The sequence below is a fragment of the Haloferax sulfurifontis ATCC BAA-897 genome, from assembly GCF_000337835.1.
Lineage (GTDB): Archaea > Halobacteriota > Halobacteria > Halobacteriales > Haloferacaceae > Haloferax > Haloferax denitrificans.
In genome coordinates this window covers 109,357-163,643 of record NZ_AOLM01000018.1, presented here as the reverse complement: position 1 = coordinate 163,643, position 54,287 = coordinate 109,357, and the positions used below count along the sequence as shown (strand labels likewise).

The 54,287-nt window shown below is 68.0% G+C and carries 62 protein-coding genes and 1 tRNA gene (2 of these 63 only partly in view); 27 read left to right on the top strand and 36 right to left on the bottom strand.

Annotated elements, in window-relative coordinates; genetic code table 11:
- Window positions 1-1,486 carry the 3' portion of a methyl-accepting chemotaxis protein gene (locus tag C441_RS09765; protein WP_007274944.1) on the top strand. 146 nt of this gene lie to the left of the window's left edge, so only the last 1,486 of its 1,632 coding nucleotides appear in the window; its start codon lies off the left edge, out of view; the stop codon is at window positions 1,484-1,486.
- Between the two features lie 109 nt (window positions 1,487-1,595).
- Window positions 1,596-3,485, top strand: coding sequence for a PINc/VapC family ATPase (locus C441_RS09760; RefSeq protein ID WP_007274943.1), 1,890 nt, complete (start codon window positions 1,596-1,598; stop codon window positions 3,483-3,485).
- A gap of 114 nt (window positions 3,486-3,599) precedes the next feature.
- On the opposite strand, the gene C441_RS09755 is transcribed toward C441_RS09760, so the two are convergent.
- On the bottom strand, window positions 3,600-3,893 hold the full coding sequence (locus C441_RS09755; RefSeq protein ID WP_049917911.1) for a MarR family transcriptional regulator: 294 nt from the start codon (window positions 3,891-3,893) through the stop codon (window positions 3,600-3,602).
- A 124-nt stretch (window positions 3,894-4,017) separates the two neighbouring features.
- Here C441_RS09755 and C441_RS09750 point away from each other — a divergent pair, with 124 nt between their 5' ends.
- The 4 genes from C441_RS09750 to C441_RS09735 all read left to right on the top strand — a co-directional run bounded on the left by C441_RS09750 (window position 4,018) and on the right by C441_RS09735 (window position 7,803).
- Window positions 4,018-4,332, top strand: coding sequence for an EMC6-like membrane protein (locus C441_RS09750; RefSeq protein ID WP_004969107.1), 315 nt, complete (start codon window positions 4,018-4,020; stop codon window positions 4,330-4,332).
- 2 nt (window positions 4,333-4,334) lie between these two features.
- Window positions 4,335-6,149 carry a ribosome biogenesis/translation initiation ATPase RLI gene (locus C441_RS09745; RefSeq protein ID WP_007274942.1) on the top strand — a complete coding sequence of 605 codons (1,815 nt, stop codon included), beginning with the start codon at window positions 4,335-4,337 and terminating at the stop codon, window positions 6,147-6,149.
- Window positions 6,150-6,327: 178 nt separating this feature from the next.
- Window positions 6,328-7,266: a VOC family protein gene (locus C441_RS09740; RefSeq protein WP_007274941.1), complete on the top strand. Its 939-nt coding sequence runs from the start codon at window positions 6,328-6,330 to the stop codon at window positions 7,264-7,266.
- 54 nt (window positions 7,267-7,320) lie between these two features.
- On the top strand, window positions 7,321-7,803 hold the full coding sequence (locus C441_RS09735) for a YbhB/YbcL family Raf kinase inhibitor-like protein (RefSeq protein ID WP_007274940.1): 483 nt from the start codon (window positions 7,321-7,323) through the stop codon (window positions 7,801-7,803).
- Between the two features lie 24 nt (window positions 7,804-7,827).
- Here the strand turns inward: C441_RS09735 and rtcA are convergent, their stop codons facing one another.
- The 3 genes from rtcA to C441_RS09720 are packed head-to-tail and all read right to left on the bottom strand — an operon-like array spanning window position 7,828 to window position 9,898.
- Window positions 7,828-8,868 (bottom strand): RNA 3'-terminal phosphate cyclase, encoded by a 1,041-nt coding sequence (rtcA, locus tag C441_RS09730; protein ID WP_007274939.1) that lies wholly within the window; start codon window positions 8,866-8,868, stop codon window positions 7,828-7,830.
- Window positions 8,869-9,318 carry a universal stress protein gene (locus C441_RS09725; RefSeq protein WP_007274938.1) on the bottom strand — a complete coding sequence of 150 codons (450 nt, stop codon included), beginning with the start codon at window positions 9,316-9,318 and terminating at the stop codon, window positions 8,869-8,871.
- Window positions 9,319-9,376: 58 nt separating this feature from the next.
- Window positions 9,377-9,898 carry an archaemetzincin family Zn-dependent metalloprotease gene (locus C441_RS09720; RefSeq protein ID WP_007274937.1) on the bottom strand — a complete coding sequence of 174 codons (522 nt, stop codon included), beginning with the start codon at window positions 9,896-9,898 and terminating at the stop codon, window positions 9,377-9,379.
- Between the two features lie 39 nt (window positions 9,899-9,937).
- Between C441_RS09720 and C441_RS09715 the strand changes: the two genes are divergently transcribed.
- From C441_RS09715 to npdG, 4 genes are all read left to right on the top strand, one after another.
- Window positions 9,938-10,390 (top strand): UPF0146 family protein, encoded by a 453-nt coding sequence (locus tag C441_RS09715; protein WP_049920528.1) that lies wholly within the window; start codon window positions 9,938-9,940, stop codon window positions 10,388-10,390.
- Window positions 10,391-10,421: 31 nt separating this feature from the next.
- On the top strand, window positions 10,422-11,276 hold the full coding sequence (locus C441_RS09710; protein WP_007274935.1) for a TIGR01548 family HAD-type hydrolase: 855 nt from the start codon (window positions 10,422-10,424) through the stop codon (window positions 11,274-11,276).
- Between the two features lie 49 nt (window positions 11,277-11,325).
- Window positions 11,326-11,541: a DUF7534 family protein gene (locus C441_RS09705; protein WP_007274934.1), complete on the top strand. Its 216-nt coding sequence runs from the start codon at window positions 11,326-11,328 to the stop codon at window positions 11,539-11,541.
- Window positions 11,542-11,616: 75 nt separating this feature from the next.
- On the top strand, window positions 11,617-12,285 hold the full coding sequence (gene npdG, locus C441_RS09700; protein WP_007274933.1) for an NADPH-dependent F420 reductase: 669 nt from the start codon (window positions 11,617-11,619) through the stop codon (window positions 12,283-12,285).
- A gap of 30 nt (window positions 12,286-12,315) precedes the next feature.
- Here the strand turns inward: npdG and C441_RS09695 are convergent, their stop codons facing one another.
- The 4 genes from C441_RS09695 to C441_RS09680 all read right to left on the bottom strand — a co-directional run bounded on the left by C441_RS09695 (window position 12,316) and on the right by C441_RS09680 (window position 14,949).
- Window positions 12,316-13,569, bottom strand: a complete 1,254-nt coding sequence (locus C441_RS09695) for an MFS transporter (protein ID WP_007274932.1) — start codon at window positions 13,567-13,569, stop codon at window positions 12,316-12,318.
- Between the two features lie 166 nt (window positions 13,570-13,735).
- Entirely contained in the window at window positions 13,736-14,038 is a 303-nt protein-coding gene (hisE, locus tag C441_RS09690; protein ID WP_007274931.1) for a phosphoribosyl-ATP diphosphatase, read from the bottom strand.
- Between the two features lie 78 nt (window positions 14,039-14,116).
- Complete coding sequence (gene pdxT, locus C441_RS09685) at window positions 14,117-14,725, bottom strand: pyridoxal 5'-phosphate synthase glutaminase subunit PdxT (RefSeq protein ID WP_004969120.1); 609 nt, start codon at window positions 14,723-14,725, stop codon at window positions 14,117-14,119.
- A 59-nt stretch (window positions 14,726-14,784) separates the two neighbouring features.
- Complete coding sequence (locus C441_RS09680) at window positions 14,785-14,949, bottom strand: preprotein translocase subunit Sec61beta (RefSeq protein WP_007274930.1); 165 nt, start codon at window positions 14,947-14,949, stop codon at window positions 14,785-14,787.
- A gap of 240 nt (window positions 14,950-15,189) precedes the next feature.
- Between C441_RS09680 and trxA the strand changes: the two genes are divergently transcribed.
- On the top strand, window positions 15,190-15,456 hold the full coding sequence (trxA, locus tag C441_RS09675; RefSeq protein WP_049917914.1) for a thioredoxin: 267 nt from the start codon (window positions 15,190-15,192) through the stop codon (window positions 15,454-15,456).
- A 113-nt stretch (window positions 15,457-15,569) separates the two neighbouring features.
- A complete protein-coding gene (locus C441_RS09670; RefSeq protein ID WP_004044485.1) occupies window positions 15,570-15,716 on the top strand; it encodes a 50S ribosomal protein L40e in 147 nt (48 codons plus the stop codon).
- A gap of 15 nt (window positions 15,717-15,731) precedes the next feature.
- On the opposite strand, the gene C441_RS09665 is transcribed toward C441_RS09670, so the two are convergent.
- Window positions 15,732-16,112, bottom strand: a complete 381-nt coding sequence (locus C441_RS09665) for a hypothetical protein (RefSeq protein ID WP_007274929.1) — start codon at window positions 16,110-16,112, stop codon at window positions 15,732-15,734.
- Between the two features lies 1 nt (window position 16,113).
- Window positions 16,114-16,740, bottom strand: coding sequence for an MBL fold metallo-hydrolase (locus tag C441_RS09660; protein WP_004969124.1), 627 nt, complete (start codon window positions 16,738-16,740; stop codon window positions 16,114-16,116).
- A gap of 129 nt (window positions 16,741-16,869) precedes the next feature.
- Here C441_RS09660 and C441_RS09655 point away from each other — a divergent pair, with 129 nt between their 5' ends.
- From C441_RS09655 to C441_RS09645, 3 genes are read left to right on the top strand one after another with little or no spacing between them, the layout of a single operon-like run.
- Window positions 16,870-17,040, top strand: coding sequence for a DUF5786 family protein (locus C441_RS09655; RefSeq protein ID WP_004044482.1), 171 nt, complete (start codon window positions 16,870-16,872; stop codon window positions 17,038-17,040).
- Window positions 17,037-17,648: an endonuclease dU gene (locus tag C441_RS09650; RefSeq protein WP_007274928.1), complete on the top strand. Its 612-nt coding sequence runs from the start codon at window positions 17,037-17,039 to the stop codon at window positions 17,646-17,648. Before C441_RS09655 ends, C441_RS09650 begins: the two co-directional genes overlap by 4 nt.
- 24 nt (window positions 17,649-17,672) lie before the next feature.
- Complete coding sequence (locus tag C441_RS09645; protein ID WP_007274927.1) at window positions 17,673-18,269, top strand: uracil-DNA glycosylase; 597 nt, start codon at window positions 17,673-17,675, stop codon at window positions 18,267-18,269.
- A 27-nt stretch (window positions 18,270-18,296) separates the two neighbouring features.
- Here C441_RS09645 and C441_RS09640 read toward each other — a convergent pair whose 3' ends face one another.
- From C441_RS09640 to C441_RS09625, 5 genes are all read right to left on the bottom strand, one after another.
- On the bottom strand, window positions 18,297-19,082 hold the full coding sequence (locus tag C441_RS09640) for a DUF6498-containing protein (RefSeq protein ID WP_007274926.1): 786 nt from the start codon (window positions 19,080-19,082) through the stop codon (window positions 18,297-18,299).
- Window positions 19,083-19,237: 155 nt separating this feature from the next.
- Complete coding sequence (locus C441_RS19020) at window positions 19,238-19,780, bottom strand: helix-turn-helix transcriptional regulator (RefSeq protein ID WP_083874909.1); 543 nt, start codon at window positions 19,778-19,780, stop codon at window positions 19,238-19,240.
- An 85-nt stretch (window positions 19,781-19,865) separates the two neighbouring features.
- Window positions 19,866-20,831, bottom strand: a complete 966-nt coding sequence (gene phnE, locus C441_RS09635; RefSeq protein ID WP_007274925.1) for a phosphonate ABC transporter, permease protein PhnE — start codon at window positions 20,829-20,831, stop codon at window positions 19,866-19,868.
- Window positions 20,821-21,624, bottom strand: coding sequence for a phosphonate ABC transporter ATP-binding protein (gene phnC, locus C441_RS09630; RefSeq protein ID WP_007274924.1), 804 nt, complete (start codon window positions 21,622-21,624; stop codon window positions 20,821-20,823). Before phnC ends, phnE begins: the two co-directional genes overlap by 11 nt.
- A 95-nt stretch (window positions 21,625-21,719) precedes the next feature.
- Window positions 21,720-22,577, bottom strand: coding sequence for a PhnD/SsuA/transferrin family substrate-binding protein (locus tag C441_RS09625; protein WP_239640671.1), 858 nt, complete (start codon window positions 22,575-22,577; stop codon window positions 21,720-21,722).
- 448 nt (window positions 22,578-23,025) lie between these two features.
- On the opposite strand from C441_RS09625, the gene hisH reads away from it, so the two are divergent.
- From hisH to C441_RS09595, 6 genes are all read left to right on the top strand, one after another.
- Complete coding sequence (gene hisH / locus C441_RS09620; protein ID WP_007274923.1) at window positions 23,026-23,685, top strand: imidazole glycerol phosphate synthase subunit HisH; 660 nt, start codon at window positions 23,026-23,028, stop codon at window positions 23,683-23,685.
- 54 nt (window positions 23,686-23,739) lie between these two features.
- Complete coding sequence (gene pheA / locus C441_RS09615) at window positions 23,740-24,546, top strand: prephenate dehydratase (RefSeq protein ID WP_007274922.1); 807 nt, start codon at window positions 23,740-23,742, stop codon at window positions 24,544-24,546.
- Between the two features lie 124 nt (window positions 24,547-24,670).
- Window positions 24,671-25,081, top strand: coding sequence for an archaeal heat shock protein Hsp14 (gene hsp14 / locus C441_RS09610; RefSeq protein ID WP_007274921.1), 411 nt, complete (start codon window positions 24,671-24,673; stop codon window positions 25,079-25,081).
- 115 nt (window positions 25,082-25,196) lie between these two features.
- Window positions 25,197-25,640: an archaeal heat shock protein Hsp14 gene (gene hsp14, locus C441_RS09605; protein WP_004969134.1), complete on the top strand. Its 444-nt coding sequence runs from the start codon at window positions 25,197-25,199 to the stop codon at window positions 25,638-25,640.
- Window positions 25,641-25,853: 213 nt separating this feature from the next.
- Window positions 25,854-28,730, top strand: coding sequence for a leucine--tRNA ligase (gene leuS / locus C441_RS09600; RefSeq protein WP_007274920.1), 2,877 nt, complete (start codon window positions 25,854-25,856; stop codon window positions 28,728-28,730).
- Window positions 28,731-28,864: 134 nt separating this feature from the next.
- Window positions 28,865-29,083, top strand: coding sequence for a DUF7535 family protein (locus tag C441_RS09595; protein ID WP_007274919.1), 219 nt, complete (start codon window positions 28,865-28,867; stop codon window positions 29,081-29,083).
- Between the two features lie 60 nt (window positions 29,084-29,143).
- Here the strand turns inward: C441_RS09595 and C441_RS09590 are convergent, their stop codons facing one another.
- The 10 genes from C441_RS09590 to C441_RS09545 form a co-directional block, all read right to left on the bottom strand.
- Window positions 29,144-30,139 (bottom strand): alanine dehydrogenase, encoded by a 996-nt coding sequence (locus C441_RS09590; protein ID WP_007274918.1) that lies wholly within the window; start codon window positions 30,137-30,139, stop codon window positions 29,144-29,146.
- A 363-nt stretch (window positions 30,140-30,502) separates the two neighbouring features.
- The gene (thsB, locus tag C441_RS09585) at window positions 30,503-32,143 is read right to left on the bottom strand and encodes a thermosome subunit beta (RefSeq protein WP_007274917.1); all 1,641 of its coding nucleotides are present in this window, start codon (window positions 32,141-32,143) and stop codon (window positions 30,503-30,505) included.
- Between the two features lie 215 nt (window positions 32,144-32,358).
- Window positions 32,359-32,751, bottom strand: coding sequence for a DUF7383 domain-containing protein (locus C441_RS09580; protein ID WP_007274916.1), 393 nt, complete (start codon window positions 32,749-32,751; stop codon window positions 32,359-32,361).
- A gap of 63 nt (window positions 32,752-32,814) precedes the next feature.
- A complete protein-coding gene (locus C441_RS09575; protein ID WP_007274915.1) occupies window positions 32,815-32,997 on the bottom strand; it encodes a hypothetical protein in 183 nt (60 codons plus the stop codon).
- A 448-nt stretch (window positions 32,998-33,445) separates the two neighbouring features.
- Window positions 33,446-33,526 (bottom strand) — tRNA-Ser (locus C441_RS09570).
- A gap of 29 nt (window positions 33,527-33,555) precedes the next feature.
- The gene (locus C441_RS09565; protein ID WP_007274914.1) at window positions 33,556-33,762 is read right to left on the bottom strand and encodes a hypothetical protein; all 207 of its coding nucleotides are present in this window, start codon (window positions 33,760-33,762) and stop codon (window positions 33,556-33,558) included.
- Window position 33,763: 1 nt separating this feature from the next.
- Complete coding sequence (locus C441_RS09560) at window positions 33,764-34,150, bottom strand: Rid family detoxifying hydrolase (RefSeq protein WP_007274913.1); 387 nt, start codon at window positions 34,148-34,150, stop codon at window positions 33,764-33,766.
- An 84-nt stretch (window positions 34,151-34,234) separates the two neighbouring features.
- Entirely contained in the window at window positions 34,235-34,441 is a 207-nt protein-coding gene (locus tag C441_RS09555; protein WP_007274912.1) for a hypothetical protein, read from the bottom strand.
- Between the two features lie 36 nt (window positions 34,442-34,477).
- Window positions 34,478-35,476, bottom strand: coding sequence for a cytochrome d ubiquinol oxidase subunit II (locus C441_RS09550; RefSeq protein WP_007274911.1), 999 nt, complete (start codon window positions 35,474-35,476; stop codon window positions 34,478-34,480).
- Window positions 35,469-36,893: a cytochrome ubiquinol oxidase subunit I gene (locus tag C441_RS09545; RefSeq protein ID WP_007274910.1), complete on the bottom strand. Its 1,425-nt coding sequence runs from the start codon at window positions 36,891-36,893 to the stop codon at window positions 35,469-35,471. The genes C441_RS09550 and C441_RS09545 overlap by 8 nt, the downstream gene beginning before the upstream one ends.
- Before the next feature lie 332 nt (window positions 36,894-37,225).
- Here C441_RS09545 and C441_RS09540 point away from each other — a divergent pair, with 332 nt between their 5' ends.
- A complete protein-coding gene (locus tag C441_RS09540) occupies window positions 37,226-37,432 on the top strand; it encodes a hypothetical protein (protein WP_007274909.1) in 207 nt (68 codons plus the stop codon).
- A gap of 48 nt (window positions 37,433-37,480) precedes the next feature.
- Here C441_RS09540 and ilvA read toward each other — a convergent pair whose 3' ends face one another.
- Window positions 37,481-38,692, bottom strand: a complete 1,212-nt coding sequence (gene ilvA, locus C441_RS09535) for a threonine ammonia-lyase (RefSeq protein ID WP_007274908.1) — start codon at window positions 38,690-38,692, stop codon at window positions 37,481-37,483.
- Window positions 38,693-39,048: 356 nt separating this feature from the next.
- Here ilvA and C441_RS09530 point away from each other — a divergent pair, with 356 nt between their 5' ends.
- On the top strand, window positions 39,049-40,440 hold the full coding sequence (locus tag C441_RS09530) for an MATE family efflux transporter (protein WP_007274907.1): 1,392 nt from the start codon (window positions 39,049-39,051) through the stop codon (window positions 40,438-40,440).
- 112 nt (window positions 40,441-40,552) lie between these two features.
- Here C441_RS09530 and citZ read toward each other — a convergent pair whose 3' ends face one another.
- Window positions 40,553-41,692 (bottom strand): citrate synthase, encoded by a 1,140-nt coding sequence (citZ, locus tag C441_RS09525; RefSeq protein WP_007274906.1) that lies wholly within the window; start codon window positions 41,690-41,692, stop codon window positions 40,553-40,555.
- 298 nt (window positions 41,693-41,990) lie between these two features.
- On the opposite strand from citZ, the gene C441_RS09520 reads away from it, so the two are divergent.
- Window positions 41,991-43,199, top strand: coding sequence for a potassium channel family protein (locus C441_RS09520; protein WP_004970493.1), 1,209 nt, complete (start codon window positions 41,991-41,993; stop codon window positions 43,197-43,199).
- Window positions 43,200-43,260: 61 nt separating this feature from the next.
- On the opposite strand, the gene C441_RS09515 is transcribed toward C441_RS09520, so the two are convergent.
- Entirely contained in the window at window positions 43,261-43,578 is a 318-nt protein-coding gene (locus C441_RS09515; RefSeq protein WP_007274905.1) for a DUF7536 family protein, read from the bottom strand.
- A 71-nt stretch (window positions 43,579-43,649) separates the two neighbouring features.
- On the opposite strand from C441_RS09515, the gene C441_RS09510 reads away from it, so the two are divergent.
- On the top strand, window positions 43,650-44,606 hold the full coding sequence (locus C441_RS09510) for a succinylglutamate desuccinylase/aspartoacylase family protein (protein ID WP_007274904.1): 957 nt from the start codon (window positions 43,650-43,652) through the stop codon (window positions 44,604-44,606).
- A 59-nt stretch (window positions 44,607-44,665) separates the two neighbouring features.
- Window positions 44,666-45,769 carry a pyridoxal-phosphate dependent enzyme gene (locus C441_RS09505; RefSeq protein ID WP_007274903.1) on the top strand — a complete coding sequence of 368 codons (1,104 nt, stop codon included), beginning with the start codon at window positions 44,666-44,668 and terminating at the stop codon, window positions 45,767-45,769.
- Window positions 45,770-45,801: 32 nt separating this feature from the next.
- On the opposite strand, the gene C441_RS09500 is transcribed toward C441_RS09505, so the two are convergent.
- The 6 genes from C441_RS09500 to C441_RS09475 all read right to left on the bottom strand — a co-directional run bounded on the left by C441_RS09500 (window position 45,802) and on the right by C441_RS09475 (window position 51,181).
- Complete coding sequence (locus C441_RS09500) at window positions 45,802-47,133, bottom strand: phage NrS-1 polymerase family protein (protein WP_007274902.1); 1,332 nt, start codon at window positions 47,131-47,133, stop codon at window positions 45,802-45,804.
- Window positions 47,134-47,256: 123 nt separating this feature from the next.
- Window positions 47,257-47,532 (bottom strand): YgaP family membrane protein, encoded by a 276-nt coding sequence (locus C441_RS09495; RefSeq protein WP_007274901.1) that lies wholly within the window; start codon window positions 47,530-47,532, stop codon window positions 47,257-47,259.
- Window positions 47,533-47,650: 118 nt separating this feature from the next.
- A complete protein-coding gene (locus C441_RS09490; RefSeq protein ID WP_007274900.1) occupies window positions 47,651-48,385 on the bottom strand; it encodes a protein-L-isoaspartate O-methyltransferase family protein in 735 nt (244 codons plus the stop codon).
- Window positions 48,386-48,406: 21 nt separating this feature from the next.
- Window positions 48,407-49,345, bottom strand: a complete 939-nt coding sequence (locus C441_RS09485; RefSeq protein WP_007274899.1) for a class I SAM-dependent methyltransferase — start codon at window positions 49,343-49,345, stop codon at window positions 48,407-48,409.
- A 96-nt stretch (window positions 49,346-49,441) separates the two neighbouring features.
- The gene (locus C441_RS09480; protein ID WP_007274898.1) at window positions 49,442-50,098 is read right to left on the bottom strand and encodes an HVO_0476 family zinc finger protein; all 657 of its coding nucleotides are present in this window, start codon (window positions 50,096-50,098) and stop codon (window positions 49,442-49,444) included.
- 123 nt (window positions 50,099-50,221) lie between these two features.
- On the bottom strand, window positions 50,222-51,181 hold the full coding sequence (locus tag C441_RS09475; RefSeq protein WP_007274897.1) for an aminopeptidase: 960 nt from the start codon (window positions 51,179-51,181) through the stop codon (window positions 50,222-50,224).
- Between the two features lie 189 nt (window positions 51,182-51,370).
- Here C441_RS09475 and C441_RS09470 point away from each other — a divergent pair, with 189 nt between their 5' ends.
- Window positions 51,371-52,438: a type II glyceraldehyde-3-phosphate dehydrogenase gene (locus C441_RS09470; protein ID WP_049920527.1), complete on the top strand. Its 1,068-nt coding sequence runs from the start codon at window positions 51,371-51,373 to the stop codon at window positions 52,436-52,438.
- Window positions 52,439-52,580: 142 nt separating this feature from the next.
- Here C441_RS09470 and C441_RS09465 read toward each other — a convergent pair whose 3' ends face one another.
- A complete protein-coding gene (locus tag C441_RS09465; protein WP_007274895.1) occupies window positions 52,581-53,069 on the bottom strand; it encodes a metallophosphoesterase in 489 nt (162 codons plus the stop codon).
- A 99-nt stretch (window positions 53,070-53,168) separates the two neighbouring features.
- Window positions 53,169-54,287, bottom strand: the 3' portion of a protein-coding gene (locus C441_RS09460; RefSeq protein WP_007274894.1) for a phosphoglycerate kinase. Its footprint extends 87 nt past the window's final position; 1,119 of the gene's 1,206 nt are visible here — the last part of the coding sequence; the start codon falls outside the window, past its right edge — the gene reads right to left on this strand; the stop codon is at window positions 53,169-53,171.

Below are 54,287 nucleotides of genomic sequence, written 5' to 3'. Positions count from 1 at the left end.
GACCGGCGCGCTCCGACTCGAACTCTCGGCGCTCCTCCTGTTCGGTGCCGGCCTCGCGTTCGTCAACACGATTATCATCACGCGGAAAGACATCGTCTCGCCAATCGAGTCCATCTCGGCGGCGGCCGCGGGCGTCGCGGCGGGCGACCTGTCGACCCGCCCCCCGGACGTGACCGGGCGCGACGAGGTGGCCCGCCTCGCCGACGACTTCGGCGCGATGCACGACCACCTCTGTATCGTCGCCTCGCAGGCGGGCGCGCTCGCCGACCAGCGGTTCGACGACCCGGCGCTCGACGAGGATCTGCCGGGCGAGTTCGGCGCGGCGCTCGACCGGATGCAACGCGACCTCGCCGACTACACGCGTAACCTCCAGCATCTCGTGGAGGCGTTCGCCGAGGCGACATCGCGGGCGCAGGCCGGCGACCTCACCGCCACCATCGACACCGACGACTGGGGCGTCGACGACGAGCGATACGCCGAGGTCGCGGCGACCTACAACGACCTCGTCCGCACCCTCTCGTCGACCATCGGCGAGGTGCAGTCGTTCGCACAGGAGGTGTCGCGGATGAGTTCGACCGCCCGCGAGCACGTCCGCCGGGCCGACGCCGCCAGCGAGGAAGTCGCCGCCTCGGTCACCGAAATCTCCGACGGCGCGGGGGCACAAACCGACCACCTCCAGACCGTCTCCGACGAACTCAACACGCTGTCTGCGACCGTCGAGGAGATAGCCGCCTCCGCCGACGAGGTCGCGACCACTGCCGAAACCGCGTCCGAGCGCGGCGAGGTCGGTCGCGACGCGGCGACCGAGGCGATGGAGGAGTTAGACACGGTGGAGGCCCGCATCGACCGCACCGCCGACGCCGTCGCCGAACTCACCGAGAGCATCGAGGAGATAGACGAAATAGCGGCGTTCATCGAGCACGTGGGCTCGCAGACCGACCTGCTCGCCATCAACGCGGCCATCGAGGCCGCCCACGCGGGCGAGGCCGGCGACGGCTTCGGCGTCGTCGCACAGGAGGTCAAGTCGCTCGCCGAGGAGACCCGCGACTCCGCCGACGAGGTGTCCGGGCTCATCGCCGACATCACCGAACACTCCGAGGAGACGCTCGCCGACGTGCGGGAGATGAACCGGCAGGTCGCCGACAGTCTGGAGACGGTCACCGAGGCCATCGGCGAGTTCGAGACCATCGTGGACATGGTGACGGACATCGACGCCAGCGTGGCCGAGGTGAGCGCCGCGACCGACCAGCAGGCCCAGTCGGCGGCGGACATCGCCGCCCGCGTCGACGACGTGGCGAACATTTCCGAGGAGACCGCCGGCCAGTCGCGGACCGTCGTCGCGACGGCCCGAGAGCAGTCCGAGTCCATCGGCGACCTCGCGGACCAGACCGAGGTGCTGTCGTCGCGGGCGGCCGACCTCGACGGCCTCGTCGAGTCGTTCGACGTACTCGATGGGGAGCGGGTGGCCGCGCCCGGAGACGACTGAGTCGAGGTCGAGGGCGCGGAACGCGGGACGCGGGACCACCCGACGCCCCGCCGACGGTGTCACCGCTTTTATCTACAACCTTATCCGTCACCCGCCCAAACTCACGCGCATGAAAATAGTGCCGGACACGAGCGCGGTCATCGACGGTCGCGTGTCCGAGCGAGTCGACGACGGCACCTACGAGGGCGCCGACGTCCTCGTCCCCGAGGCGGTCGTCAGCGAACTCGAATCGCAGGCCAACGACGGCCGTGACACGGGTTGGGAGGGCCTCTCCGAACTCCAGCGCCTCGCCGAGTTCGCCGACGACGGCGTCATCGACCTCAAGTACGTCGGTCGTCGCCCGAGTTCGGGCGAGACGAAGGGCGCGGGCGAGGGCGACATCGACGCGCTCATCCGCGACATCGCCACGGAGCGGTCGGCGACGCTCCTGACGAGCGACGTGGTGCAGGCCGAAGTGGCGAGAGCGAAGGGCGTCTCGGTCGAGTACGTCGAGGCCGCGGTCCGCGGCTCCGGCGGGCTCATCATCGAGCGCTTCTTCGACGACCAGACGATGTCGGTCCACCTCAAGACCGACACCCGCCCGAAGGCCAAACGCGGCGCGGTCGGCGAGATGCACTACCAGCCCATCGCCGACGAGCCGACCGACGAGGCGACGATGAAGGAGTGGGCCGACGACATCGTCAACTCCGCCCGCGCCGCCACCGACGGCTTCGTCGAACTCTCCGAGCCGGGCATGGACATCGTCCAGTTCCGCGACTACCGCATCGCGGTCGCCCGCCCGCCGTTCGCCGACGGCATCGAAATCACCGCCGTCCGTCCCATCGTCAAGACCGAACTCGACGACTACGAGTTCGCCGACGAACTCCGCGACCGACTCGCCGAGCGCCAGCGCGGCGTCCTCATCGCCGGGTCGCCCGGTGCCGGGAAGTCCACGTTCGCGCAGGCGGTCGCCGAGTTCCTCAACGACAGCGACTACGCGGTCAAGACGATGGAGAAGCCCCGCGACCTGCAGGTCGGCCCCGACATCACCCAGTACACCGCCCTCGGCGGCGACATGGCGAAGACGGCCGACTCCCTGCTCCTCGTGCGCCCGGACTACACCATCTACGACGAGGTCAGAAAGACCGAGGACTTCTCGGTGTTCTCGGACATGCGACTGGCGGGCGTCGGCATGGTCGGCGTCGTCCACGCCACCCGCGCCATCGACGCGCTCCAGCGCCTCGTCGGCCGGGTCGAACTCGGCATGATTCCGCAGGTCGTCGACACCGTCGTCTACATCGAGGACGGCGAGGTCCACACGGTGTACGACGTGCGCACCGAGGTGAAGGTGCCCGAGGGCCTCTTCGCGGAGGACCTCGCCCGCCCGGTCATCCAGATTCGGGACTTCGAGACCGGCACGCCGAAGTACGAGATTTACACGTTCAACCGGCAGGTCGTCACCGTCCCGCTCGGCGAGGACGGCGAGGAGAAGGAAAGCGGCGTCTCCCGGCTTGCGAAACAGGAAATCGAACGCGAGATTCGCTCCATCGCCCGCGGGCACGTCGACGTGGACCTGCAAGGGCAGAACCGCGCGGTCGTCTACGTCGAGGACGACGACATCTCCTACGTCATCGGGAAGGGCGGCGGCCGCATCTCCGACGTGGAAGACCGCCTCGGCATCGACATCGACGTGCGGACCCACGACGAAAAGCCGTCGTCGTCGGGACAGCACGCGGGCGCGAACGCCGGGGGTCAGTCCGGCGCGTCCGGTTCCGGCGGCGGGGCCGGCGGGGCCGACGAGGGCGTCGTCGTGACGCCCGAGGTCACCTCGCGGCACGTCGTCGTCCGGATGGACGGCCACGTCGGCGAGACGGTCGAGGTCCGCGCCGACGGCGAGTACCTGTTCACGGCGACGGTCGGCCGCGGCGGCGACATTCAGGTCTCTCGCGGGAGCGCCATCGCCGAGGAACTGGAGAACGCAATCGATAGAAAACAGCAGATTACGGTCGTTCCGGCCTAACAGAACGGCCGAATCGTCGTTTTCGTCGGTCGGGGTTCGACCGGGTCGACACGTCGCAACTGGTCTCTTACGACACCGACTGCGAAGCGTGCGGTGGTTCCGCGGCGGTTCTCACTACTCGGCGCAACAGGCCTTTTCTTTGCCGCCGTCGGCTTTGGCCTGCGCCTTTTGCGGCGCGAGATCGGTCAACTGATAGAGGTTCTGTCGGGCGTCGGCGAAGTAGACGTCCTCGTCGACGATACCGATTCCCTCCAGTCGTTCGAGCGCGTAGCGAACGGTTCGCGCCGAGAGCATCGACTCTTCGACGATGCCTTTCTGGGTGAGCGGACCGTTGTATTCGAGCACTTTGAAAACAAGCTTCGCACTCGGTGGGAGGTCGTCGAGACTCTCCTCTTCTGTTCCAGCCATCGTTACGAATCGAAACGCGCTACCAGCATAAACCTTGTTGGCCTGCGACCGGCCGACAACGCTTTACCCGCGGGGTGGCGGGAGGAACGAACGCCTTTTGACGCCGGATATCGCACGGGAACACATGGCCACGGAAACGCAGACCGGACTCTCCAGTCACATTCGCGGAGTGACGGTCACGACACTCGCCTGCCTCGCCGGCATCGCCGCCGCGGTGGTCTCGGGTGCTGTGGTGGGGACGAGTCCCGAGGCCGCGACCAATCAGTTGGCCGTGGGTATCCTCGGGGCGCTCGTCCTTATCCAGTTCCCCGTGCTCCGCGTCGTCGGCGTCGACGTCACCGGGTTCGGCGCGAAGGACTACCTCTACGTGGTGTTCATGACCTTCGCGCTCTGGTTCATCACGTTCGCCATCCTGCTGACTTCGGGTGTTCAGCTCTAACGATGGCCGACGATAGTATCGCCGTCGTCGACTTAGACCGGTGTTCTCCCGACCGCTGTAGCTACGAGTGCTCGAACTTCTGTCCGCCGAACCGGACGGGCAAAGAGTGCATCACGCTCCGCGGCGAGGACGCCGAGCAGGGCGGTCCCGACCAGGTGCGCATCTCCGAGGAAATCTGCCTCGGCGAGACCTGCGGCATCTGCGTCGAGAAGTGCCCCTTCGACGCAATCGAAATCATCAACCTCCCCTCGGAGCTCGACGAGGAGCCGACCCACCGCTACGGCGAAAACGCCTTCTCGCTGTACGGGCTTCCGGTCCCCGAATCCGGCGCGGTGACGGGCATCCTCGGCCCGAACGGTATCGGGAAGACGACCGCCGTCCGCGCCCTCGCGGGCGAGATGGTCCCCAACCTCGGCAACTACGACGACGACCCGACGTGGGAGGCCGTCCTCGACCGCTTCCGCGGCACCGAGCTCCAGAACTACGTCGAGCGGGTCCGCGACGGCGAGGTCTCCATCGCGCGCAAGCCGCAGTACGTCGACCAGATCCCCAAGCAGTTCGACGGGACGGCCCGCGACCTCTTGGAGGCGACCGACGAGCGCGGCGCGCTCGACTCCTACATCGACCGCCTCGACATCGGGCCCGTCGTCGACAACGACATCGAGACGCTGTCGGGCGGCGAGCTCCAGCGGGTCGCCCTCGCGGCGACGCTCGCCCGCGACCGCGACTTCTACTTCCTCGACGAGATTTCGCCGTACCTCGACATCGGCCAGCGCGTCACCGCCGCGCGGCTCATCCGCGAACTCGCGGAGGACGAAGACCGCGCGGTGCTCGTGGTGGAACACGACCTCGCCATCCTCGACCTGCTCGCCGACACGCTCCACGTCGCCTACGGTGAGCCCGGCGCGTACGGTGTCATCACCGACCCCAAGTCGGTCAGAAACGGCATCAACGAGTACCTGAAGGGGTATCTCTCGAACGAGAACATGCGCATCCGCCCGGAGGCCATCACCTTCGAGGAACACGCGCCCCGGGAGACGACGAAGGCCGAACCCCTCGTCGAGTACCCCGACCTCGCCAAGTCCTACGGCGACGGCGAGTTCTCGCTCGACGTGGAGTCCGGCACCATCTACAACGGCGAAGTGCTCGGCGTCGTCGGCCCCAACGGTATCGGGAAGTCGACGCTCGCCCAGCTGTTTACGGGCGACCTGACGCCCGATATGGGCGACCTCGACTTCGCGCTCGACATCTCGTACAAGCCGCAGTACATCGAAATCGACCAGCCGATGCGAGTCGACGCGTTCCTCTCGTCTATCACCGACCAGTTCGGCTCGTCGTACTGGAACACGGAAATCGCGAACCCGCTCCAGCTCAACCGCATCATGGAGCGCAACCTCACCGACCTCTCGGGCGGCGAGCGCCAGCGCGTCGCCATCGCGGCGTGTCTCTCGCAGGACGCCGACCTCTACCTGCTCGACGAGCCGTCGGCCCACCTCGACGTCGAACAGCGCGTGCAGGCCACCTCGGCCATCCGCCGCTACGCCGAGAACCACGACGCGACGGTCATGGTCATCGACCACGACATCTACATGATGGACCTGCTCGCGGACCGCCTGATGGTGTTCGACGGCGAGCCGTCCATCGAGGGCCACGCCTCGAAGCCACAGGAGATGCGCGACGGCATGAACGACTTCCTGTCGGACCTCGACATCACGTTCCGCCGCGACGAGCGCACCCAGCGCCCGCGCATCAACAAGCCCGACTCGCAACTCGACCGCGAGCAGAAGCGCGCCGGCGAGTACTACTACGCCGAGTAGCGACCCGGTCGCCCGTTCGCGTTCGCGTTTCCGTCCGCTTCGTTTCCGCTCTCGCTCTCGTTTTTCGTTCCGTCTCAACCGGGCGTTTCCCGCCGACAGCGACCCGGTTACACGCCGCGCCGCGAGTGACTCCGATGTTACTACGGACGTTTTCACGGCCACGCTCGAAGACGTGGGCATGACGAACGATTTCCCATCCGACGGCTCGCTCACGGACGACGCCCACCTCGGCCGGGTCGCGCTCCGCGTCGGCTCGCTCGACCGCGTCGTCCCGTTCTACCGCGACGTGGTCGGCCTCGCGGTCGAGCGCGACCGCGACGGGTCGCGGGCGGTTCTCTCGGCGGGCGAGACCCCCGTCGTCGTCCTCGACGAGGACCCCGACGCCCCCGAGCGCGGTCGCCGGGAGGCCGGGCTGTTCCACCTCGCGGTCCGCGTGCCCGACCGGGGCGCGCTCGGCGACGTGCTCTCCCGCGCCCGAACCCGCGCCAGCGACGCCGACGCGACCCTGTCCGGCGCGTCCGACCACCTCGTCAGCGAGGCGCTGTACTTCCGCGACCCGGAGGGCAACGGCGTCGAGGTCTACCGCGACCGCCCCCGCGAGAGGTGGCCGTGGACCGACGACCGCCGGGTATCGATGGACACGCTCCCGCTGGACCTCGGGTCGCTCGCCGACGACGCCGCCGGCGCGGACCGCGCGCCCGCCGGCACCGACCTCGGACACGTCCACCTCGAAGTCACCGACGTCCCTCGGTCGCGGGACTTCTACGTCGACGCGCTCGGCATGCGCGTCCGCGACGAGGGCTACCCCGGCGCGGCGTTCGTCGCCGCCGGCGAGTACCACCACCACGTCGGCCTGAACAGTTGGAACACCCGGAGCGCTCCGGTCGGCGAGGGCCGCGGAATCGAGTGGTTCGAAGTCGTCGTCCCCGACACCGCGACGCTCGACGCAGTCCGCGAGTCGCTGACTGACGGCGGCCACGAGTTCGACGCGGTCGACGAGGACGGGTTCGACGAGGTCGGGTCCGGCGACGACGATGCGGCCGACGCCCCCACGACCGATTCGTTCGTCGTCTCCGACCCCGACGGAATCGGCGTTCGAGTCGTCTACAGCCGCTGACGCGTCGGTTTTCCCGAACGAATCGTTTTGTCGCTGGTCGCCCAACGAGACGGTATGATATCGAGCGATTCGAGCGAGCGCCGTCGCGGGCTCACCCTCCAAAGCCCGGCGTTCGACGACGGAAGCCCGATACCCCGCACCCACGGCTACGCGACCGAAAACGAGAGTCCGCCGCTCCGCATCGGCGGCGTGCCACCCGGAACCGTCTCGCTCGCCCTCGTGATGGACGACCCCGACGCGGTGAAGCCCGCGGGCGAGGTGTGGGACCACTGGCTCGTCTGGAACGTCGACCCCGAGACCGACGCCATCGAGGCGGGCGAGACGCCGCCGGGCGCGGTCGAGGGAACCAACAGCTACGGCGAGCGGGGCTACGGCGGCCCGAACCCACCGGACGGCGAGCACGCCTACCGGTTCCTCCTGTACGCGCTCGACGCACCCCTCGACCTCGACGCGGGCGCGACGAAGGCCGACCTGAAGCGCGCCATCGCGGGACACGTCATCGCCGAGACGCAGTTGAACGGAACCTACGCGCCCTGAATCGGCCGAAAACGGGTCTCCCGGTCAGCGGCCGCCGTCGGACTCGACGACCGCACCTGCGCCGTCTCCGGCCGCCCGAAGCGTCACGTCGTAGCCGAAGGCCCGAATCACGTCGAGGTTCGTACGCACGTGGTCCGTGACGGCGGGAATCCGCAGGCGACCCCCGGCGAGCGCGACCCAGACGAGCAGTTGGTCGGCCATGTGGCGGTCCACGGGCGCGTCGCCGCGGAGCCAGTCGAGGAACGACGCGCCCGCCCGCGCCCCGACCGTCTCGGCGGGCGTGCCGCGTTCGCCGTAGGCGTCGAAGCCGGCGACGACCGATTCGCCCCCGTCTCCACCCCGCGCGACGACGACCACGACCGAGCCGGGCGAGTCGCTTTCGACCGACGAGACCGCGGCGTGAACCGGGAGGTCGACGCCCGCCTCGGCGAGCGTGTCGCGGACGCCCTCGACCTGCCGGTCGGCCACCGCGGCGTCCGCGAGCGAGTCGCTTTCGACCGAGTAGACCCGGAGTTCGTCGGGGTCCGCGCGACGGTCCAGCGCCAGCGGCGTCGGCTCGGCCGGTTCGATTCGGAGCGAGAGCGTGCCGCCCCCGGCCGGGTAGAAGCCGCGGCGAGGCACCGAGACGCCGAAGTCGACGCCGAACGCCGAACACAGCGGGCGTTTTACGTACCGGAGGTAGTCCGCCGGCGGCGACCACCGAACGTCGGTGCCGCCGGTGACCGAAAGCGAAAGCGGGTCGTCGAGGGCGACGGCCGCGGGAAGAAGCGTCTCGCAGACGAGCGTCGCGCTCCCGGCGGTGCCGACGGCCGCCTCGACCGGGTCGGCTCGCACGTCGCCGGGCGAAAAGCGGAGTGTTGAGGAGCCGACCTCGCCGCCGTCGACGTCGGCGTTCGAGACGGCCGCCGCGACCGAGACGCAGGCGACGTGCTGGGCCTTCAGCCCGGGCGTCGAGCGGTTCCCGCGGACGTTCGTCATCTCGAACGGCTCGCCGGTGACGAGCGAGAGCGCGAGCGCGGTTCGCAGGGGTTGGCCGCCGCCGTCGCGGCCGTCGAGTCGGCGCACTCAGCGGACGACGGTGACGGGGCAGGACGCCCGCTCGACGAGTTCCTTGGCGACGCTCCCGACCAGCCCCTCGTAGCGCTTCGAGAGGCCGCGGTGGCCGACGAAGATACCGTCGGCGTCCGCCTCGTCGGCGTAGGCCGGAATCGCCTCGACGGGGTCGCCGTAGAGGAGTTCCGCGGTCGCTTCGACGCCCGCGTCGGCGGCGCGTTCGGCGGCCGCCTGCAGGACGCGCTCGGCGCGCGATTCCGCGTCTTCGAGGCTCTCGGCGACGATTCGGTCGCCGGTTCTGGCGACGCCCGCGACCGGTTCCTCGCCGCCTTCGACGAGGACCTGCGGTTCGACCGCGTGGACGACCGTGACCGTCGCACCCAGCGGTTCGAGCATCGTGAGCGCGTGGTCGAGCGCTCTGTCGGCGGCCGCAGACCCGTCTACTGCAACGACGAAGTTCATACCCGTATACAGGTGCCGAGACGAGAAAAAGGGTGAGACGGTGTTCGTGCCCTGAGAACTAGTGGACGAGCCGACTGCACGTGCCGCAGAGGTTCTCTTCTTTCACGTCGACCTCGCGGACCGTCGGCGAGAATGACATGACGCACTTGTTGTTGTCGCAGTGTTCGAGACCGAGGGTGTGGCCGATCTCGTGGACGACCTCCTTGCGCACGCGGTCGGACAGCACCTCGTCGGCGGGCTTGTTCGTGATGCCGCCGTCGGTGGAGGTCTGGAGGCGGTACGTGGAGATGACGGAGCCGTTGCCGTTGAGGTACGCGAGGCCGAAGACGTAGTTTCGGCGGCGGTAGTAGAGGTCCTTTTCGGTGATGCCGATGTTCTTCTCGCCGCGACCGATGCGGCTCGCCAGCTCGATGAACTGCTCGGCGCGGTACTGGTTTCGGCTCCGGTCGAACGCGCCCTCGGGTATCGCCTGATTCGATTGCACGGTCACGTCGCAGTCGTAGACGGAGCGAAGTCCGGCGGATGCCTCCCGCTTGACGGCCGCAGAAATATCCCCGATAGGCACGATATCGACGAGCATGCGAGGGATTAAGCGGGGACGCTTCATAAATATCCCGACGTGAAAAAATCGCTTCGCGACGCGCTCGTTGCACGGTTGTCGGGCTACGACCGCGCGGTCGAAGTCGGGGTCGGTCGGGAGCCCTCGGTGGCGGCCGCCCTCGCCGCCCGCGGGGTCGACGTGGTCGCCGTCGACGTTCACGACTTTCCCGTCCCCGAGGGCGTCTCGTTCGTCCGCGACGACGTGTTCGCCCGCGCCGACGCCTCCGACCTCGGCCCCTACGCCGACGCCGACGTCGTCTACGCGCTGAACGTCCCGGTCGAACTCCACCGACCCGCCGCGGAGGTCGCCCGCCGCGCCGACGCCGACTTCCTGTTCACCACGCTCGGCTACGACGAGCCGTCGATTCCGGTCGCCCGCGAGTCGCTTCCGGGCGACACCCTGTACGCCGCCCAACGGGGGCGTCGGGACCAGCGCACCCGGCGGGACTCCCACGGTCGGTCCCAAGGGTAAGGCACTTGCCCGCTCGTCGCGCGGTTCCGGTATGCACGCGGACGCTGTCGTCCTCGATATCGACGGAGTGCTCGTCGACGTCGCCGACTCCTACCGGCGCGCCATCGTCGAATCCGTGGACCGACACTACGGCACGACCATCTCCCGCGACGAGGTCCAACTGTTCAAGGACGCCGGCGGCTTCAACAACGACTGGGAACTCACCTACGCGGCGGCGCTGTACGTCCTCGCCGCCCGCGAGACCGACCTGTCGGTCGCCGAGTTCACCGACGAAATCGAGGCCCGCGGCGGCGGCCTCGACGCCGCCGAGGCGACCGTCGAAGCCCTGTTTTCCGACCCGGGCGCCGTCTTCGACGAGTGGGACCCCGAGGCGCTCCGCGAGACGTTTCAGGCGCTCTACCTCGGGAGCGACCGCTACCGCGACCTCGAAGGCGGCGAGCCGCCGTTCGACGCCCCCGGCTACATCCACGACGAGCCCGTGCTCCTCCGCCCGGAGACGCTCGACGCCCTCGGCGACCGCGAACTCGGCGTCGTCACCGGTCGCCCCAGCGCCGAGGCCGACATCGCGCTCGACCGCGTCGGCCTCGACGTGGCCGACGACCACCGGTTCACGATGGACGACTGGGAGGAGGGCAAGCCCCACCCGGCCGCGCTCGTGACCGTCGCGGAGCGCCTCGGAGCCGACTCGGTCGTCTTCGTCGGCGACACCCTCGACGACGTGAAGACGGCGCTGAACGCCGACGCCGCCGACCCCGACCGCGTCTACTACGGCGTCGGCGTCCTCTCGGGCGGGCTGACCGGCGACGACGGCCGACAGAAGTTCTCCGAAATCGGCGCGGCCGCCGTCGTCGAGGACGTGAACGAGGTCCCGGACCTGCTCGACTGATGACTCAGACGCTGACTCCGACTCCCGTTTCGCCGCCGGAGGGCCGCTGATGGGACACCTTCGCGCCTTCGTCGTCACGCTACTCGCGCTCGACGCGGTCGTGGTCGTCGCCGGGACGTACCTCCTCCCGCCGGACCCCGTCACGCAGTTGTTCCTCGTCGGGCCGCCCCTCCTTTTCGCCCCGGTGGTCGCGTGGTGGCTCGTCTACCGCGACGGCTTCGAGCGGGTGCAGGCGCTCGTCGAGTCCGACGGCGACGGTCGGTGACGCCCCGCCCGCGAACACAGGCAGAACCGACCGGTCGCACAACCCTTTAGGTCGGTTCGGTCCGGAGGTGTGAGTATGCGAATCGCACTCCTCGGTGGGACCGGCGACATCGGCGAGGGCCTCGCCCTCCGCTGGGCCTACCACACCGACCACGAGGTCATCGTCGGGTCGCGCGACCCCGACAAGGCCCGCGAGAAGGCCGACGAGTACGAGACCGAACTCTCCAGTCGCGGCCGCGACGTGAAGGTAAACGGCTTCGCGAACGAGATGGCCGCCGACCGCGCCTCCGTGGTCGTCCTCGCCGTGCCGCCGTACCACGTCTCCGACACCGTCGAGGCCGTTTCCGATTCGCTCTCCGAGGGCGACGTGCTCGTCACGCCCGCGGCGGGCATGAAGCGCGACGACGACGGCTTCCACTACCACCCGCCGAAGGCGGGGAGCGTGACGGCGCTCGTCGCCGACGCGGCCCCCGACGACGTGCCGGTCGTCGGCGCGTTCCACAACCTCGCGGCCGGGCGACTGGCCGACCTCGACGCCGACCTCGGCATCGACACGCTCCTCGTCGCCGACGACGAGGACGCCAAGGAGACGGTGCGCCTGCTCGCCGAGGGCATCGACGGCCTCCGCGCGCTCGACGGCGGCGGCCTCGCCAACGCCCCCGAAATCGAGGGCATCACCCCGCTTCTCATCAACGTCGCGCGGAACAACGACGGCCTGAACGACCTCGGCATCCAGTTCAAGTAGCGCCGTCCGACCCGCGCCCGAACCCCGTTTTCACGACAGTTCCGACCGCGGCACCGTCGCCGCCTCTCCGTAGAGCGTCCGCGCGACGAGCAGTCCGACGACGACGACGAGCGCGACGCAGGCGAGGTACTCGACGCGGAAGCCGACCACCTCGGCCAGCGGGACGGCCACGAGCGGGCCGAGCGTCGACCCTGAGTCGCCGAAGACGTTGTAGACGCCGCCGAGTTTGCCCACGTCGTCGGCCGGGCTGAGGTCGCCGAGATAGGCTAACAGCGGCGGGTTCGACCCGCCGACGCCGACGCCGATGAGCGCCACGCCCGCGAGCGTCGAGACGAGTGTCGGCACGAGCGCCAGCAGGGCGAACCCGGCCGCGAGCACGCCCAGCGCGGGGAGCGTCAGCGCCGCGCGGTTCGACAGGCGGTCGGAGTACCGCCCGACGGCGAGCGTCGTGACGCTGGAGGCGACGACGCCGACGGCCATCACGACGCCGCTGACGCCGGCCCCCGACAGCCCGCCGAGCGAGATGTCGTTCGCCGTCGCGTACAGCACGGCCGTCGAGAGGAGGACGCCCGAAAACAGGAATCGGACGGCGAAGTTGACGGTGCCGACGGTGAAGATGCGGATGTCGGCGCTGACCAGCCGCGGCACGTCGCGGAGCGAACTCGCCGCCGTCACGTCGGTTTTCACGTCCGGGAGGACGGAGATGGCGACGAGGGCGGCGAACAGGCCCGCGCACCCCGCGACGGCGAACGCGGTGGCGTAGCCGAACGCGTCGGTGACGAGGCCGCCGACGACGAGACCCGCGGGGAAACCGAGGCTCTGCCCGCCGCGCATGTAGCCGACCCACTTCCCGCGGTTTTCGCCCGAGGTGACGTGGGTGATGGTGCTGAACGCGCCGACGAAGACGAACGCCGAGCCGACGCCCCAGCAGGCCCGCGACAGGAGGAAGACGGTCGCGCTGTCGAGCGGAATCGGACCCGGATTCAGCCCGAGGACGTAGCCGAACGGCGACAGCCCCTGCACGACGAAGCCGGCTATCATCGGCCGGCGCGTCCCCATCCGGTCGAGTATCTGCCCGGCGGGCGTGTTCACGACCAGTCGGGTGAACCGGTTCGCCGAGAGGATGAGGCCGACCACGAACGGCGTGATGCCGATGATGGGGCCGAGCGTCGGCAGGGTCGGGAAGGCGACGCCCGCGCCGACGCCGCCGAAGAAGACGCCGGCGATGAGGCTCCCGGCGACGAACTCGACCGACGGCTCGTCGCCGCCGAACAGCCGGCTCACGCGGCCGACCCTCGGGAGGGGAGCGCGGCGCGGTGGAGCGTGGGGTGTGCGGGAACGGACTGGCGGTCGCGGGTTCGGGGGGCGTGCATCGAGAGAGTGCGCTATCGTAAACGCACGCTCTTGGTGTTTTGCAATCGGGCCGTCTCGTCCGGGAACTGCGGGCGGCTCAGAACCGCGTTTTCAGCTCGTCGCGCAGGTCGTCGAGCGAGGCGTCGTTCATCGACAGCACGACGAGCAGGTGGTAGACGAGGTCGGCGCTCTCGTAGAGCAGTTCCTCGCGGTCGTCGTCCTTGGCCGCGAGGATGGTCTCTGTGGTCTCCTCGCCGAGCTTTTCGAGGACGTAGTTCTCGCCTTTCTCGTGGGTGAAAAGCGTCGTCGTGTAGGAGTCTTCCGGGAGGTCCGCCTTGCGCGACTCGATGGTCGCAAAGAGCTCGTCTAAGACCTCGTCGGTCGGGGTGTCGGCGTCCATGGTCGCACGACGGGCGGGCGCGGAAAAAGACCCTCTGGTTCCGGCGGGCGGCCGTCACTCCGTCAGTTAGCCGGCCGCTCAGGCGTCGGCTTCGACCGCGAGTTCGTCGAAGAACGCGAGGTCGTGGATGCGGCTGTCGGGCGTCAGTTCGGGGTGAAAGGAGGTGCCGACGACGGGGCCGTCGCGGACGGCCACGGGGTTGCCGTCCCACTCGGCGAGCACCTCCACGCCCTCGCCGACCTCGTCGATGAGGGGCGCGCGGATGAACACCGCGGGGAACGGCGAGTCGAGGCCGGCCACGTCCAGCGGGGCCTCGAAGCTGTCGACCTGCCGGCCGAAGGCGTTGCGGTCCACCGTCACGTCGAGGAGGTCGAGCGTGGTCACGCGGTCGTCCTTGGCGTCGCGGGAGGCGACGATGAGGCCGGCGCAAGTGGCGAGGACGGGCTTTCCGGCGTCGACGTGGGCGCGAATCTCGTCGGCGATGCCCTCGCGTTCGAGGAGCCGGGAGATGGTCGTGGACTCCCCGCCCGGCATGAGCAACACGTCGCAGTCGGGGACGAGGCCGTCGCTTCGGATTTCGACGATGTCGGCGTCGACGCCGTGGGCGTCGGCGGCCCGCTCGACGGCGTCGGCGTGTTCGGTCACGTCGCCCTGCACGGCGACGACGCCGGCGCGTAGCGTAGTCATGGACGGGTCTCGGGAAGCCGCAGACAAAAAGCGTCCGTTCGACGGTCGGTGGTCGGCAGTCAGAACGCGAGCGAGTTCAGCACCAGCACACCGATGCCGAACAGCGCTCCCGCGGCGAAGACGGTTTTGGGGTCGATTCGAATCGCGTTACGGTCCTCCGCGTCGAAGTAGCGGACGAGGCCCGCGCTCGACATCAGACCGCCGCTGTTCTGGCCCTTGCTCATGTTCCACCGTCCGTGCGTCCGCCGCCTAAACGTTTCGGCTCGCTTCGGAGCCGCGTGGCGCGCAGTCGGGACGCCCGTCCGAGTCGCCGACGACCGCGTTCCGCTCTCGCCCCGGTTCGCGGGCGTCTCGGCGCTCAACGACGCCGAACTCGCCCGCAACGGCCGCGGCGCACAACCGGAGAGACGCGGGCCCATGAGTAATCCTTATGCGCGGGGGCGGGCAAGATGCGTCGGGATACGATGACTGTTCGACTCTTGGACTTCTACGCGGACTGGTGCGGCCCTTGTAAGACGCAGGACCCGATTCTCGACGAACTCGAAGGCGACTACGAGAGCGTCGAGTTCGTCAAGGTCGACGTCGACGAGGAACAGGACGTGGCCAACCAGTATCAGGTTCGCTCGCTCCCGACGCTCATCGTCGAGAACGACGACGGCATCGTCGACCGATTCGTCGGTGTCACCCAGCGCGACGACATCGAATCGGCGCTGAGCCAGGCCGGCGCGTAAGCCCGCCGCGAACCGCCGCGTTTTCCGACCCATCCGGACGACCGCCGAGCGGCCCGCGAGCGCCGGCGGTGTGTCTCGCAAGCGTTATACGACCGGCGGCGGGACTCGTATGCATGGCTAGTGACGCTGCGACGAAGCGGACGCTCGAGAAGCAGATCTGCATGCGGTGCAACGCGCGGAACCCCCAGAAGGCCAAGCAGTGCCGCAAGTGCGGCTACAAGCACCTTCGACCCAAGTCGAAGGAACGCCGCGCCGCGTAAGCCCGCACGCTTCTCTCAGGCTTCTCGCCGATACAGCTCGAACAGGACCGCGAGCAGTGCGAGCTGGACGAGTTTGTCCGCGACGCCGCCGATGCCGAAGATAGCCGGCCAGTTGAGCGCGACGTAGAGGACGACCTGTCCGGCGGTGAAGGGGATGCCGAGCAACACCACCCACGAGCGGAGGCGCTCGTCGCCGCGGAGGACGCCGACGATGCCCGCGGCGAACCCCGCGGCGGCCCCGATAAAGGCGATTCCGAGCGGGTCGGCGAGGTCCGCGGCCAGCGCGCCCGCGCCGAAGACGAGGTGAATCACGCCGGTCACGGCCGCGAGGCCGACGCCGACGTAGTGCAGTCGCGTCAGGTCGCCGCCCGCGTCCCCGGCCGCGTCGGTCGCCATCTCAGTCCTCCGGGTACTTCGGCTCGCGGCGTTCCGCGCGTTCGATGGCGCGTTCGAGCGCGTCGCGGACGGTGTCGCCGCCGGCCTCGTTCTCGAAGGGGTCGCCGTGGCCGGCGTACAGCGCCTCGACCGTCGAGGGCAGGCGGTCGAGGAGCGTGTGCAGGCTACTGATGAGGCGCTCGCGGGACTGCCCCGGCATGTCGGTGCGGCCGAAACTGCCGTCGTCGAACGCGCCGTCGTTGTAGACGAACACGTCGCCCGAGAACAGCGACCGCCCGCTCACGAGCGAGACGTGGTCGTCGGCGTGGCCGGGCGTGTAGACGACCTCGAACGACTCGTCGCCCATCTCGACGCGGTCGCCGTCTCCGAGTTCGTGGGTCCGAAGCGGGTGGTCGGCGTAGGCGTACACGTCGGGGTCGAACCGCTCGACGACGGCGTCGAGCTCGCCGACGTGGTCGGAGTGCTGATGGGTGACGACCACGGCGTCGAGGTCGTCGGTATGCTCGGCGACGACCGCCTCGACGCCCGGCATCGTCCCGGCGTCGACGAGGACGGTTCGCTCGCCGAGGACGAGGTAGGCGTTGCAGGTGAACGTCTCGGCGTCGGCGGTGACTGGGATGACTTCCATACCTGCCCGTACGCGCCCGACCGGAAAAAGTCGGGCGGACGAGGCGTTCTCCCGTCGCGCGAATCGCCCTCGAACCTCGAACTCGCGCGACAAATCCTTTTTGGGGCTCGGTCGTGTACGTATGACTGTATGGGATTTGGGAGCTACGACGAGTCCGAACAAGGAGACCAGAACGTCGACTTCGACGAGGAAGACGGCGTCACGACGAGTGAGGAGAAACACGAGGGCGAGGTCGATTTCGAAATCGGCGCGTCCAACGACGAACTCCTCGACCGGCTCCAGGAGATCAAAGACGAGTGAAGCCGGGGTCTCGCGCCCTCGGGGTCGCGGAATCCTACTCCGGGGCGGCGCGCGCACCCACAGACGACGCTGACGACGCTTATTCTTCCACAGACCCGTCTCCGGAGAGCGTCCTCTGCGGCGCGGTCGTCCGCGCCGACCGGGTCGTCGACGGCCTCGCCTTCGAGACGTGCGCCGTCGGCGGCGACGACGCGACCGACGCCATCGCCTCGCTTTCCGCCTCCCTCGGCCGCGAGGACGTGCGCTACCTGCTCGTCTCCGGCATCGCCCCGGCGTGGTTCAACCTCGTCGATATCGACCGCCTCGCCGCGACCCTCGACCGCCCGGTGTTGTCGGTCTCCTTCGAGGAGAGCGAGGGGCTCGAACCCGCCCTCTCCGAGCAGTTCTCGGGTGCGGCGTTCGACCGGCGGCTCGCTATCTACCGCGCGGCTCCGCCCCGCCGACCCGTCGAAGTGAACGGCGAGACGGTGTTCGTCCGGGCCGCCGGCTGTGACGACGACGAGGCCGCGCGGGTCGTCCGCGGGTTCACGCCATCCGGCGGCCGGCCCGAGCCGATTCGCGTGGCCCGGTTGGCGGCCCGCGCCGCGCGGCGCTTCGCCGGGGATTAAGCCGTCCCCGCCCTCGAACTGCGTATGGAACACATGGAGGGCCTCTGCGTGACGGGCTGTGAGCGATGCCCCGAACTCGTCGATTCGCGGAGTCGCATCGTCAACGGGGTCGGTCCCGACGACGCCGACCTGCTCTTCCTCGGCGAAGCGCCGGGCGCGAAGGAAGACGAGGGCGGCGAGCCGTTCGTGGGTCGCTCCGGCTCCGTGCTGGACGACGCGCTCCGCGAGGCCGGCCTCGCCCGCGCCGACGTCCGCATCACCAACTGCGTGCGGTGCCGCCCGCCGGACAACCGCGACCCGACGAGCGACGAACTGTCGAACTGCCGGGGCTACCTCGCCCGCGAACTCGAACTCGTCGACCCGGAGCTAATCGTCACGCTCGGGAAGGTCCCCTCGCAACACCTCCTCGACCGCGGCGTCGCCATCACGAACGAATCGGGGTCGGTCGTCGACGCCCGCGTCGGCGACGCCTCCTATCGCGTGCTCCTCTCCGTGCACCCCGCGGCGACGCTGTACGACCGGAGCCAGCGCGAGGGCTTTTTCGACACTATCGCGCGCGCCGCCGACCTCTCGGGGCTCGCCGACGCCTCGGACGGACAGGCCAGCCTCGGCGACTTCTGAGCGCGGCGCGGGAGCGTTCTCCCGACTTCAGGCCGACGCGTCGCTGACCTCGATTCGCTCGCCGGCCGACCCGCCGTCGCGGTCGCGGTCGGCCCGTTTTTCGGCGCGGACGTGTTCCCTGAGGTGCGCGCCCGCGTCGAGCGCGGTCTTGACGACGACCATGACGACGAGCGCCGCGGCGGGCGCGCCCGAGGCGGCGACGAGGAACGCGCCGAGGACGATAGTCAGGTGGAGGACGATGACCCGGCGGTACGGTTCGGACATCTGTTTGCCGGGCGAGACGCTCCGGTACTCCTCGCGGCCGACGAAGTTGACGGCGAACGACCCGCCGTGGCTGAGGACCGTCGCGCCCGCCGCGAGGAACACCGCTCCCAGCGGGACGCCGCCGACGCCGCCGACCGCGAAGGCGTCGAACGACCAGACGAACACGCCGTGGACGACCCAGAAAATCCCGTAGTGCATGGCGAAAAACCCCGCGATGGGGACGTTCGAGGGGTAGAGGTGAAAGCCGTCGCGGGGGTCGTCGGGCGGCGAGAGGTCCACCTGTCGGCCGTTGACGGTGGCGTTGATGCTCGACCCGCCGTCGCCGCGGCCGCTGGCGGCGAGAATCTTGGGGACGTTCAGGAGGCCGACGACGCCGCTTTCGAGCCAGTAGGCGACGAGAAGCGCCTTCAGGCTCCAGTCGAACCAGACGACGCCGACGAGCGGCACGAGGTTTGCGACCACGAGCGCGGCGAGGGCGACGGGCGAGGTGGCGCGACGCGACCCCGAGGCGGCGGACGGCGGCGACGAGGCGGAGCGCGGCGACGACATGGGCTACGCTGTGAGACGCGGGGGAGCGATAAAAACCGTACCGCGGGAGTAGTCCAGGGCGCGGTCGTTCCAGTTAGGACTCTCGTCTGAGTTATCTAGTCTTCAGGAGTACTACCGCAATGCGAAACAAGCATTTCCTTTGGATTTCTATCGCACTACTTTTCTTGTAGTTCAATAGAACACTCCCCGGCAACGATTGAGAGACTAGTTAATTCCCATCGGACTGGCTTATCTTTGTGATTCCCGTCGGCGTAGACTTGCCACAGCTTGCCTTGGTCCGGGTCCGCTACTAGTCTCATCTCGCCACCTTGGGGTCCATCCACCTCGACACATGTTTCTGTTCCGCTGGCGGTTGATGTCTGTTTGACATCCACGACTGTAAATGGCCGTTTCATTGATTTACGACCCGTTGATGTGAACAAGACTTGATCATCAACCTGAAGACGCTCTATTAACTCTCTGAGGCTGTGATTAGATGACGAGAAGTCGCTTACTGCTCTCACCGTGTTCTCAGACTGCTCTCGTTTGTTTCTGATTCTCTTTGCGTACTCGTCTACTGTGGATTTCTTGATATCCAGTTCACCGGCAATCTCTGCATGCGAAGCAGTACCTGCTTGCTTTAAAACCAGTACCTCAGCTTCCCGCTTAGAGAGACTAGTTTCCTCCTTGATTTGCCCTATCTCTTTTGAGAGATCCATAACTACGTATTGTGTAGTGTGTGTGAAAAATATATGGTTGTGTGCTTCATGACCGGTTTGCGACTGAAACGACGGTTTCGGACGCTTACTCCCAGATGGAGCGGGCCATCCGCTGTGGGAACTCGACGATGAGCTTGAGGACGCTCGTCCCCTCCTCGTTGCCGCGGATGTACGACCGGACCCGCTGGCTCACGAACTCGACGGAGACGACGAGCATGAAGATGACGAGAATCGTCGCCATCATGTTCGTGTACCGGAACAGGCCGCGTTGGGTCTGGAGCACCTGTCCGAGCCCGCCGCCGCCGATGAGCCCCATCGTGACGCCGATGCGGACGTTGATCTCGAGGATGTACATCGTCCACGCGATGAAGGGCGTAAAGACCTGCGAGAGCATCCCGAAGACGACCTTCTGGGGGCTGTTCGCGCCGGTCGACTCGATGGCCTCTATCGGTCCGTCCTCGACTTCTTCGAGGGCGTCCGTGAACAGGCGACCGAGGTTCCCCATCGTGTCGGTCCCGATGGCGAGCGTCGCCGTGAACGGCGAGACGCCGCCGAGGGGGATGTAGATGAGCGCCCACACCAGCGCCGGGATGGCGCGGATGACGCTCATCGTCCCGCGGAAGATGAAGTTAAACGGGTACGGCGTCACGCGCTCGGAGCCGAGGACGCCGAGGATGAGCGCGCCGGGGATGCCGAGGACGGTCCCGGCGAACCCCATCGCGAACGTGACGAACACCGCGCCGAGGACGGGGTTGCCGTCTTGGAACTGGAGGAGGAGATTCCGCTCTTGGATGAACGCCCAGTACTGGCTGACGTCGACGAAGGGGACGACGCCGAACAGCGTCCCCGGCGGGAAGAAGTCGCCCAGCGCGTCGGTGAACTCCGGCCAGTACTCGACGATTTCGCCGACGGAAAAGCCCACCTCGCTCAGCGCGTTCGTGAAGAACCACGCGAAGAGGACGAGAACGACGACCGAAAACAGCAGTCTGACTCGCTTTGCTATCTGGATGTTCCGTAGCGCCTCTTCGATTCGGTCGGTATCAGTACTCATGTGACCTCGCTCCGCTCGTGGCGACCGCGTCGTTCGCGGGCGGGCCGTCGGCCCGTTCTTCGCGGATGGCCTCCGTCTCGATGTCGCCGTAGATGCGGTCGATGACGTCGACGTTGAAGTCCTCGCGGTAGCCGTCGAAGACGACCTGTCCGTCTTTCATCCCGAGGAACCGCTCGCCGAACTCGCGGGCGATGTTGACTTGATGGAGGCTCGCGATGGTCGTCAGGTCGCGCTCGTCGGCCGCGTCGCGGATGTATCGCATCACCGTCTCCGCGCTCGCGGGGTCCAGACTCGCCACGGGTTCGTCGGCGAGCAGGAGGTTCGGGTTCTGGACCAGCGCGCGGGCGATGCCGACGCGCTGTTGCTGGCCGCCGCTCATCTTCCCGGCGCGCTGGTTGGCCTCGTCGAGTAACCCGACGGTTTCGAGCGCGCGGAGCGCCTCCTTCTTGTCGTCGCCGTCGTACAGGCCGAGCAGACTGCCGAGAAACGAGGTCCGGCCGAGCGCGCCGGTGAGCGCGTTGCTGTACGCGCTCATCTGTCCGAGTATGTAGTGTTGTTGAAATATCATTGCCACGTCGTTTCGAGGCCCCACCACGTTCGCGTCGTCGATGGTTATCGACCCGCTCGTCGGGCGAGTGATTCCGTTGAGACAGCGGAGGAGGGTCGACTTCCCCGCCCCCGATTGCCCGAGGACGACGACGAACTCGCCGTCCGGGATGGTGAACGAGACGTCGTCGAGGGCCGTGACATCTCCGTAGGATTTGCTGAGGTTCGTTACTTCGATCGTACTCATTATCGTGTCTGTCGCGTCGCGTAGTTCGCGTGCGGTCGAACCGTTCGTCGGGTATCGACCGCACGGTAGGGAAACAAAACCGCGGGGTCTCGCTCTTACTGACCGAGCGTGACGCCGAGTTCGTCGAGGACTTCCTGCACGGGTTCGTAGTCGTCGACGGACCCCTCGTCAACCCCGGTGAACCAGAGCTGTTGGTCGTCTTCGAGGTCCTCGTTGATGAGGTCCTCCTCGGTCACGTTGAGAAGCGCCTCCTCGATGTCGGCGTACAGGTCCTGGTCCATGTCGGTGCGGCCGAGAATCGGCGCGCGCGGGATGGGGTCGGAACACGCCAGCAACTGTAGCTCGGGCGACTCAGTTCCGAGGTCGCCGTCGTTTTCGGCGGACATCTCCAGGAACTGCTCGGGGAACTGGTCTTCCGGGACGTGCGGGGCCGTCGAGAACGCGCCCGTGCCGGCGGCGACGACGTCGTCGCGGTTGACGAGCGTCTCGCGGGCCGTCGAGTGGTCGGAGAACTGCGCCTCGAAGTCAGCGGGGTTGCCGTCGGGAGCGCCGCCCGTGTCGAGTCCGGCCTTGCTCATCATGTACAGCGGGAACAGCGACCCGCTCGTCGAGAGGCGGTCGGCGAACGCGACCGTCTCGCCTTCGAGGTCGGTCAGCTCTTCGATGCCGCTGTCGGGCGTCGTCGTGATGAGAGAGAAGTACCGCGAGGCCCCGTAGGCGATGCGGATACCGATGACCTCGGTGATGTCCTCGTTACCGCCCTGAATGGCGATTGCGGGCGCGGCGTCGGCGATGTCCGCCTGTCCGCTGTCGAGCGCCTGGAGCACCGCCGCGTAGTCGGCCGCCACGGTGGATTCGACCGTGACGCCGACCTCGGACTCGATGTAGTTGAAAAGCGGTTGATACTGCGCTTCCACGTCCACGTCAGACTCCGCGGGCGTCAGCGCGAACATGATGGACTCCGGTGACGACTCGGTCGTGGTCGACGTCGCCTCGGTCTCCGAGGACTCCCCCGACTCCGATGTGGTCGTCGCCGCCTCCGAGTCGTCACCGCCACCCGTACATCCACTGAGCGCCGTCAGCCCCGCGACGCCAGTGATTCCTGCCGTTCTGATGAATTCTCGTCTACTCGCCATTGAACTCATTTTATGATTCCGACACTTGTTGTTAAGATTTACTATTTTTTCTCTATATTTGTATTGAATACAAGTTGTTCACCCCGCACGACGGCTCTCTCGCCCCCGCGAGCGTCCGCGGAATCTTCGGGGTCGGACTTCGGGCTCTTCTCACGGGACGGGTCGAGAGCGAGGGGCAGAACCGTGCGGCCGAGTCGCGCGACCGTCCAACGGAGAACTCACCCCGAGGGAAAATCACTTTGCTCCCCTCTGCGGACCATTCGGTATGAGCACGACACAGCCGCCCGAGGAGACCCTCGCCGACGTGGTGATGGTCGACTACGGGCTCGGAAACCTCCGGAGCGCCATGCGCGGGCTCGAACGCGCGGGGGCGAACGTCGTCATCTCGGACGACCCCGCCGACTTCGACGGCGCCGACGGCATCGTCCTCCCGGGCGTCGGCGCGTTCTCCGAGGGGATGGAAAACGCCGGCCCGTTCCGCGAACCGCTCGCCGAGGCCGCCGCCGACGGGACGCCCGTCTTCGGCATCTGCCTCGGGATGCAGATGTTACTCACCTCCTCGGAGGAGGCCGACCACGCCGGCGAGGGCGAGGTCGAGGGACTCGACTTCATCCCCGGCCGCAACGTCCGGTTCGACGAGGGCCAGAAGGTCCCGCACATGGGCTGGAACGAACTCAACGTCCGGCGCGACCACCCGCTCGTCGAGGGCGTCGACGGCGAGTACGCCTACTTCGTCCACTCGTACTACGCCGACCCCGACGACGAGCACGCGGTCGTCGCCTCGACCGACTACGGCGTGGAGTTCCCCGCGGTCGTCGCCAACGAGGCGGGCACCGTCTTCGGCACGCAGTTCCATCCCGAGAAGTCCGGCGAGACCGGGCTGACCATCCTCCGCAACTTCGTCGAGTTCTGCGCGGAGCGATAGGCCGAATCTGCCTTCCCCGACGGTCTTTTGTCGCCGCTTCGTGAAGGGGTGTCCATGCAGGCAGTCACGCTCGGTCCGGCGGGCACGTACTCCCATCGCGCCGCCCGCGCGGTCGCCGACGACGTCGCCTTCCGAGAATCGGTCACCTCTATCGTCCAAGCGGTCGCCGACGGGACGTTCGAGCGCGGCGTCGTCCCCATCGAGAACAGCATCGAAGGGAGCGTCACCGAGAGCCTCGACGCCGTGGCGAACTCGGAGGTGAGCGTCGTCCAGGAAATCGTCACGCCCATCCGCCACGCGCTGTTGGCCCAGAGCGCGAACTTCGACGTCGTCGCCAGCCACTCGCAGGCGCTCGCGCAGTGTCGGTCGTACCTCGAAGAGAACTACCCCGACGCGAAGCTCGAAGCCGTCGCCAGCACGGCCCGCGGCGTCGAGCGCGCCCGCGCCGACCCGTCGGTCGCGGGTATCGGCCATCCGGACAACGCGGGTGACGACCTCGAAATCATCGCCGAGGACATCCAAGACCAGTCGTCGAACGCCACTCGGTTCCTCGTCATCGGTCCCGAGTCCGCGCGCTCGGACGCCGGCGGCAAGAGCTCGCTCGTCGTCTACCCCAACGCGAACTACCCCGGCCTCCTCTTGGAACTGCTCGAAGCGTTCGCCGAACGCGACATCAACCTCTCGCGCATCGAGTCGCGACCGAGCGGCAACCGCCTCGGCGACTACCTGTTCCACATCGACGCCGACGCCGGTCTCTACGAAGAGCGGATGCAAGGGGCGCTCGAAGCGGTCGAGGCAATCGCCAAAAACGGCTGGGTTCGCGTCCTCGGGTCGTACGACACGCGACACGTCCTGTACTGACGCCGAGTCGGCCGCGACGCGCTCGGATGCGTCCGGATGCACCCGAACGCGCCCCGTCCGGTCGCTCTCAAAATGTGAGTACGGGCACATCTTTCTTTGTCGTCGGCGACGTATTCAGACGCGTATGCAGAGAAATCCATTCGACGAGATAGAAGACCTGTTCGACCGGATGGGCCGGTCGTTCGAGGAGTCCGGTATCGCCCGCTTCCAAGACGTCTCTCTCGACGTCGTCGACGACGAGGAGACCATCGAGGTCGTCGCCGACCTCCCCGGCTTCGAGAAGGACGACCTCGACGTGAGCGTCAGCGGACGGCGACTCACCATCGCGGCCGACCGCGAGGAGTCGACCGAGGTCGACGACGACCAGTACGTCCGCCGCGAGCGGAGCCAGCGCTCCGTCTCTCGGACGATTACGCTCCCCACCGAAGTCGCGCGCGACGAGGTGTCCGCATCGTACAAAAACGGCGTTCTGACCGTGACGCTCCCGAAGGCCGAACCCGCGGGCGACGACTCGACGCAGATAGACATCGAGTGACGCGGCTCATCTTTTGAATACCGGCGCTCTGGCTTCCGCTCCGTGCGAATTGCTATCCACGTTCCGGCAACGATTATCTCCTCAGCCGGCGTCCGTATGCCTCGGTGAAAAACACATGATGAGACGTACCAACCCCTTCGACGACTTCGAGGAACTGTTCGAGCGAATGTCCCGCCAGTTCGACGAGATGGGACGACAGTTCGACCGCTCGGGCATGATGGCGCAGGTCCGCCACGAGATGGCAATCGACGTCACCGACCACGACGGCGAAATCGTCGTCACCGTCGACCTCCCGGGCTACGAGAAGGAGGACATCGCTCTCTCGGTCGCCAACCGCACGCTGACCGTCGAGGCGACGCGCGAACTCGACGAGGAACGCGCCGAGGGCGAGTATCTCCGCCGCGAGCGCCGCCACGAGTCCGCCCGCCGCACGATTCGCCTCCCCGAGACGGTCGACGAGGACGGCGCGTCAGCCAGCTACCACAACGGCGTCCTGACGGTCACCCTCCCTAAGCGCGACGCCGAACCCGACGACTCCCGCCGCATCGACATCGACTGAGCGGCCGCCGTCGCTCGCACGCGTCTCTGACACGTCGCCCGCGGTGGTCCCCCCGGTGGTGGGAAAGCTACTCTGTTCGGTTCTCCGTCTCCGCTTTTCGTCCCGACGTCCCCGTTTGTCCCGTGCCATTGAGTGGCAATTTCTGCCGCAATCAGACAGCCGCGCAAGTCGAGTATAGGAGTTATTTTAGGCCGGGGTACCACTACCACGGATATGGACTACGACCCGCAGGAACTCGAAGCGCGTTGGCGGGAGCGCTGGTCCGAGTCCGGCCGATACGAGGCCGACCCGGACGCAGACGCCGACGACGCGACGTTCGTGACGGTGCCCTATCCGTACCCCAGCGGCGGGATGCACATCGGGCACGCGCGGACGTACACCGTTCCCGACGTGTACGCCCGCTACCGACGACAGCAGGGCGACAACGTGTTGTTCCCCATCGCGTGGCACGTCACCGGCACGCCCATCATCGGCGCGGTCGAGCGCCTGAAAAACCGCGAGGAGAAACAGCTCTCGGTGCTGACCGACACCTACAACGTCCCCGAGGACACGCTTTCGGACCTCGAATCGCCCATGGGCTGGGCGCGGTACTTCATCGAGGAGCACTACAAGAAGGGGATGCAGTCGCTCGGCCTGTCGGTGGACTGGCGGCGCGAGTTCACCACGAACAACGAGCGCTACTCGAAGTTCGTCGAGTGGCAGTACCGGACGCTCCGCGAGCGCGGCCGACTGGAGAAGGGCCTCCACCCCGTCAAGTTCTGTACGAACGAGGAACAGCCGGTCACGACCCACGACCTGCTGGAAGGCGAGAACGCTGAGTTCCAGGAGTACACGCTGGTCCGCTTCGGCTGGGAGCGAAACGGCGGCGACGTGGTCGTCCCGATGGCGACCCTGCGCCCCGAGACGGTCCACGGCGTGACGAACGCCTACATCGACCCCGAGGCGACCTACGTCGTCGCCGAAGTCGACGGCGAGACGTGGTTCGTCTCCGACTACGCGGCCGACAAACTGGAGTATCAGGCCCGCGACGTGGAGATTCTCGAAACCGTCGAAGGGGCCGAACTCGTCGGCCAGACGGTCGAAAACCCCGTCACCGGCGACGACGTGCTCGTTCTGCCGGCCGACTTCGTCGACGCCGACAACGCGACGGGCGTCGTCATGTCGGTCCCGGCCCACAGCCCCGACGACTACGTCGCCCTGCAGGAGGCCAAGGCTGACGCCGACTACCTCGAATCGTTCGGCATCGACCCCGCCGACGTGGCCGCCATCGAGCCGATTCCGATTCTCGACATCGACTCCGACGACGACGCGTACGGCGAGATTCCCGCGAAGTCGGCCGTCGAGAACCGCGGCATCGAGTCCTCCGACGACCCCGCCCTCGAAAAGGCGACGAAGGACCTCTACAACAAGGAGTTCCACGCGGGTCGGCTCAAGGAGTTCTACGGCGACTACGCCGGCGGCCTCGTCGAGGAGGTCCGCGACGACTTCAAGGCCGACGGCATCGAGGCCGGCCAGTTCGACGTGATGCAGGAGTTCTCCGAGGAGGTCGTCTGCCGCTGTGGCGGCGATGTCGTCGTCGCCGAACAGGACACGTGGTTCCTCTCGTACGACGACGAGGACTGGAAGGAACTCGCCCACGACGTGGCCGACGGGCTGGACGCCATCCCCGAGAACACCCGCGACGAGTACCACCACACCATCGACTGGCTCAACGGGTGGCCGTGTATCCGCAACTACGGCCTCGGCACTCGCCTGCCGTGGGACGACCAGTTCGTCATCGAGCCCCTCTCGGACTCGACTATCTACATGGCGTACTACACCATCGCCCACCGCCTGCAGGAGATTCCGACCGAGGAACTCACCCAGGAGTTCTTCGACGCGCTGTTCTACGGCCCCGAGGCCGTCGACGACGCGCCGGAGAAGGCGCTCGAACTGCGCGAGGAGTGGGACTACTGGTACCCCGTCGACTACCGGTTCTCCGGCAACGACCTCATCACGAACCACCTGACGTTCTACCAGTTCCACCACGGCGAACTGTTCGACGAGCCGCAGTGGCCCCAGGGTATCGTCATCATGGGCATGGGCCTGCTGGAAGGCCAGAAGATGTCGTCGTCGAAGGGCCACGTCGTCCTCCCCGGCGAGGCCATCGGCGAGTACGGCGCGGACACCGTCCGCTTTTTCCTGCTCAACTCCGCCGAGCCGTGGCAGGACTACGACTGGCGCGACGACCTCGTCGGCTCGGTCCACGACCAACTGGAACGCTTCTGGAACCGCGCACAGGAGATTATCGCCGACCCCGGTCCGGACGACCAGCCCGACTTGGAGACGGTCGACCGCTGGCTCCTGTCGAAACTGCAGGACACCGTCCGCGACGTGACGACCGCGATGGACGAGTCCGAGACGCGGTCGGCCAGTCAGGCGGCGTTCTACAACTTCGAGGAGTCGCTTCGGTGGTACCGCCGCCGGACCGACCTCGACCGCCCCGCGGCGAAGTGGACGCTCCGGACGGTCCTCGAAACCCGTCTGCGCCTGCTCGCGCCCTTCATCCCGTTCATGACGAACGAACTGCACGAGCAGTTGACCGGCACGCCCGCCGAGGACGCGCCGTGGCCCGAGCCGGACGCGGCCTTCGAGGACGAGTCGGTCGAACTCGAAGAGCGACAGGTCGAGCGGCTGACCGAGGACGTGCGCGACATCATCGGCGTGACCGATTCGGACCCCGACACCATCCGCGTCTACGTCGCCGCCGACTGGAAGCGCGACGTGTTCGAGACGGTCGTCGACAACGGCGACAACGTCGGCGCAATCATGGGGCAGGTCATGCAGGACCCCGACCTGCGCGAGCGGGGCAACGACGTCAACGACCTCGTGCAGGACCTCGTCGACCAGACCCGCGGCCGCGACGAATCGACGCTCCGCGCCCAACTCGAACTGGACGAGGCCGACACCTACGAGCGCGCCGCCGACTTCCTCGGCCGCGAGTTCGACGCCGAGGTCGAGGTGTTCGCCGAGGACGACCCCGACATCGTCGACCCCGCCGACCGCGCCTCGAAGGCGATTCCGTTCCGCCCCGCGGTCCACCTCGAATAGCCGGGGGCGACGAACCCGCTCCGCGACCGAAACGCCGCGTCTCGCCCGAACGCGGCGCGACGCCGGCACGACTCCCGGCGCGGACTGCCCCCTCCGGCGCTCGATTTATCCTCTCGCCGAACTAACAGTATCGCATGAGCGAAGACGACTCGCCGAGCCTCGCACGGAAGGCCTACCACACCGTCACGCCGGGGTCGCACATGCGCCCCGACAGCGAGATGGACTCCATCGGGTGGACGATGTTTCTCATCCTCGTCGTCCTGTTGGTCCCGTTTCTGCCCTTCATCGCCATCGTCTACGTCCTCTCGAAGGCGTTCGGCTACCTCAACGCACAGCGCGGACCGAGCCCGTAGCTCGCAGAATCGGACCGCAAAAGAAAACGGTGAATGCCAGCGGCGTCGCGTCGGGCGACCTCACTCGGCGAGACCGAGGAGGTCGAACGCGTAGCCGTTGTCGTTTTCGAACGCGTGTTCGTAGGCGACGTGGGCCGCCGCGACGTCCTGAATCGCCAGTCCGGTCGAGTCGAAGACGCTGATACCGTCGGCGTCGGTGCGGCCGTCGAGGTTGCCGAGGACGATGTCGCCGATTGCGCCGTAGATGTCGTCGTCGGTGAGGACTCCCTCGTGGTACGGGACGTTGATTTCGCCGGAGTGGGTGGTCTGGGCGTGGTCGTCGATGACGAGCTTGGCGTCGAGGAGCACCTCGTCGGCGAGTTCGTGTTTCCCCTCGGCGTCGGCACCCATCGCGTTGATGTGGGTGTGGTCGCCGACCGCCTCGCGCGGGACGATGGGCGACTCGACGGGCGTCACCGTCGACAGCACGTCACAGCCGGCGGCCTCCTCGATGGAGCCGGGGCGGATGTCGAACTCGTCTTCGAAGGCGTCGATGAAGTCGGCGACGCGTTCTTCGTCGAGGTCGGAGATGACGACTTCCTCGATGTCGCGGACCTCGCTGATGGCACGGAGTTGCGTGTACGACTGGACGCCGGCACCGATGATGCCCATCGAGGAGGCGTCCTCGACGGCGAGATGGTCGGTGGCGACGGCCGCGGCCGCGCCGGTGCGGAGCATCGTGAGCTCCGTCCCGTCGAGGAGCGCCAGCGGGAAGGCGTTCTCGGGGTCGGAGTAAATCATCGTGCCCATGACGGTGGGCAGGTCGTACTTGTCGCCGTTGTCGGGATGGACGTTGACCCACTTGATGCCCGCGGCGTCCCAGTCGCCCGCGTCGAGGTAGGCGGGCATCGACCGGAAGTCGCCGTTGTACTGCGGCAGGTCGATGTAGGACTTCGGCGGCATCTGGGCGTCGCCGGACTCGTAGGCGGCGAACGCGTCCTCGATGGCCGAGATGAGCTCCGGCATCTGGACGTTCTCGTGAACGTCGTCCTTGTTCAACAGCAGCGTCTTGCGCATGGGGACACGTTGCCGTACCTGCTACTTAGTTCGTTCTATTTCTGAACACAACTGCAAGTGTGTCTGAGAAAGTGAGAGAATTATCCAACTTCTAAGCGGCCGGTGACTCGGAACGGTCGGCTCCCGTCCGACTGTCGGGAAGCCGGAGCCGACGCGAGTCGGGGTACGGAACCGCCGCGTGCTGTCGACGGCGTCGCGAAGCCGCGGCTCTCCGGCGCTGTGGGGGTCGTTCTCGATAAAATAACGTGGTCTGTCGCGCGGTGCAGGCGTCGGGGGATGGGTGAGTGAAGGCGTTAGCCTATCTTCACATCGCGTTGCCGGGCTCCGCCCGGCGGCTCATGTGGAAATCAGTTTTCCCGATTTTCACATCGCGCCGCCCATGCCGCCCATGCCGCCCATGCCACCCATGCCGCCGGGTGCGCCGCCTTCGTCGTCGTCGCCGCCGGTGGAGAGGTCACCGGCCGCGATGATGTCGTCAATCTTGAGGACGAGGTTCGCGGCTTCGGAGGCGGAGGCGATGGCCTGCTCTTTCGCGTGGGCCGTCTCGACGACGCCAGCCTCGAACGCGTCTTCGACCTCGCCGGTGAAGACGTTCAGTCCGGCGCGGACCTGCCCGTCTTCGTGGGCCGCGCGGAGGTCGACGAGCGTGTCGATGGAGTCGAGACCGGCGTTCTCGGCGAGCACGCGCGGGACGAGTTCGAGCGCGTCGGCGAACGCCTCGACGGCGAGCTGTTCGCGTCCGGAGACGGAGTCGGCGTAGTTGCGGAGGCGCGAGGCGAGTTCGACCTCGATGGCACCGCCGCCGGCGAGCACGCGGCCGTCGGCGACCGTCGAGGCGACGACGTCGAGAGCGTCCTGAACGCCGCGTTCGAGCTCGTCGACGACGTGGTCGGTGGAGCCGCGGAGCAGGAGCGTGACGCCGTGGACGTCGTCGCCGATGCCCTCGACGTAGAACAGCTCGTCGGCCTCGTCGCGGCGGACGGAGGCGCGACCGAGGTCGGCGGCCTCGATGGAGTCGAGGTCGGAGACGACGGCCGCACCGGTGATGTTCTTGAGGAAGCGGATGTCGGACTTCTTCGTCCGGCGGACCGCGAGGATGCCCTGCTTTGCGAGGTAGTGCTGGGCGAGGTCGTCGATGCCCTTCTGGCAGAAGACCACGTCAGCGCCGGAGTCGACGATCTGGTCGACCTTCGCCTTCAGCTGGGCCTCCTCCTGGTCGAGGAACTTCTGGAGCTGGTCGGGGCTCTCGATGGAGACGTTCGTGTCGATGTCGGTCTCCTCGACCTCGACGGGCTCGTTGAGAAGCAGTACGTCGGCCTCGTCGAACTCGACCGGCATGTCGTCGTGGACGGGGTCCTTGTCGATGACGGCGCCGGTGAGGAGCTCGGACTCCGAGGCGGAGCGGCCGGTCTGGGTCTCGATGGAGATGTTTTCGAGGTCGACGACGTGGGAGCCGTCGTGGGCCTCGACGGTGACCTGCCGGACGGCGCGGACGATGAGGTCCGCGAGAAGCTCCTTGTTGAGCTCGGAGCTCTTGCCCGTCATGGAGGTCTCGGCGACCTTCTTCAGGAGTTCCTCGTCGTCGGGGTCGACGCGCTCTGCGATGTCGTCGATCTCCTCGCGCGCCTTCTCGGAGGCGAGGTTGAAGCCGCGGATGATGGCCGTCGGGTGGATGTCCTGTTCGAGGAGGTCCTCGGCGTTCTTGAGGAGTTCACCCGCGATGGCGACCGCCGTCGTCGTTCCGTCGCCGGCTTCGTCCTCCTGCGTCTCGGCGACCTCGACGATCATCTCGGCCGTCGGGTTGTCGATGTCCATCTCCTTGAGGATGGTGACGCCGTCGTTCGTGATGGTGACGTCGCCCATCGAGTCGACGAGCATCTTGTCCATCCCCTTCGGGCCGAGTGTGGAACGTACCGCCTCGGCGACTGCTCGTGCGGCGCGGATGTTGTACGCCTGCGCGTCGCGGTCCTTGACGCGCTGTGCATCCTCGCCCATGATGATCATCGGCTGACCCTGCTGCATTCGCTGGCTCATAGACAGGCCTTGATTGTTTGTGATTCTATAAAAAAGCTTCGCCGACGAATCGGAGGCCGGAATCCGAGCGTCCGGCGCGTACTCCCGGTAACCGCGCGACTGAGGTCCCCTTCGAGGTGTTCGGGGGAAACGCATGGTACGTCATTTCACACCACAATTCGCCCCCGGCCGAACCGCTTTATACGCTACTCCTCGACCGGCTCTTTCCAGTGGACCGTCACCGTCCCGACGGCGAACGCGTCGTCCCCCTCGTCGTCGCGGACGACTTGGATGGTGTTCGTCCCTTCGACGAGGTGCGCCCCGGTCACGGTGTCGACCCAGTACTGCCAGCCGTCGCCCGGCGGGATGTCGAACCCCGAAAGCGGGTCGCCGTTGATTCGAATCTCGTGGCCGTACTCGCCCACGTCGAACGCCTGGATGCCGAGGTACGGCTCTCTGGGGTCGTCGGTCGGGACGTCGAACTCGAACGTCGCCGTCTCGTTGCCGGCGTCGTCCGCCCAGTCGAGGTCAAGCGTCTCGCCGTCGGGGTGGAGATGCGACCCGATGAACACGGTCGCGTAGTTCGCGCGGTGGTGCACGCTCTCACGTTCTGGTGCGCCGGATAAAAATTCGCGTGGTCGGAGGCTGAGTCGGCCGCGCCGTCAGTCGTCCTCGGGGAGTTCGTCCGCGAGGAACTCGCCTTCGGCGTCGTCGTTCGCGGCCTCGAGCGGGGGCTCGTCGTCGTCTCCGTCTAACACCGATAACTCGCGTTCGTACAGCCGCTCGGTGAGTTGGGTCCGCTTGTTGAGGCCCTTCTTCTCGCGGCCGGTCTTGGTGTCAGGCATTGTCAATCGTGGTATCGCGTCCCATGGGGATGAATGTTTTGTCCGAACAGTTCGTACGGTCGGGTCTCTGGTTGTGCCTTCGATTGGGTGTGTGGTGGTAGTGCCTCGGGTCGCGTCGAACTGGGGGTGCCCTGCCAGTCACGACGTAAGTAGTCCTTGGCGGGTGGTGCGATAGACTCCGCCGACGGTTCCCGCCGTCCGGCGATTAAGCGAGAGGCTATGTGCCTCGGGCGCGAGAGGCGGGGTTCGAGTCGGTGTACTCGGTGCGGGTCTGGGTCACAGATATGGGTTTTCGGAGACGTGTCGGGAGCGGGATTTGAACCTCGGTCGCTCCGCTCACTCTGTTCGCTTCGCTCCCTGGTTCAAATCCCTCTCAGAAACGCTTCACGAAAACAGCCGTCCGCGACGCGCCGAGACGCGTCGCTCGGAGGTGTAGTTTTCAGAGAAGCGCCAGGAGAGGGATTTGAACCCCCGATCCCAGAGGGAACACGCTTTCCAGGCGTGCGCCTTACCGCTCGGCCATCCTGGCTTACAACGCAACGTTCCCGCCTGGATAATTTAAGCCCTTCCTTTCCGTTCGAGTCGCGGTTCGATGGCGTATGTCACGGACGCGACCGCGACGCCGGCGACGACCGCCACCGCGGCGACCGCCCCGAACGACGCGTCGATACCGAGTCCGAGGAGAACCGCGCCCTGCGCGAGGACGCCCACGAGCAGGAGGCTCGCCGTGCCCCACGCGAGCGCGGACCGGACGCGGCGGGCCACGTTACGCCTCGTCGACGACGGCGACGGCCTCGATTTCGACGCCGACGCCCTTCGGCAGGTTGCCGACCTCGACCGCCGAGCGGGCCGGCGGCTCCTCGTCGAAGTAGGTCGCGTACGTCTCGTTCATCTCCTCGAAGTCGTCGATGTCGGCGAGGAACACGGTCGTCTTCAGCACGTCGCTCGCGTCAGCGCCGGCCTCCGCGAGGATGGCCATCACGTTGTCGAGCGATTGCGTCGTCTGCGTCGCGATGTCCTCGTCGTCGAGGAGGTCGCCGTCCGGCGTCAGCGGAATCTGTCCCGCCGTGTAGAGGAGCGAGCCGTTGGTCGTCGCCTGACTGTACGCACCGACCGCGGCCGGCGCTTCGTCGGTCTCGATGACGCGCTTCATACGCGGTGGATTTCGCCACGACGGCATAAAATAGGGTGGAACGACCGGGTCCGCGGCGGAGCGTCCCCGCCGCAGTCAGCCGGGTTACACCGATTTCCCGGAGAGGCTGATACCGGTCGTGAGGACGCCCGAGGCGAACAACAGCCCCATCCCGAGCGCGGTGACCACGTCGCCGTCTCGGAGGGCGACCCCCGCGACGGCGACGCTGACGACGACCAGCCCGAGGCCGAGGAGGGTCAGCGGTTTGGTGAGCGATTCGACGGTGGGTTCGGTGTTGGGGAGCGTAGCCATGATTAGATGGTTGGTGTGGGTGTCGGGTGCGGTCGGTCAGGAGTACGATTCGCCGGTCTCGACGGGGCCGCTGAACGTCGAGTAGAGGATGCCGAAGTAGGTGAACACGAGCGGCAACAGAAGCGCCGACGCGACGCTCATGATGTTCAGCGGGAGCACCGACACGATGGCGTCCGCGACGGTCAGCCCGGTCGCGGGGTCGGCCACGGGGAACATGAGCGTCGCCACGAGCGCGACGAACGCGAACACGAGGACCGGGACGGTCCCGAACGCGAGCGTGTAGCGCCCCTCGCGGAGCGCGAGCAGGTAGCCCGCGGCGGCGGCGAGGCTGACGGCGACGAGCGCCAGCGGCACCGGTGCGAGGACGCCGAGGTCGGGGCGGACGGCGACGAGGTAGCCGAGCGTGACGACGACGAGCGCGAGGTAGGCCGCCATCGCCCGGGGGCCGTAGTCGGCCACGTCGCGCTGGAGGCTCCCGCGGGTCTTCATCGCGAGGAAGCCGACGCCGGCGACGACGGTGAGCGCGACGACGGCGAGGCCGACGACGACGCCGGGGAGCGACAGGAGCGACTCGACGCCGAGGAGCCAGTGGGCGGCGAACACGCCGAGGAAGAAGGGCGCGCTCACGCTCCCGACGACGAACGCCCGCCCCCACCACGTCTGCCACGCCTCGTCGTGGCGCTGTTCGTACATCTCGGGGGCGAGCCCGCGGAGGATGAGCGCCCCGAGGATGGCGAACATGAGCAGGTAGTGGCGGCTAAAGAGGTTCGCGTACACCGCCGGGAACGCGGCGAACAGCGCGCCGCCGAAGACGACGAGCCACACCTCGTTGCCGTCCCAGAAGGGGCCGATTGCGGCCAGAAGCGTCTCGCGTTCCTCGTCGTCGTCGCGGGTCGCAAACAGCGCCCCGACGCCGAAGTCGAAGCCGTCGAGGAACAGGAACATCCCGAGGATGAAGAAGACGAGCCCGAACCACAGCTCCTGCAGTGGGAGGCCGAAAAGCGGGTCGGTGGCGAACGCGCCGTAGTCAGTCATCGCCGGTCACCCCCGAGGGCGAGGCGGCCTCCGAACCCCCCGCCGTCTCGTCGACGCTCGGCGGTCCCTCGCGGATGATGCGGCGAATCACGTAGGTGTAGAGCGCGAGCAGGCCGGTGTACACGACGGCGAAGCCGGCGAGCGTGAGCGTCGCCTCGAAGCCGGTGAGTCCCGGCGACACCCCCTCGCTCGTCCTGAGGACGCCTTGGATGACCCACGGCTGTCGGCCCACCTCGGTGACGATCCAGCCGACCTCGACGGCGAAGATGCCGAGGAGCGACGACCCGACGAACGCCTTGTGCAACAGGTCGTCGTCGTACAGCTCGTCGGTCCACCAGCGATAGGCCGCCCAGAACGCCAACAGGATGAACCAGAACCCTGCGGCGACCATGAGCCGGAACGACCAGAAGACGACGGCGACCGGCGGGGCCTCCGTGTCGAACTCGTTGAGGCCGGTGATTTCGGCTTGGGGGTCACCCCCGCTTGCTAACCACGACGCCCCGCCGGGGATGCCGATGCCGAACAGCTCTTTCGCGCGCGGGTCGGTGATGCCGTCGAGGCTCGTCGGGATGGCGAAGATGTACTCGGGGACGTAGCTGTCGGTCTCCCAGACGGCCTCCATGGCGGCGAACTTCTGCGGCTGGGTCTCGTAGACGTGGCGGCCGTAGGCGTCGCCGTGAATCGCCTGAAACGGCGCGGTCACGAGCAGGACGACGAGCGCGACCTTGAGCGTCTTTCGCCAGAAGCGCGCGCCCTCGCGGTCGTCGTCGGCGCTGATGCCGCGTTGCCAGACGTGGTACGCCGCGACGCCGGCCATGAACAGCGCGACCGACAGCACCGCGGCGTTCTGCATGTGGACGAACATCCACGGGAACCGCGGGTTGGCGTACGCCGCGATGGGGTCGACGAGCGAGACGACGAGCTGGCCGCTCTCGCGCGCGAGTTCGTACCCCCGCGGCGTCTGCATCCACGAGTTGGCGACGAGAATCCACACCGCCGAGAGCCACGTGCCGAGGCCGACCGCGACGGCCGACACCATATAGAGTGCGTCGGAGACCTTCTCGCGGCCGAAGACGAACACCCCGAGGAACGTCGCTTCGAGCATGAACGCCATCATCCCCTCGGTCGCCAGCGGGCCGCCGAACAGCTCGCCGGCCGCCGTCGAGAACGCCGCGAAGTTCGTCCCGAACTCGAATTCGAGGACGATGCCGGTCACCGTGCCGACGACGAACGAGACGGCGAAAATCTTCGTCCAGAACCGCCTGAGCTGTTCGTACACCGGGTCGTCGGTGCGGATGTCCTTCCACGTGAAGTAGATGAGGAAGGGCGCGAGGCCCATGCTCATCACGGGGAAGATGATGTGGACGATAGTCGTGAGCGCGAACTGCAACCGGCTGGCGATGACTGGGTCGAGCATGGTTGGGGTGCGGGGTCGCTGACGACGAGGCGAACCGGGGGGCCGGGGGCGGTGGACCGGAGACTCCCTCTTAAAGACCTTCGTATTGGGGGAGAGTCAATCCCCGCATGCTTCCCACGAACTGAAAATCATCGTAGCCGGGGTCTCCCGCCCGAATTCGACATAATCGACCGGGTAAAATGGGGGCGTTCGTCGGGGGCCGGGCACGCGCTCACACGCCCGAAACGCGCCCGTCTCTGGCGGACTCCGGTCGCCGACGCGTCGACCGACCGCCTCGACTGCCCGACCGTCCCGACCGACAAGCATACGCCGGAACAGTTCGGATTTAGCACATGAACCTCCTGTGGCAGGTCGGCTCCGTCGGGGTCGTGGCGCTCGGCGTCGCGTACCTCGCGTTCCCGGCGCGAATCCACGCGTTCGGGTTCGAGTTCCTCCGCCGCCCGTCCCCGGACGGCTCCGAGAAGTCCGCCCCGCCCGTCTGGCTCTACCGGGGCATCGGCGCGCTCCTCGTGTTCATGGGCCTCACGCGGCTCGCCTGAGCGGTCGGCTTCGAACGAGGGTTCCGGCCGACCGCGCCGGCGACGCGGTCAGTCGAGGACTTCCACGTCGTAGCCCGCCTCGCGGAGTTCGCCGAGGAGCGACTCGACGTGGTCGGGCCCGCGCATTTCGAGGTCGATTTCGACCTCGGTCGCGTTCAGCGCGATTTTCCGCGAGGTGCGGTCGTGCCTGACGGCGTAGATGTTCGCCTTCTCCGCGGCGATAATTCCGATGAGCTGTTCGAGCGAGCCGGGGCGGTCTTTCAGTTCGGTCCGAATCTTGAGGTACCGGCCCGTCTCGACGAGGCCGCGCATCACCACGGTCGTCAGCGTGTTCATGTCGATGTTGCCGCCGCACAGCGCGGGGACGACGACCTCGCCCTCCTCGTAGTCGAACTTCTGGAAGAGGAGCGCCGCGAGCGCGACGGCCCCCGCGCCCTCGACGAGCGTCTTCGCGCGTTCGAGCAGGTAGGTAAGCGCCACGGCGATTTCCTCGTCGGAGACGGTGACCACCTCGTCCACGCGCTCGCGGATGACCTCGAACGGCTTGTCGCCGATTCTGCGGACGGCGATGCCGTCGGCGATAGTGTCCACTTCGTCGATGGTCTGAATCGACCCCTTGTTCAGCGAATCGGCGGCGCTGGAGGCCTGTTCCGCCTGCACGCCGATGACGCGGGCGTCGGGGAACTGCTCTTTGATGGCCGTCGAGATGCCGGAGATGAGGCCGCCGCCGCCGATGGGGACGACCACGGTGTCGAGGTCGGGGCAGTCCTCCGCGATTTCGAGGCCGATGGTTCCCTGCCCGGCCATGACGTACTCGTCGTCGAACGCGTGGACGTAGGTCCGGCCCTCCGCCGCCTCGATTTCGTGGGCCTTCGCCTGCGCCTCGTCGTAGTCGTTGCCGTAGAGCACCACGTCGCCGCCGTAGCGCTCGGTCGCTTTCACCTTCGAAATCGGCGCGTACTCCGGCATGACGATTTTCGAGTTCACGCCCGCCCGCGACGCCGCGAGCGCGACGCCCTGCGCGTGGTTGCCGGCGCTCGCGGTCACGACGCCCGCGTCCTGCTCCTCGTCGGAGAGCGTCACGATGCGGTTCGTCGCGCCGCGAATCTTGAACGACCCCGTGCGCTGGGTGTTTTCGAGCTTCAGGTACACCTCGGCACCCGTCATCTCCGAGAACGTGTGAGAGTACTCCAGCGGTGTCCGCCGGGCGACCGCTTCGACGCGCTCGCGGGCGGCGCGTACGTCGGCAAGCGTGAGCATGGTCGGAAATCGCCCGTGTCTGTGTTTAATCGTTCGGGACCAGTCCGCATCAGGGGCGTGATGTCAACCCTCACGGTCGTCGGTTGAGAACTCGGTCTCGCCCCCGGCAACGCGCGCCGTCGCCGTCGCTCGCCGGTCGGTGAAAGGGGAAAGGGGGAATGCACGCGTGTGACGTGCAACTGTCTTTCTGGTCCCCGTGCATATAAACGTCCCCCACCCGGAGTGAAAGTGAAATCGAACGACTGCGGCGACCAAGCGCTCGCGTCTGACGTTCGTCATTCGCGCGTCGTATCGAACACGACCGACGGGACCGCCGCTTCCGGTAGCGTCAACTGCGCGAGGTCCGTGGCCTCGGCATGAACCTCGGTCGCCTCCGGCGGGTCTGGAAGCGTATCTTCTCGCTCGCGTGGCCGGTGATGGCCGAGCAGACCGCTCAGACGGCGATGCGGACCGTCGACGTGGCCGTCACCGCGGCGCTCTCCCCGGCCGCCGTCGTCGCTATCGGCCTCGCCGATCTCTACGCCCGGTTTCCGCTCCGCATCGGCCTCGGCCTCGGCGGCGGCGCAATCGCGCTCTCCAGTCAGGACACGGGGAGCGGCGCGGACGCCAACCGGAGCGAGGCCATCTCGACGGCGCTCGTCCTCGCGTTCCTCGCGGGAATCCCGTTTCTGATTTTCGGCTTCACGCTGGGCGACGCGGCCATCGGCGCGTTCCCCGCGAGCGACCGAGCCGTCGAACTGGGAACGACGTATCTCGCGGTCATCTTCGCCACCTCGCCCGCGCGGCTGGTCTCGCTCGTCGGCTCGCGGTTGTTGCAGGGCGTCGGCGACACCCGGACTCCGATGCTGGTCAACGTCCTCGCCAACGTCGTCAACATCGGACTGTCGGTCGGCCTCGGCTTCGGCCTCGCCGGTCTGCCGGCGCTCGGCGTGCTCGGCGTGGGGCTCGCCACCTCCACCGCCAACGTCCTCTCGGCGGGCCTGCTCCTCGTCGCGCTCGCCCGCCCCGCGTCGCCGACCTCGCTGGTCCGCCCCCGCGACCGGACGGTCGCCGGCCAACTCGTTCGCATCGCCACCCCGCGAGTCGGCGAGGGCATCGCGGCCGAACTCGCGGAGTTCCCGTTCAACGCGCTCCTCCTCGGCTTCGGCGACGCCGTCAACGCCGGCTTCCAAATCGGCCGCCGGGTCTACCAGCAGGTCGCCAGCCCGCTGGCGCGCGGCTACAACGTCGCCGCCAGCGTCCTCGTCGGACAGGCCCTCGGGGCGGGCGACAGCGAGGCCGCCCGGTATCAGGGAGAGGCGGTGGCGCTCCTGTCCGTCGTTTCGGTCGGCGGTATCGGCCTCCTGCTCGCGGCGTTCACCGAACCCGTCGTCGGCCTCCTCGGCTCCGGCGGCGGCGCGGACATCGAGTGGGCCGTGAAGTTCGCCGTCGCCTACGGCCTCGCCGCGCCGGGGCTGGCGCTGTTCGTCGGCCTCTCCGGGTCGCTACAGGGCGCGGGCGCGACGCGAATCCCCTTCGTCGCCCGGCTGACCGGGGTGTTCGGCTTCTTCGTCGGTCTGTCGTACCTGCTCGTCGAGGTGTTCGACTACGGCCCGCTCGGCGCGCGAATCGGCATCGTCCTGTCGTTCACGTGGATGGGACTGTTCGCGCTCGTCGCGTTCTACTACGCCGACTGGGCGGGCCACGCCGACTCGCTCATGGTCGAACGCGGGAGCGTCGGCGTCGAGGACGCCGGCGAAGACGACTGAGCGAGGCGCGCTCGGACGACGGACGGCGGAGACGGAAGCGGGAGCGCCCCCGGCGGGCGACGCGTCGCTCCGGGTGACGGGGAACGGGAAAAAGTCGCGTGCGACGCGTCGCCTATCGCTCGTCGACCGACGGGAAGTCGAGGTCCTTCTCGCCGGTGTAGCGGGCGCGGGGGCGGATGAGACGGTTGTCCTCGTACTGTTCGAGGACGTGCGCAATCCAGCCGCCGGCGCGCGAGACGGCGAAGATGGGGGTGTAGAGGTCGATGGGGATGCCCATCTGGTAGTACGTCGACGCGGAGTAGAAGTCCACGTTCGGCGCGAGACCCTTCTCCTCGCCGATGTACTCCTCGATGGCGACCGACATCTCGTACCACTTCATGTCGCCGGCGGCCTCGCCGAGCGCCTCGGACTTCGCGCCGAGAATCTTCGCGCGGGGGTCCTTGACGTTGTAGACGCGGTGGCCGAACCCGGCGACGCGCTCGCCGCGGTCGAGAGCGTCTTCGACCCACTCGGTGGGGTCCATGTCGCTGTCGTCGACGTCCTTCAGCATCCGCATGACGTTCGCGTTCGCGCCGCCGTGGAGCGACCCCGAGAGCGTTCCGATGGCCGACGTGACCGCGCTGTAGAGGTCGGAAAGCGTCGAGGACGTGACCATCGCGGAGAACGTCGAGGCGTTCAGGCCGTGGTCGGCGTGGAGCACGAGCGCCATGTCGAACGTCTCGGCGAGCACCTCGTTCGGCTCCTCGCCGTTGAGCATGTAGAGGAAGTTCGCCGCGTGGTTCAGGCTCTCTTCGGGCTCGACGTAGTCGTCGCCGCGACGGAAGCGGGCGTAGGCCGCCAGCACCGACGGCATCTTCGCCGTGATGCGCTTTGCCTTTTCGAGGTTGACCTCGCGGTCGGTCACGTCCTCGAAGTCGGCGTTTTCGTCGTACGCCGACATCGCGGAGACGAGCGTTCGGAGCGCCGCCATCGGCGACTCGTCCTGCTCGGCGAGTTCGCGCGCCACGTCGAGGACGCCGTCGTCGAGGCCGCGGTGGGCCGCGAGCTCGTCGGAGAACGCGTCGAGTTCCTCGCGCGTCGGAAGCTCCCCGTGCCACAGGAGATAGAGCACTTCCTCGTAGCTTGCGTCCCGTGCGAGGTCTTCGATATCGTACCCGCAGTAAACGAGTTGTCCCGCGTCGCCGTCGATGAAACTGAGCTTCGATTCGGTGACCAGCACACCTTCCAGCCCCCGCTTCAGTTCGCCTGACATACCCAGAACGTTGCCTACCATATCAAAAAAGCGTTATCGTTTTCACTCATATGTTATCGACCGCCATACACATACGAAGGCAGTTCCGTCTGTCGATTTCGGCGACTGTTGCTGTCTAACATAGTGTTCGACGATTGTCGTTGTTTTCGGGCCATTTATACGGTGTTCCCGAGCCGCGCCGCGCGCGCCGCTCGGGCGACCCTCGCAGTCATATACGTCGGCGGCGTAGTTCGTTCGAACCACGGTGGCACCACTATTCCTGGCAAGCCTTTTGCCGTCCCGTCGTGAAGGCGGGCGCATGAATCCGGAGGACATCGAGTACGAGCCTGTCAGCGTCAAGGCCGTCCTCGCCGAGATGAAAGACACCGCGGAGTTACTCATCGACCTCTCGTACTCCGCCGTCCTCCACGCTAACGACGACCTCGCGGCCGAGGTCCTCGACCTCGAAGAGCGGATGGACATCCTCCAGCTACAGGCGCGTATGAGCCTGATGATGGCCGCTCGTAGCCCCGAGGACGCCGAGGAACTCGCGCCCGTCCTCGGCGTCGTCGGCGCGGCCGAGAAGATTTCGGACGCCGCGGGCGACATCGCCAAGGTCGTCATCGAGGACATCGGCCTCCCGGACGCCATCCGAGCGGCGCTCCCCGAGGCCGTCGAGACGACGATTCGGTGCGAACTCACCGACGAGTCGCCGTACGCGGGCCGCGACCTCGGCGACATCAACATGGAGACCGAGACGGGCGTCCGCGTCGTCGCCATCCACCGCGCCGGCGAGTGGGTGACCAACCCCGACCACGAGACGACGCTCCGCGCCGGCGACGTGCTCCTCCTCCGCGGCCGCGACGACGGTCTCCAGACCGTCCACGAGGCCGCCACCGGGCTCCGGTACGACCCGCCGGACGTGCCCGAGCCGACCATCGAGGACCTCGAACGCGCCGTCGACTCCATCGTCCTGATGAAGGACATGAGCGAGCTCGCGGTCGACCTCGCCTACGGCGCGGTGCTGTTCGACAGCGAGGGCGTCGCCGAGGAGGTCGAGGAACTCGAAGCCGAGGTTGACGCGCTCAAGTCCCGGTTCGAGGCGTGGACGCTCCGCGCGGCGAGCCGGGTCGAAGACCCCGTGTCGCTCCGTGGACTCGTCCAACTGGCGAGCGCGACCGAGATGATTTCCGACGCCGCGCTCGAAATCGCCGAGGGCGTCCTCCGCGGCATCGACGCCCACCCCGTCGTCGCCGCCGCGGTCAAGGAGTCCGACGAGGTCATCATCCGCCTGCGGGTCGCCCCGTCGAGCGACCTCGCGGAGGCGACCCTCGGCGACCGGCGCGTCAAGACGGAGACGGGGATGCGCGTCATCGCGGTCCGCCGGGCCGGCGGCCGCGAGTGGGTCGTCTCCCCGGGGTCGGAAACGCGGCTCCACGGCGGCGACCTCATCATCGCCAAGGGGACCCGCGCCGGGGCGGAGCGACTGGGCGAACTCGTCGGCGACGAGCGCGAGTTCGACGAGTAGGCCGGCCCCGCCCCGCCCTGACCGAGTCCGAGCCCGAGGCCGAACCGCCGGAGTCGACGACTCAGAGCGTCTTACTCAGCCGATACGCGGAGACGAGCGTCAGCACCGTCGCGACGAGCAGTGCCGTCGCGGACGCGAGGACGAACGCGAGGAGGAGGAACCAGCCCTCGGGGCCGAGTATCGGGTACTCGCGGGTGCCGGCGAAGGGGCCGAACAGTTCGAGCACCCGAAAGAGATAGGCGACGGCGGCCAAGGCGAGACCGACGGCCGCCCCGATAGCGGCGTTTCGCGGCACGTCCAGCGCCTGCACCAGTCCCCCCGTCGGCGGCCGTTCGGGAACGTCGTCTGTCACGCTCGCCGGTTGCGGCCGCGAGACCATAGCGGCAACGCTTTCCTCGGGGGCTTCAACGGACCGAACCCCTAAAGGGAGACGGGTCCGAGGTTGGCGGTATGATTACCTTGGGAACGGCGAGTGCGGCCCCCGGGGAGATGGACGTGGGCCGCCTCGAAGTCGGCGAGTCCCGCGACGGCGGGAGCGTCGGCCTGCCCGTCGCCGTCATCAACGGCGCGTCGTCGGGCAAGACGCTCTACATGCAGGCGGCCTCGGACGGAGACGAACTCAACGGCGTCGGCGTCATCCAGCGGGTCGTCCCGCAACTCGACCCCGCGGAGATATCCGGGGCGATTCTCGTCGTCGGCATCGTCAACTACCACGCCTTTCAGGTCGCACAGCACCGCAATCCGATAGACGACACGAAGATGAACCGGGCGTACCCCGGCGACGAGCGCGGCACCTCCTCGGAGCGCATCGCGGCCGCGACGTTCGCCGCCGCCCGCGACGCCGACCTCATCGTCGACCTCCATCAGGGCTCGACGAGCCGGATGATAGACGAGGTCCGCGTCCGCTGTGGCCGCCACCACCGGATGCACGCCAAGTGCCTCCGGCTCGCCAAGACGTTCGGGTGCGGCTACGTCCTCGACCAGAAAGGTCCCGACGGCCAGCTCGCCCGCGCCGCCCCCGACGCCGGCATCCCGACTATCGACCCCGAACTCGGCGGCTGTGTCGGGTGGGACGAAGAGAGCATCGAGAAGGGCGTCCGCGGCGTCTACAACGTCCTCCGCGGCTACGACTTCCTCGACGGCGACGTGGAGCTGAAAGCCCAGACCCGCGCCCGCGGCTTCGACCAGTACGGCTCGCCGGTCGGCGGCCTCGTCCGGTTCAAACGCGACCTCGGCGAGCGCGTCTCCGCCGGCGACGTCGTCTTCGAGGTGACCGACGTGTTCGGCAAGCTCAAAGCCCGCGTCACCGCCGACCACGACGGCGTCTTCTGGCGCGCGCGCCGCCTCCCGCAGGTCGCCTCCGGCGAGTACGTCTGTTCCGTCGGCATCGACCTCGACACGTACTGACCCCCGACTCCACGCTACCGACACCCCGACTCCACGCTAGACACCACCCACTTACGTTCATGACGACATCACCCGAACTCCCGACCCGGCTCCGACTCGCGTGCGACGCCTGCGGCGAGACCTACGACGCGTGGCGCTGGCGCTGTGCCTGCGGCGAGCCGCTCGACTTCGCGGCCGACCCGACGCCGTCGGCGGCCGACCCGACCGACGCCGACCTCGACTACCGCGACGGTCTCTGGGCGTTCGACGACTTCCTCCCGACGGAGCCGCACGCCAGCCTCGGCGAGGGGATGACGCCCCTCGTCGACGCCGCGGAGTGGGAGGCCTCGTTCAAACTGGAGTACGTCTTTCCCTCCGGTTCGTTCAAGGACCGCGGCGCGACGACGATGCTGTCTCTCGCGTCCGAACTCGGCGTCGAGCGCGTCGTCGAGGACTCCTCGGGCAACGCGGGGGCCGCCGTCGCCACCTACGCCGCCCGCGCCGGCATCGACGCCGAAATCTACGTCCCCGCGTCGGTCAAGCCCTCGAAGGTCCGCGCCATCGAGCGCGCCGGGGCGAAGCCCGTCCGAATCGAGGGCTCCAGACAGGCCGTGACCGACGCCTGCGTCGAGGCCGTCGAGGCCGACGACGCGTGGTACGCGAGCCACGCGTGGAACCCCGCGTTCTTCGCGGGCACGGCCACCGTCGCCTACGAAATCGCCGCCCAGCGCGACTGGTCGGTCCCCGACGCGGTCGTCACGCCGCTGGGCCACGGGACGCTCTTCCTCGGCGCGTACCGCGGCTTCCGCGCGCTCTACGAGGCGGGGTGGACCGACCGGATGCCCGAACTGTACGGCGCGCAGGCCGCCGGCTACTCGCCCATCGCCGACGCCCGCCACCACACGGCCGACGAGACGAACGACGTCGCCGACGGCATCCAGATTCTCGACCCCGTCCGCGAGGCCGAGATTCACGAGGCGCTCGACGACACCGGCGGCGACGCCATCGCCCTGTCGGCCGACGCGGTCGAAGACGAGCTCGACCGGCTCCACCGCCACGGCTTCTACACGGAGCCGACCTGCGCCGTCGCGCCCGCGGCGCTCCGCGAACTGCGGCTCTCGGGCGTCCTCGACCGCGACGCCGACGTGGTCGTACCGCTCACCGGAAGCGGACTCAAATCGTGAACTCGCTCAGTACACAGCCGAGATAGCGGCGGTCACGGCCGGAACCAGCCGAACAACGACCAGCCGCGTCCCGCGCGTTCGTCTCCGTCTCTCCCTTCTTCACTCTCTCCCGCGCCGGTGTCGCACATCCCCGATTCGAGGGCGCGCCGTCGCTCCCGCTCCGCGTCGAGTTCGTCGCGGAGTCGTTCGTTCTCGCCGGCGACCTCGTCGAGCCGCGCTCGGAGCTCGTCGAGCCGGTCGAACGACCCGCGCTCACCGATGGGCGACGTGGCGGTCGGCGGCGGCCCCTGCGGCTCCTGCGGTTCACTCGCCGCGTCGTCGGCGGGTTCGTCTCCCGGTCGGTCGTCGTCCGAGGGCGTCGGCGACCGCCGAACCGCGCTGGACCAGCCTGACGGGTCGTAGAACTCGCTCGTCTCCCGAACCGCCCGCTGGACCGTCTTCGCGCCGTAGGTCGAGCCGTCCGCGTGCGCCACTTCGTCCCACGCCGGCCGGAAGAGCCCGGAGTCTCGAAACAGGCGACACATCTGTCGCGCGTCGCCGGCCGTCCAGAACGCGAGAATCGAACACAGCGCCGCGTCCGCCTCGTCGCGGTCGTCGTAGCCGCTCGCGTCGCCCCGCCACAGGCGGGTGAACGTCACGCCGTTGACGGCGTTCGAAGCGCGGCGGACGACCTCGTCGTCGGCGAGGTCGTTGCCCGGCCCGCTCAGTTCGTTGAGGCGCGCGTCGGCGGGCGCTCGGTCCGATTCCGGTGTGGCTGGGTCCGAGTGGACTGGGTCGGCCGCCGGAGCGTCCGGGCCGATTGTCGGAGTCCGCGACGGCTCGGGGCCGGCTTCGACGTACGCGCCGTGAACCCCCGCGAGCGCGTCGCTTCGCTCGGCGACCGCCGCGGGCGCGCCGTCGACGCGGTCGCCCGTCACGGGACAGAACCGCGCGCCGGCCGAGAGTTCGAGGGCGTCGGCTCGGGTGCGTCCCGGCGGGAGCGTCCCGCGGACAATCACGCGGTAGCCCGTCCCCGAGGGACTGACTTCCGTGTAGGAGTCGAGCCGGTCGACGAGCGTCTGCGCCCACGCCTCGGTCGCGCCGGTCTCGGTGTCGCGGCAGTTGTCGAGTTCGATACCGACGAACGGGTCGGCGTCGGTGAAGACGTAGCCCACGCCGTCGGCGGGGCCGCCTCGGACGCGCGCGAGCGCTTCCTCGAACGTCGTCCGCGCCGACGCGTCTGTCACCGACGCGGGGTCGCCGGTCGCGTCGCACGGGACCGGCCGCTCCTCGCCGTCGCACGTCCGTGTTCGCCACCCGACCCAGTTGGCCCGTTCGATCAGGTCGTCCGGGAGCTGTTCCCGCGTCGGGAGTGGTGGCGTCATCGCTACGTCCGGTCTCTGGAGCGACGCAAAAGCTGTTTCCCGCTAGTTATTCAATCTGATAACAGTCGGGTCAGCATCACCGCTCTCGTCGGTCGCGGCCGAGTTCGAGTGTCGAAGAAAAGCTCACTGCGCGCGGGGCTTGCCCGCGGATTCGGTCTCGGTCGCCGTCGCGCCCTCGTAGGTGTTGAAGCCCAGCAGTTCGTTGAGCGGGCACTTCTGGGTGACCGCCGTGGTCGCGAGGACCGCTCCGACGAGGAGCGCCGCGACCGCGACGACGAGTCCGAGCGTCCCCGCCGCGATGGTCAGGAAGCCCGCGAGACTCGCCGCCCCGACGATAATCAGTACCGGTCCGAGGACGGCGCGCGCGATGCGGTCGTAGCCGCCGACGTTCTTCTCCATGGTTGATTCACCACTGGTAGCTACGCGCTCGGCGGCTAAATCGTGCGCCGGCGGTTCTCGCCCCCGGAGAACCGTGACTGTCACGCCGGCGGACGCGTCGATCCTCCTGCTCGTTCGTCTACCCGCGACCGCTCCAGTCGATCCACTCTTGCTCCCAGCCGTGGCCGGCGTGCCAGCCTCGGCCCTCGTACTCGGGGTCCTCGCGGCGCGTCCGGTTTCTGACGATGCTCCCCGTCTGCTCGCCGTCCACGAGGAGCGGTTTGAACGACAACGGGCCGAACGACTCGGCCACCTCGCCGTCCTCGACGGCGACGAGCGTCTGCTCGCCGACGCCTTTCGGCATGACGAGTCGGCCGCCGTCGGCGAGCTGTGCGAGGAGCCGCGCGGGCGGGCGGACCGCCGAGGCCTCGACGAGGATGCGGTCGAACGGCGCGTAGTCGGCCAGCCCCTCCGCGCCGTCGCGGCAGTCGACGAGGACGCCGCCGTAGCCGGCGCGCTGGAGGTTCTCGCGCGCCTCGTAGACGAGCGAGCGCGTGATATCGACCGCGTGGACGCGGGCGTCGCCGACGATTTCGGCGATGACCGCGGCGGTGTAGCCGACGCCCGCGCCGACGACGAGCACCTCGTCGTCCGGCCGGGGGTCGAGCGCGGAAAGCAGGCGCGCGACCGTCGTCGGCGCGAGGATGGTCGTGTTCGTGTCGCGGTGCTCCGTCGGGCGGTTCTGATACGGCGAGTCGGTGACGAACTCGTGTCGCGGGACGCCGCGCATGGCGATGGCGACGGCTTCCGGGAGCGACTCCAGGGAGTGCTCCAGGCCGTCGACCATGTCGTCGCGCAGCACCGAGTTGTCCATAGTCGACCTCGGAGGTCGGTCCTAATCAACCGCACGCTCGCCGACGACCGCCTGCAGGTCGGTCCCCGGCACGTCTCGGACCGTACAGCCGTCGAATCCGGCCGATTCGACCCACGAGCGAACCGTCGACTCGTCGTAGAGGTCGCCGCGGCCGGTCGCGAGTGCGTCCACCGCCCGCCCCGCAGTCGCGTCGGTCGAACACCGGCCGTGCAGGCTGTCGACGAACGCCGCCGACCCGCCGGGTTCGAGGGCGTCGTGCGCGCCCGCGACGAGTGCTCGCGCCCCCTCGGGCTCGCGCCCGGCGAAGGCGTCGCCGGCGAAGACGAGGCCGAACCCCGACGCCGGCGGGTCGGTCGGGTCGCCGGCGACGAGGTCCACGCCGGCGCGCGAGAGGAGCGGTCGGACGACTTCCACGGTGTCCGCGTCGTCGACGAGGGTCACGTCGCGGCCGCGAGCGCGGAACTCGCGGGCGAAGACGCCCGACGCGCCGCCGAGGTCGAGGACGCGCGTCGCGTCGGGGGCCTCGCGGACCGCGGCGGTGACGCAGGCCCGGACGACCGATTCGTCGGTGGCGTCGTGCGCGCCGAGTCGGTTCCGAAGCCAGTCGTCCGGAAATGCGGGTGACTCGCCGGTCACCATCGTCTCTGGGAGGTCGGCGTAGAGCGAAAAGCGGTCGAGCGCGTGCGGGAGGCGGCCGATGGAGCGCACGTCGCGCTTGGCGAGGAAGCCGAGCGCGCGGTTGGTTATCTCGTACTCGTCGCCGACGCGCTTGATGAAACCCATCGCGGCCAGCGCCTCGACGGTGATGCGGGCGGCTCGGGAGTCGATGCCGGCGGTTTCGGCCACGGCCTCGGCGGTGCCGGCGCTCGTCGTGAGCGCGTCGATGACGCCGCTCTCGCGGGCGGCCCACAGGAGCGCGAGCGATTCGACCGACGACTGCGACCGGTCGCGGGTAGGCATGGTCGCACCGACGGGTCGGGAAACAAAAGGTCGTGCGTTGGGCCGGCGGGACGGGCCGTCGGCGGCGGGTCGGAGCGGTTCGGCGTCGGCTCCGCCTTACCAGGCCGACCACGCGGTCGAGGTCTGGTCGCGGGCGTAGACGCGTTTCGCGTCCTTCGCGTACACCATGTCGCCGGGGTGGTCGAGCTTGCCGTGGCGGTACTCGGGGGCGTCCGAGCGGACGACGAGGCCTTCGATTTCGACCTCCTCGTCGCCGAACGCCTCCGTCTCGCCGACGACGAACTCGTAGTCGCCGGGGACGTTGACGGTGACGCTCCGGGTGTCCTCGCGCTTGCCGTCCTTCGGGTGGATGGTGACGTTGACCGCGACGTTGTCGACGACGCGGGTCCAGACGGTCTTCACGTCCGCGACTTCGGCCTCGTCGGCGCGCTGTTCGGGGCCGACTTCGATGCCCGTGATGCGCACGAGCTGAATCGCCTCCGGCGTGTCGACGATGAACTCGTCGCCGACCTCGATGGTCGTGCCGACCGGCACGGGCACCTCGGTCGAGACGGAGTCGCCGTCCTGCGAGACGACGACGTTCATCTCGGTCTCGTCGGGAATCTCGACTTTCTCCTTGTGGACGTGGCCGCATTCGGTACACCGGACGGTCGAGTGACCGCCGGGCTTCAGCACCTCGTGAACGGTGGGTTCGTCGGGCGAACACGTCGGACAGGAGAGGGGGACGCGCTCGCCGGCGTCGGGTGGGCTCATACGGGTCGCTAGCCCATCAGGCCGTAAAAAGCCGCCTTTCTCCGTTTCGGCGTGGGAGTCGGTGGCAGGACGCTCGTTCGGCGACCCGCTGGCCGCGCGGCCGCGGTCGCGGCGTGCGCCCGCTCAGGGTTGCGGCAGGTCGACTTCCTCGCCGTCGGCGTACACCGTCGGCTCGCGGATGATGCCGTCGAGGTGGAGCGGTGCGTCGGTGTCGCCGCCGATGCCGGCGTCGTCGCCGATGGCGATGTGGACCGTGCCCGCGGCCTTCTCGTCGAGCAGGACGGAGCCGACGAGGTCGGTCACGCCGACGTTGGTGCCGATGCCGATTTCGGCGAGGTTGTAGGCGTCGTCGCCGACCTCCTCGGCCGCGGCCTCGACCTGCTCGCGGATGTCGTCGTCGGAAATCTCGGTGACGGAGCCGTCTTCGACTTCGAAGCGGAGCTCCTGTCCCTCGTCGAGGAGGCCGTGGGGCATCATCGTCCCGTCGACGACGTAGGTGCCCGTCGCGGACGCGGGGCTGAGGAAGATTTCGCCCGCGGGGAGGTTCGAAAACGAGCCGGCCTCCGCGATTGCGCCGGTGTCGGCGAGCCACTCGCGGTCGCCGCGGACGAACGTGATGTCCGTGCCTTTCTCGGTCGTGACGCGCAGTTCGTCGGCGTCGCCGACGGCGTCGAGCATCGCCGCGCTGTGGTCGTAGATGGCGTCGTAGTCGGCGTCGAGGCCGGTGACGAACACCTCCTCGGTGATGCCGGGGAGGGTCGCGCCGCGAGCGCCGGCGTCGCAGGCGTCGCCGCGGGCGCGGGTGTGGCTCAGGCTCTTGGTCGTCGGCGCGAGGAAGGCGTCGCAAGACTGCATCGCGGCGGCGACCGGCGCGGGCGGCTCCTCGCCGTGTTGGCTCCCCGGTGGGTAGCGGACGATGGTCGCGTCGTCGGTCACCTCGCTCGCGACCTCGTAGAGCGCCTCGCCGATGCGCTCGCGCTTGTCGTCGGTGACGACGACGAGCGACTCGTCGGGCTGGAGGTCGAGACACTGGCGGACCGCCGTCTCGCTGGCGGCGCGGAGGTCGGCGTCGGCTTCGGTCATGTGGACACCTGCGCCGCCGGCGCTGTTAGGCGTTCCCATCCGGCTTCCCCCGCTCGGTTTCCGCCCCGTCGCCCCGAATCGGGCGGTTCACTCGCCTCGGAGGTAATCGAGGGACTCACTCGCCCGAGAGTTAATTTCTAAGTATTAACCATCGAAATAACTATGGTCGGGCCCGGTCGTTTGTCTCTCATGATACGAGTGGGTGTCAACGGCTACGGCACAATCGGAAAGCGCGTCGCCGACGCGGTCCACGCGCAACCCGACATGGAACTCATCGGCGTGGCCAAGACCCAGCCCAACTTCGAAGCGCACACCGCGGGCGAACGCGGCTACCCGATGTACGCCGCGATTCCGGAACGTTCGCCGCTGTTTTCCGAGGCCGGCGTCGAGCTCGCCGGCGAGGTCGACGAACTGGTCGCCAAGGCGGACATCATCGTCGACTGCACGCCGTCCGGCATCGGCGCGGAGAACCGCGAACTGTACGAGACCCACCACACGCCCGCCATCTTCCAAGGCGGCGAGGACGCCGACGTGGCCGACGTGAGCTTCAACGCGCGGGCCAACTTCGACGCCGCCCGCGACGCCGACTACGTCCGCGTCGTCTCCTGTAACACGACCGGCCTCTCGCGCATCATCGCGCCGCTCGAAGAAGAGTACGGCGTCGAGAAAGTCCGGGCGACGCTCGTCCGCCGCGGCGGCGACCCCGGTCAGAACTCCCGCGGGCCGATAAACGACATTCTCCCGAACCCGATCAAGATTCCTTCTCACCACGGCCCCGACGTGAAGACCATCTTCCCGGACCTCGAAATCGACACGCTCGGGCTGAAGGTGCCGGCGACGCTGATGCACGTCCACGCGCTCAACGTCACGCTCGAAGACGACGTGACCGGCGCGCACGTCCGGCAACTGCTCGAAGGCGAAAACCGCGTCTACGTCATCCCGGAGGGGATGGGCATCGACGGCGCGGGCAAGCTCATGGACTTCGCGCTCGACGCGGGCCGCCCGCGCGGCGACATGTGGGAAAACTGCGTGTGGGGCGAGTCCATCGGCGTCAACGGCCGGGACCTCTATCTGTTCCAAGCCATCCACCAGCAGTCCGACGTGATTCCGGAGAACGTCGACGCCATCCGCGCGATGTTCGACACCGAAGACCAACAGGACAGCATGGCACTCACGGACCAGACGCTCGGTATCGGTATCTCCGGTAGCCCGTCTGGATTCGCTGAGCAGGCGCGCGCGGAGTTCGCCGACGACTAATCGGCGAATCGCCAGTTCAGTTCAGTTCAGTTCAGTTCAGTTCGGTGCGGTGCGGTGCGGTGCAGTTCGGTGTGGTGCGAGACGGTCCGGTACAGTGCAGTGCGGCGCAGTCGCGGCTTTTCCACCCACTCGACTCGCGCTCTCAGAGCGACCGCGACGCGACGTTCCCGGTGTCGAGGTCGACGACCGCGACGTGGAACTCGTCGTCAGCGCCGGGAATCGGCAGGCCGCCGGGGTTGACGTGCGTCGTCTTCCCGCGGTGTTCGACCACCCGCTCGTGGGTGTGGCCGCGCAGGACGAAGTCGTACGTCTCGGACTCGACGAGGGCGTCGACCAGTCCGGCCTCGGTGCCGTGGTACACCGCTATCTCTTGGCCGTCGAGCGTCAAGTGCGCGAAGTCGCCGTGGTAGGTACCGAACGACTCGACCGCCTCGCGGAGCGCCCACTCGCCGTCGTTGTTGCCGCGGACGGCGTGGAAGTCGAAGTCAGCGTCGAACGGCGCGGCCGAAAAGGGCGCGACGATGTCGCCGCAGTGGACGACCACGTCCGCGCCCTCCGATTCGAAGTGCGAGACCGCGGCTTCGACGTGATCGAGGTTGTCGTGCGTGTCGGAGACGACGCCGAGTTTCATGCGCGTCGGTTCGGCGGCGTCGGCTATCAACGTTGGGTGACACGTCTGCTCCGCGGCTCCGACGCGGTCGCCGAGAAGAAGAACGGGAGTGCGAGGAACTCAGTCCTGCTTCAGCGCCTCGACGCCGGCGAGCGGCGCGCCGGTCAGCGCGCGGATGTACGCGCCGCCGGCGATGGAGACGTGGCCGAAGTCGCCTTCGTCCATGCCGTACATCTCGATGGCGCGGGAAGTGTCGCCGCCGCCGACGACGGAGAAGCAGTCGGTCTCGGCGATGGCGCGGAGGACGCCGGTCGTGCCGACCGCGAAGCGCTCGTCTTCGAACAGGCCGAGCGCGCCCTTCACGAAGACGGCCTCGGAGTCGCGGATGATGGGGTCGTACTCGTCGACCGTCATCGAGCCCACGTCGAGGTACGCGCGGTCCTTCTCCGTGATGTTGGCGACCGCGATTTCGCCGCGCTCGTCGGTCTCGTCCTCGTAGGCGAGGTCGACGGCGAGCTTAATCTGGTCGCCGCGCTCGTCGAGGAGCGACTCGATAGTCTCGCGGTTTTCCTCCCACTGGTCGTCGAAGAAGTCCATCCCTTCGAGGTCGAAGCCGACGACGTTGCCGGCGGCGCGGAGGAACAGCTCGCCCGCGATGCCGCCGAGCAGGAACTGGTCGACCTTGTCGCCGAGGTTGTTCATCACGTCGATGACGTCCGTGGCTTTCGTCCCGCCGACGACCATCGTCACCTGCCCGTCGAACTCGCGGGTGGCGATAGAGGAGTTCGCTTCGTACTCGGTCTGCATCACGCGGCCCGCGTAGGCGGGGAGTACGAGCGGGAAGCCGACGAGGGAGGCGTGCGAGCGGTGGGCCGCCGAGTAGGCGTCGTTGACGTAGGCGTCGACGTGCTCGGCGAGCGTCCGGACGAACTCGGTGTCGGCCTTGACTTCGGGGTCCTCCTCGGGGAGTTCCTCGTCGCACATCCGCGTGTTTTCGAGGAGGAGCACCTCGCCCGCTTCGAGCGCGTCGATGGCGGCGATAGCGTCCTCACCATACGTATCGGCGACGAATCCGACGTCGCGGTCGATGTGGCCCGCGAGGATGTCGGCGTGCTGTTCGAGCGAGACGAAGTCGTCGTCGCCGGGGCGGCCCTGATGGGCCATGAGGACGACGCGGTGGCCGGCCTCGGCGAGTTCGCGGACGGTCTCCGCGTGGCGGTCGAACCGTCGGTTGTCTTG

Bases quoted from the DNA above. Each gene is read 5' to 3' on its own strand.
- C441_RS09760 (WP_007274943.1), top strand. From the start codon at position 1,596: ATGAAAATAGTGCCGGACACGAGCGCGGTCATCGACGGTCGCGTGTCC.
- C441_RS09755 (WP_049917911.1), bottom strand. From the start codon at position 3,893: ATGGCTGGAACAGAAGAGGAGAGTCTCGACGACCTCCCACCGAGTGCG.
- C441_RS09750 (WP_004969107.1), top strand. From the start codon at position 4,018: ATGGCCACGGAAACGCAGACCGGACTCTCCAGTCACATTCGCGGAGTG.
- C441_RS09745 (WP_007274942.1), top strand. From the start codon at position 4,335: ATGGCCGACGATAGTATCGCCGTCGTCGACTTAGACCGGTGTTCTCCC.
- C441_RS09740 (WP_007274941.1), top strand. From the start codon at position 6,328: ATGACGAACGATTTCCCATCCGACGGCTCGCTCACGGACGACGCCCAC.
- C441_RS09735 (WP_007274940.1), top strand. From the start codon at position 7,321: ATGATATCGAGCGATTCGAGCGAGCGCCGTCGCGGGCTCACCCTCCAA.
- C441_RS09725 (WP_007274938.1), bottom strand. From the start codon at position 9,318: ATGAACTTCGTCGTTGCAGTAGACGGGTCTGCGGCCGCCGACAGAGCG.
- C441_RS09720 (WP_007274937.1), bottom strand. From the start codon at position 9,898: ATGCTCGTCGATATCGTGCCTATCGGGGATATTTCTGCGGCCGTCAAG.
- C441_RS09710 (WP_007274935.1), top strand. From the start codon at position 10,422: ATGCACGCGGACGCTGTCGTCCTCGATATCGACGGAGTGCTCGTCGAC.
- C441_RS09705 (WP_007274934.1), top strand. From the start codon at position 11,326: ATGGGACACCTTCGCGCCTTCGTCGTCACGCTACTCGCGCTCGACGCG.
- npdG (WP_007274933.1), top strand. From the start codon at position 11,617: ATGCGAATCGCACTCCTCGGTGGGACCGGCGACATCGGCGAGGGCCTC.
- hisE (WP_007274931.1), bottom strand. From the start codon at position 14,038: ATGGACGCCGACACCCCGACCGACGAGGTCTTAGACGAGCTCTTTGCG.
- pdxT (WP_004969120.1), bottom strand. From the start codon at position 14,725: ATGACTACGCTACGCGCCGGCGTCGTCGCCGTGCAGGGCGACGTGACC.
- C441_RS09680 (WP_007274930.1), bottom strand. From the start codon at position 14,949: ATGAGCAAGGGCCAGAACAGCGGCGGTCTGATGTCGAGCGCGGGCCTC.
- trxA (WP_049917914.1), top strand. From the start codon at position 15,190: ATGACTGTTCGACTCTTGGACTTCTACGCGGACTGGTGCGGCCCTTGT.
- C441_RS09670 (WP_004044485.1), top strand. From the start codon at position 15,570: ATGGCTAGTGACGCTGCGACGAAGCGGACGCTCGAGAAGCAGATCTGC.
- C441_RS09665 (WP_007274929.1), bottom strand. From the start codon at position 16,112: ATGGCGACCGACGCGGCCGGGGACGCGGGCGGCGACCTGACGCGACTG.
- C441_RS09660 (WP_004969124.1), bottom strand. From the start codon at position 16,740: ATGGAAGTCATCCCAGTCACCGCCGACGCCGAGACGTTCACCTGCAAC.
- C441_RS09655 (WP_004044482.1), top strand. From the start codon at position 16,870: ATGGGATTTGGGAGCTACGACGAGTCCGAACAAGGAGACCAGAACGTC.
- C441_RS09645 (WP_007274927.1), top strand. From the start codon at position 17,673: ATGGAACACATGGAGGGCCTCTGCGTGACGGGCTGTGAGCGATGCCCC.
- C441_RS09640 (WP_007274926.1), bottom strand. From the start codon at position 19,082: ATGTCGTCGCCGCGCTCCGCCTCGTCGCCGCCGTCCGCCGCCTCGGGG.
- C441_RS19020 (WP_083874909.1), bottom strand. From the start codon at position 19,780: ATGGATCTCTCAAAAGAGATAGGGCAAATCAAGGAGGAAACTAGTCTC.
- phnE (WP_007274925.1), bottom strand. From the start codon at position 20,831: ATGAGTACTGATACCGACCGAATCGAAGAGGCGCTACGGAACATCCAG.
- phnC (WP_007274924.1), bottom strand. From the start codon at position 21,624: ATGAGTACGATCGAAGTAACGAACCTCAGCAAATCCTACGGAGATGTC.
- C441_RS09625 (WP_239640671.1), bottom strand. From the start codon at position 22,577: ATGTTCGCGCTGACGCCCGCGGAGTCTGACGTGGACGTGGAAGCGCAG.
- hisH (WP_007274923.1), top strand. From the start codon at position 23,026: ATGAGCACGACACAGCCGCCCGAGGAGACCCTCGCCGACGTGGTGATG.
- pheA (WP_007274922.1), top strand. From the start codon at position 23,740: ATGCAGGCAGTCACGCTCGGTCCGGCGGGCACGTACTCCCATCGCGCC.
- hsp14 (WP_007274921.1), top strand. From the start codon at position 24,671: ATGCAGAGAAATCCATTCGACGAGATAGAAGACCTGTTCGACCGGATG.
- hsp14 (WP_004969134.1), top strand. From the start codon at position 25,197: ATGATGAGACGTACCAACCCCTTCGACGACTTCGAGGAACTGTTCGAG.
- leuS (WP_007274920.1), top strand. From the start codon at position 25,854: ATGGACTACGACCCGCAGGAACTCGAAGCGCGTTGGCGGGAGCGCTGG.
- C441_RS09595 (WP_007274919.1), top strand. From the start codon at position 28,865: ATGAGCGAAGACGACTCGCCGAGCCTCGCACGGAAGGCCTACCACACC.
- C441_RS09590 (WP_007274918.1), bottom strand. From the start codon at position 30,139: ATGCGCAAGACGCTGCTGTTGAACAAGGACGACGTTCACGAGAACGTC.
- thsB (WP_007274917.1), bottom strand. From the start codon at position 32,143: ATGATCATCATGGGCGAGGATGCACAGCGCGTCAAGGACCGCGACGCG.
- C441_RS09575 (WP_007274915.1), bottom strand. From the start codon at position 32,997: ATGCCTGACACCAAGACCGGCCGCGAGAAGAAGGGCCTCAACAAGCGG.
- C441_RS09560 (WP_007274913.1), bottom strand. From the start codon at position 34,150: ATGAAGCGCGTCATCGAGACCGACGAAGCGCCGGCCGCGGTCGGTGCG.
- C441_RS09555 (WP_007274912.1), bottom strand. From the start codon at position 34,441: ATGGCTACGCTCCCCAACACCGAACCCACCGTCGAATCGCTCACCAAA.
- C441_RS09550 (WP_007274911.1), bottom strand. From the start codon at position 35,476: ATGACTGACTACGGCGCGTTCGCCACCGACCCGCTTTTCGGCCTCCCA.
- C441_RS09545 (WP_007274910.1), bottom strand. From the start codon at position 36,893: ATGCTCGACCCAGTCATCGCCAGCCGGTTGCAGTTCGCGCTCACGACT.
- C441_RS09540 (WP_007274909.1), top strand. From the start codon at position 37,226: ATGAACCTCCTGTGGCAGGTCGGCTCCGTCGGGGTCGTGGCGCTCGGC.
- ilvA (WP_007274908.1), bottom strand. From the start codon at position 38,692: ATGCTCACGCTTGCCGACGTACGCGCCGCCCGCGAGCGCGTCGAAGCG.
- C441_RS09530 (WP_007274907.1), top strand. From the start codon at position 39,049: ATGAACCTCGGTCGCCTCCGGCGGGTCTGGAAGCGTATCTTCTCGCTC.
- citZ (WP_007274906.1), bottom strand. From the start codon at position 41,692: ATGTCAGGCGAACTGAAGCGGGGGCTGGAAGGTGTGCTGGTCACCGAA.
- C441_RS09520 (WP_004970493.1), top strand. From the start codon at position 41,991: ATGAATCCGGAGGACATCGAGTACGAGCCTGTCAGCGTCAAGGCCGTC.
- C441_RS09515 (WP_007274905.1), bottom strand. From the start codon at position 43,578: ATGGTCTCGCGGCCGCAACCGGCGAGCGTGACAGACGACGTTCCCGAA.
- C441_RS09510 (WP_007274904.1), top strand. From the start codon at position 43,650: ATGATTACCTTGGGAACGGCGAGTGCGGCCCCCGGGGAGATGGACGTG.
- C441_RS09505 (WP_007274903.1), top strand. From the start codon at position 44,666: ATGACGACATCACCCGAACTCCCGACCCGGCTCCGACTCGCGTGCGAC.
- C441_RS09500 (WP_007274902.1), bottom strand. From the start codon at position 47,133: ATGACGCCACCACTCCCGACGCGGGAACAGCTCCCGGACGACCTGATC.
- C441_RS09495 (WP_007274901.1), bottom strand. From the start codon at position 47,532: ATGGAGAAGAACGTCGGCGGCTACGACCGCATCGCGCGCGCCGTCCTC.
- C441_RS09490 (WP_007274900.1), bottom strand. From the start codon at position 48,385: ATGGACAACTCGGTGCTGCGCGACGACATGGTCGACGGCCTGGAGCAC.
- C441_RS09485 (WP_007274899.1), bottom strand. From the start codon at position 49,345: ATGCCTACCCGCGACCGGTCGCAGTCGTCGGTCGAATCGCTCGCGCTC.
- C441_RS09480 (WP_007274898.1), bottom strand. From the start codon at position 50,098: ATGAGCCCACCCGACGCCGGCGAGCGCGTCCCCCTCTCCTGTCCGACG.
- C441_RS09475 (WP_007274897.1), bottom strand. From the start codon at position 51,181: ATGACCGAAGCCGACGCCGACCTCCGCGCCGCCAGCGAGACGGCGGTC.
- C441_RS09470 (WP_049920527.1), top strand. From the start codon at position 51,371: ATGATACGAGTGGGTGTCAACGGCTACGGCACAATCGGAAAGCGCGTC.
- C441_RS09465 (WP_007274895.1), bottom strand. From the start codon at position 53,069: ATGAAACTCGGCGTCGTCTCCGACACGCACGACAACCTCGATCACGTC.